Below are 42527 nucleotides of genomic sequence, written 5' to 3' on the forward strand. Positions count from 1 at the left end.
GCGGTGGCCTCGCGCGGCAGCGGCCTGCGGCCCGGCGGCGAAGCCGCCGAAGGCCAGGCCCGCCCCCCTGGCGGGCCGCGCCGGGGCCCGGAGGGCCAGGCGGCGCAGCTGCCCTCGGCCCCCCGGCCGGGGCCCCACCGCGCGAAGCGCGAAACAAAGGGCTCGTGGGGGCACCTCCCAGCGTTAGCTGGGGGAGGGTGGGGAAAACCCCGCGCGAAGCGCGGGGCACCCACCCACGCCCGGCGGCGAAGCCACCACAGCCCGCGCGAAGCACGCCGCACCCGCTCCGCCGGCCCGGCCCGCCAAGGCCCACCCCGCGCGAAGCGCGCGTAGGGGCGGGCGGGCGGGCGGGGAGGATCCCGCGCGGAGCGATGGGGCCCGGCCGTGGGGAGCGCGGCAGCGGAGCGAAAGGGTGGGTGGGTGGGAAAACCCCCGGCCCCAGCCCCGTCACGCGTCGCGCCCCCGCAGCGCCCCCACCCCCGCCCCCAGCGCCAGCACCGTGTAGCCGGTGACCAGCGTCAGCGACGGCCACGCCGGGAGCGAGCCGACCGCGTCCACGCTCGCGTCCGACGTCTGGATCAGTTTCTCCAGTGCCGCCGTCGGCGAGACGCCGGCGATCCAGCGTTCGGCGTCGCCGAAGAGCGGCCCGAGCAGGGACGGGAGCAGCAGCAGGGCGAGCACCGTCGCCACCGAGCCGGCCGCGTGGCGGATCAGCGTGCCGACGGCCAGGCCCAGCAGGCCGGCGACCGAGAAGGCCGCGGCGACGCCGAACAGGGCGGGCAGCGGGTCGCCCTGGGCGTAGCCGTCGTCGAGCAGCGCGTCCGCGGTCAGGTAGGCGGCCGTCGCGGCCGGCAGCGACAGCGCGTACAGCAGCGCCGCGACGAGGGTCGCCTTCGCGGCGAGCACGGTGCCGCGGCGCGGCACGGCGGTGAAGGTGGTGCGGATCGTGCCGCTGCCGTACTCGCCGCAGATCATCAGCGCGCCCACCACCGCGGCCAGCATCAGTGCGGGCACGGTGAAGGTGAGGCCGCCGCCGAGCACCGTGTCGTCCGGCTGGAGGCTGCCGGTGGCGGCCACGAACGCCGCGCCGGGCACCGGCAGTACGGCCGTCGCCGCCGTCGTCCACACCGTGGACCGCACGCTGCGGAACTTGATCCACTCGTGGGCCAGGGCCCGCCGGAACTCCACCAGGCCGCTCAACTCGCCACCTCCGCCCGGTACTCGCCGGACCCGGCCGCCATCGCCGTGTAGACGTCCTCCAACGAGGAGCGCCGCGGCGCCAGTTCGTGCAGGGTCAGGTCATGCGCGCGGGCCAGCGCGCCGATCGCCGGCGCGTCCAGGCCGTCGACCAGCCAGCCGCCGCGCGCGTCGAGGCGCACCGCGGCGCCGGCCGCGTCAAGCACCTCGCGCAGCCGTTCCGCCTCCGCCGCCCGGACCAGCGTCCGAGACCGGGAGTTGGACTCGATGAACTCCCGCATGCCGGTGTCGGCGAGCAGCCGCCCCCGCCCGATCACGATCAGGTGGTCGGCGGTGAGTTCCATCTCGCTCATCAGATGGCTGGAGAGCAGGACGGTGCGGCCGTCGGCGGCCAGCGAGCGCAGCAGCCCCCTGATCCACCTGATCCCCTCGGTGTCCAGGCCGTTGACCGGCTCGTCGAGCAGCAGCACCTCCGGGTCGCCGAGCAACGCGCAGGCGATGCCGAGGCGTTGGCCCATGCCGAGCGAGAAGCCCCGGGTGCGGCGGCGCGCCGTCGCCGGGTCGAGTCCGACGGTGGCCAGCACCTCGTCGACCCGGCGCCGCGGGATGCCGTTGCTGGCGGCCAGCCCGGCCAGGTGGGCGTGGGCGGAGCGGCCGCCGTGCACGCCCTTGGCGTCCAGCAGGGAGCCGACCACGCGCAGCGGCGCCGTCAGCTCCCGGTAGTGCCGGCCGCCGACCCGCACCGTGCCCGAAGTGGGCGCGTCGAGGCCGAGGATCAGCCGCATGGTGGTGGACTTGCCGGCGCCGTTCGGCCCGAGGAAGCCGGTGACGCGCCCGGGCCGCACGGTGAGAGAGAGCCCGTCGACGGCGGTGCGTTCGCCGTAGCGCTTGGTCAGTTCGATTGCCTCGATCATGCCGCCGACGCTAGGAGCCGGCGGGCGGGACGTCGTCCGCCGGCGGGAGTCGAGGAGTACCTCCGTGGGAGTAGCGGCTGCCGTCAGCCGCCAGCGCGGCGGTCGTCGGGGTTGTAGGGCGGCACGTAGCGCCCGGGGTCGACGCTCGCGGAGCGCCAGTCCTCGACGATGTCGAGCCGGTCGCCCAGGTCGTTGAGCCCCTGGTCGGTCACCGCGCCGGCCCGCTCGTAGACGGCCTCGTCGAAGTCGGGGAGCCGGTAGGTGGTGCCCGGCTCGGCGCCGGCGCCGTAACCCTGGGGCAGCGGGCCCTGGTTGGCGGCGTCGACGGCGGCCGCCGCGATCATCCGGGCGGTGGCCTGCTGGTTGAGGAAGCCCTCGTCGAGGTCGTAGTCGCCGTGCAGCGCCGGTGCCTGCGCCGAGTAGGTCGGCATCAGCGGCACGGCCGCCGAGTAGCCGGCGGCGATCAGGCCGAGCGGCAGCTGTTGCGGGCCGTGCGGCACGCTGACGGCCCACAGGACGCCGCCGATCGAGGTGTTGGTGAGGGTGGTGATCAGGTTCTGCCGCTGGTCGCCGCTGGCCTGCTCGATGGCGTCGTGCTCGCCCCAGTTGACGAGCTGGGTGAGCCGGCCGATGTTCTCGAAGGTGTTGGTCCTGCCCAACGAGCCCTCGGCGCCCGCGTAGTAGTCGTGGGCCATCTGGTACTGGAGGCTGTTCACGCCGGCCTTGAACGCCTCGTTGACGCTCTCGTCCGTCCGCGCCATCAGTGCGAAGACGCGGTAACGGTCCTCCTCGGCGAGGTAGTCGGCGGGGTTCCGGCCGAACCCGGCGACGTCGCCCATGGACATCAGCGCGGCGTCGGCGAGCGCGCCCTGGAGCATGGTGTGGTCGCTGAGGCCGAGGGCCGACATCCGCGAGGGGCCCTCGCCGAGCACCTCGTCCTGGTGCGCGCCGGCGAACCGCAACACCTCGCGCCCGGCCGTCAGATACGGTTCGGCGGCCGCGCTGTCCCGGTCGACGCCTGGCGGCACGGTGGTGCCGGCGCGTACCAGGTCGGCGGCGCCCGTGGAGTCCTCCCACTGCTGGAGCAGCAGCGCCTCGCGGAAGTCGGCGTCGGCGAGCAGTTCGGCGGCGACCCCGCTGTTGAGGGCGGCGGCCTGGAGCAGGCCGCCGCTGCCGGTGGCGGCCACGAAGTCGTCGGTGGCCATGCCGTACTGGAGCGAGGCGCGGCGCTGGACGTCGACGGCGGCGCGGGCCAGGTCCTCGCCGAACGCGTCGCCCGGCGCGACGGTGGCGTGCGACAGCAGGCCGCCGAACGCGTTGAACCGCGCCAACTCGTCCCGGAACAGGTCGGTTCCGAGGCCGCGGTCCGCGTACAGGTCGCCGTCGCGGTAGTCGTGGACGAACGACACGACGGCGTCCGGCAGCCGGTCGCGGTCGTCGTCCGGGTCGAGGCCGCCGAGCGCCGGATCGGTGAGCATGGTCAGGCCGTTGGCCAGGTCGACCTTGGACTGGTTCCAGCCGTCCAGGGCGCCGAGCCGCAGCAGCGCGTCGGTGCCCAGGGTGTCGTAGAAGGCGCTGAGGTAGGCGCGTTCGGCCTCGGTGAGCCGGCGGGACGGGGCGTCGGTCGGGTTGTTGCCGTCGCCGAAGAGCGCGCCCGCGATGCCGTCGACGCCCGAGGTGTAGACGGCGAGCAGCCGCTCGTCCGGGTCCTCCTCGGCCAGCTCCTCGGCGAGCCGCCCGGCGGCGTACTCGGCCATCCCGTCCGTGGTCCAGATGCCGAGCGGGCCGGCCAGGTCGTAACCCAGGGACTGGAGTTCGACGCCGAACTCGGTGAGCCGGCCGCGGTAGGCGCGGATCGCGTCCTCGATGTCGTCGTAGGCGGTGGTGGCGTCGTCGGCCGCCCGTCGCAGGTGCTTCTCCCTGATCTCGCCGGCGAGTTCGGCCGGCAGCGCGTACCGGCCGTCGGCCGCGGGACGGGCGGTGCGGGACTCACCGCCGTGGGCGACCGGCAGGGACGAGGGGGCGTCGCGGAGGCCGGCCACGGCCGAGCCGAGCGCCCGCGCCCAGCCGTTCCACTCGTCGACCGAGGCCCGGTTGTGCCGGTCGAGCGCGTCGTCGAGCCGGCCCTCGGCGTGGATCGCGTCGCCGACCTCGTTCGCCGTGTCGATCGCCTGGTTCATCGCCCTGACGAGGGTGCGGACGACGCCGTCGATGTCCTCGCCGTTGCCCTGGAGGCCCGCCGCGGTCTCGCGGATCCGCCCTTCGCCGTCGACCAGCGAGGCGCCGTCGAGGCCGCCCGACTCCTCGGCGGCGCGGCCGGCGGCCTCGGCCAGCTCACCCGCGTGGGACGCCTCGCCGGCCGCCCGCGCGTAAACGGCGGCGGTTTCCGCCATGTCGTCGGGATCTATCTCGTCCACGAATTCCGTTTGTCGCGTCCATGGCTTTTTCCCGGCCTCCTCTTCGACCTCTTCGCATGTGAATCCCAGATCGGGCATGACGGCTCCCTAAAGCTGTTCGACAGCCGATGGAGCCTACGCGTCGAGGGTGAAGACCCCGGGTATAGCGCGTTAACCCGGTATCAGTTCAGGTTAAGGTTGCGTCAGGTCAAGTGTGGTGTGCGGGCGCATGGTTGCCCCAGGTGGGCGGGGTCGCCACCGGGAATACTCGGCGTTTCGTACCGGGCGGACGGAGGGCGACATATGCGGTGGAAGACATATGGCGAGCGGCGGATCTACAGCAATCACTGGTTGAATGTCTGCCTCGTCGATGTCGAACTGCCGGACGGTCAGCGTTTCGAACACCATGTGGTCAGAATGCGGCATCTGGCCGTGGCCGTGGTGGTGAACTCACGCCGCGAGGTGCTGATGATGTGGCGGCACCGCTTCATCACCGACGCCTGGGCCTGGGAGCTGCCCATGGGCCTGGTGGAGGCCGACGAGTCGCCGGCCGAGACGGCGGCCCGCGAGGTCGAGGAGGAGACGGGCTGGCGCCCCGGCCCCATGAAGCCGCTGCTCTACGCCGAGCCGGCCAACGGGATCACCGACTCGCAGCACCACATCTTCCGCGCCGAGGGCGCCACCCACATCGGGCCGCCCACCGAGCTGAACGAGTCCGACCGGATCGAGTGGGTTCCGATCGACCGGCTCCGCGGCATGATCGACCGCGGCGAGGTGGTGAGCGGCGCCACGCTCAACGGGCTGCTCTACCTGCTGGTCGACGAGGCCGCCCACCGGGCCGGGTGACCACGCGGGTCACCGCAGTCCCGGCCGCACCAGGCCCGTCTCGTAGGCCAGCACCACGAGTTGGGCCCGGTCGCGCACGCCCAGCTTGGTCATGGCCCGGCTGACGTGCGTCTTGGCGGTCAGCGGCGACATCGAGAGCCGGCCGCCGATCTCGTCGTTGGAGAGGCCGCCGGCCACCAGCGCCACCACCTCACGCTCCCGCGCGGTCAACGGCGCGAGCCGCGCGGCCCCTTCGGCCAGCGGGGTGCGCAGCCTGGCGAACTCCTCGACCACGCCCCGGGTCACGGCCGGCGACAGGAGGCTCTGCCCCGCGGCCACCGTGCGGATCGCGGCGCGCAGCTCCGCCGGCTCGATGTCCTTGAGCACGAAGCCGGCCGCGCCGGCCCGCAGCGCCTCGAAGACGTACTCGTCGGCGCCGAACGTCGTCAGGATCAGCACCCGGACGTCCGGCAGCGCCGGATCGGCCGCGATCCGGCGGGTGGCGGCCAGGCCGTCGAGCCTGGGCATCCGGATGTCCATCAGCACCACGTCGGGCCTGGTGGTGCGCACCGCCTCCACCGCCAGCGCGCCGTCGGCGGCCTCGGCCACGACCACCAGGTCGTCGGTCAGGTCGAGCAGCGCCCGGAACCCGGCCCGCACCACCGCCTGGTCGTCGGCCAGCACCACCCGGATCATCCGGCCACCTCGCCGGAGCCGGAGAGGCCCGGCCGGCCTCGGCGGTGGGGAGCCGCGGCGTCGCCGGCCGTGGCGCTTCGCGCCAGGCCCGGCGTGGGCCGGCCCGGGTCGGGCCGCCCGCCCGAGGCCCCTGGTCCGTCCGACGACCGATCCCCGGCCGGCCGCGGTCCCGGGCTGGGGCCGGGGCTGGGGCCGGGGCCGCTGTCGGCCGTCGGCAGGGTGGCGAGCACCCGGAAGCCGCCGGCCGGCTGCGGCCCGTGGGTGAGCGTGCCGCCCACGGCGGCGGCGCGCTCCCGCATGCCGAGCAGGCCGAATCCCGGCCGCCCGGCGGCGCCCGGCGGGGCCGGGCGGCCCGGGCCCTCGTCCACGACCTCCACGGTCAGCCGGCCGTCCTCCCCGTCGACGACCGACACGGCCGCGTGCCTGGCCGCCGAGTGCTTCACCACATTGGTCAGCGCCTCCTGCACGATCCGGTACGCCGCCAGCTCCACCATCGGCGGCAGCGGCCCGCCCGCCCCCGCGCGGCGCAGCGTGACGCGCAGCGCGCCACCGGCCAACCGCTCGACCAGCTCCGGGAGTTGGTCGAGTCCGGGGGCAGGACCCACCGGCGCGCCCTGGCCGGCCTCGCGCAACACCGTGACCGTGGCGCGCAGTTCGGCCACCGCCTCCCGGCCCGACTCCCGCACCTGCCGCAGCGCCGTCCTGGCCACCTCGGGGCGCCGGTCGAGCGCTTCGAGCGCCACCCCGGCGTGCACCGTCATCGCGGAGACGGTGTGCGCCACGATGTCGTGCAGCTCGCGGGCGATCCGCATCCGCTCCTCCCGCACCCGGCGCTCCGCCTCCCGCTCCCGCTCGGCCAGCGCGGCCCGCACCAACTCGCGCCGGCCGCGCACCGCCTCGCCGAGCAGCAGCGGCACCAGCGGGACCACCGTCTCCAACACGGGCGACGGCACCGCGCTGCCCTCCTCCTGCCCGGCCGCCACCGCGGCGCCGCCGGCCAGCAGCGCCGCCAGCGCCCCCACCCACAGCGAGCGCCGCCGGTCGCCGGCCAGCGCCACGTGGTACAGCGCCACCATCGCCGGCAGGTTCAGCAGCTCACCGATGTGGCCGTGCAGCGTCCACACCACGCAACCGGCGCCGGCCACCGCCGCTGCGGCCATCGGCCGGGCGCGGTGCGCCAGCAGCCCGGCCATCGAGACCGCGTACACCAGCCAGCTGAACCAGTCGTCGTCCCGCGTTCCCGGCACGTTGGACGCCAGGTCGGCCGCGGTGAGGCAGCCGACCCCGAACGTCAGGGCGAGCGACAGCAGATGGGTCCGCACCCGGCCAACGGTAGGCGCGGCGCGGGGCCGGCGGGTACGACGGGGGGAGTAGTCCTACCGGCCCACCTCAGTCCACGACCTCCCCGATCGGCCGCTCTTCCCTGGCCCAGGCGGTGATCTCCCGCTCGGACTCCCGGAACAGCAGGTTGCTCACGCATTCGCCTGGCACGTCGTCGGAGAGCCGTACCGTCCACCCGGACAGGTCGTGCTCCGCCTGGAGTCGATCCGCCAGTGCGGGGAGTTCCGTCATCGGGGTGCACTGCCCGAGGCGGGTGGTCTCCTCGAGCGCGACCCGGAACTCGGCCAACTGCCGCTGCTCCTGGGTGACGCCGACGTAGAGCACCTCGTCGTTCTCGGCGCAGACACCCGTGCCGCCCGGGCGGACCACGATCTGGCCCTCGTCGTTCACACAGGCGGTGAGCTGGACGTCGACCAAGGCCGGCTCACCGCCGTCCTCCTCGTAGAGCCCGCTCGCGCAGATCAGGGAGTAGTCGTCGGTGACGGGGTTGAAGTCCGTGGTCGTGTAGTCGTACCTGCCGTAGGCGGGGTACGGGCTGTAGCTCAAACCCTCGGGCGCCATGCAGCGCACCAGGGTCGAGTCGACCACCGCGCCCTCGCCCGTCGCCAGCACCACGGCCGCCGTGGCCGCGCCCACGGTGACGGCGACGGCCGTCGGGATCACCAGCAGCCGCCGCAGCCGGCTCCGCCCGGCCCGGCGCCGCGCGCCGGTCAGGATGCGCAGCCCGTCAGGGCCCGCCGGGTCCGGCAGCGCCGCGTCCCGCGCCGGGTCGGAACCCCGCAACACCGCTTCCAGTTCCTCATCGCCGCGCATTCGAGAGCTCCCCTTCGTCGGTGTCGTGTGCCTGTTCCGAGCCGGTCAGGTGGGGGCGCAGCCGCTGCCGCGCCCGGTGCAGCCGGGTGGCGACGGCGCCGGTGCCGATGCCGAGGACGGCCGCGATGTCGGCGTGCGACAGGTCGTCCCAGTAGGCGAGCCGCAGCACCTCGCGGTCGGCGTCCGACAGTTCGGCGAGCGCCGCGTCGAGATCCGGCGTGCCGGTGTCGAAGACCGGCGCCACGGGCTCGGCCCGCTCACCGGCCCGGCGCAGCAGCCGGAACCAGCGCCGCCGCGAACGCGCCTGGTTCGCCAGCACCTTGCGGGCCACGCCCAGCAGCCACAGCAGCGCCTCGTGATCGTCGTCCGGCAGCCGCCCGCGCCGCCGCCAGGCGACCGCGTACACCTCGGACACCGCGTCGTGCGCCGTGCTCCGGTCGGTCCGGCGCAGGCAGTACGCCGTCACCCGGCGGAGCGTCGAACGGAAGAGCCGTTCGAACCGCTCACCGCGGTCGTCGCGGTCCTGTTCCTCTGAGTCCATGCCCGGCAATGTCCGGCACCCCCACCCCCCTTACACCCCCCACGACATCGGGCCGCCGGGATCACCCGACGGCCCGAAGGAGCGGCGTCGCTCACATGTTGATCATGTGTCCTGCCAGGCCGTGGACGGCCTCCTTGACGGCCTCGCCGAGCGTCGGGTGGGCGTGCACGTTGCGGGCCACCTCGTGCACGGTCAGGTCCCACTGCTGGGCCAGCGTCAGCTCGGGCAGCAGCTCGGTGACCTCGGGGCCGATCAGGTGGGCGCCGAGGAGTTCGCCGTGGGTGTCGTCGCTGACCAGCTTGACGAAGCCGGTCGGCTGGCCGAGGCCGTGGGCCTTGCCGTTGGCGGTGAACGGGAACTTGGCGACCTTGACGGCGTAGCCCAACTCCCGTGCCTGCGCCTCGGTGTAGCCGAAGCTGGCGACCTGCGGCTGGCAGTAGGTGGCGCGCGGGATCATCACGTAGTCGAGTTCCATCGTCTCGGCGTCCGCGATGGTCTCGGCCGCGATCACGCCCATCGCCTCGGCCGCGTGCGCCAGCATCAGCTTGGCGGTCACGTCGCCGATGGCGAAGATGTGCGGCACGTTGGTGCGGCAACGTCCGTCCACCGCGATGGCGTTGCGCTCGGTCAGCGCCACGCCGGTGTTCTCCAGGCCGTAGCCGGTGACCCGCGGCGCGAAGCCGATGGCCTGGAGCACCTTGTCGGCCTCCAGGACCCGCTGCTCGCCCTTGGTGTCGGTCACCGTGACCCGCACCGGTGCCGACGGGTTCGTGTCGTCGATGGCGTCGACCCGGGTGGAGGTCAGCACCTCGATGCCCAACTTGCGGTACTGGCGGGCCAGTTCCTTGGAGACGTCGGTGTCCTCCAGCGGCACCATCCGGTCCAGGAACTCGACGATGGTGACCTTGACGCCGTAGTTGTGCAGCACGTACGCGAACTCGACGCCGATCGCGCCCGCGCCCGCGATGATGATCGATCCCGGCAGCTCCTCGGTGAGGATCTGCTCCTCGTAGGTGACCACCCGGTCGCTGAGTTGGGTGCCGGGCAGCAGCCGGGTGGTGGCGCCGGCCGCGATGACGCAGTGGTCGAAGGTGACCGTCTCGGTGGCGCCGCCGGTGAGCGCGACCTGGAGCGTGTGGGGGTCGGTGAAGGTGCCGATGCCGTCGTACTCCGTGATGCCGTTCTTCTTCATCAGGTAGTGCACGCCGGCGACCCGGCCGTCGGCCACCTTGCGGCTGCGCCGGAACGCCTCGCCGTAGTCGAAGCTGACGGTGCCCTCGACCCGGATGCCGAAGGTGCTCGCCTCGTGGGTGAAGGTGTGGGCCAGCTCGGCGTTGCGGAGCAGAGCCTTGGACGGGATGCACCCGACGTTCAGGCACACCCCGCCCCAGTACTTCGCTTCGATGACCGCGGTCCGCAGCCCCAGCTGGCTGGCGCGGACCGCCGCGGTGTAGCCGCCGGGGCCGGCGCCCAGGACGACGACGTCGTAGTGCGTGCTCATGAAACCTTCACGCCCTCTTTCACGCTCTCAACGGTTCGGGTGGTCGGGATTGCGTTTCTGCCGCTCCCATGACACCACGCCGTCCGCCGGCTCCCCGCCCCGCCCGGCGTCGGACTCGGCGCGCGACCCGCCACGTCGGCCGACGCCGTGGCCGGCGCCCGGCCACCTGGCGACGATCCTGCTCCGCACCCAGGCCAGACCGAGGAAGAGCGGATAGACGACGGCCATCAACGACAGCGTGCCGGTCGTCGCGTCCTTCACGAACTCGAAGTTGTGCCGGGCCAGGCCGCCGAAGTACCCCACGGTCACCACCATCGTCAACAGCCAGCCGCCCACGAAGGTGCCGGCGAGCTGGCGGGCGAACTCGGGCCAGCCCCAGCGCTCCGGGTGACGGCGATGCGGGTGGCCGTCCGGGTCCTCGCGGTGAATCCGCACGCCCACCCGGAGGTAGATCATCACGAGGACGTAGATGACGCCGATGGAGATGAGTCCGAGCACGTGGTCCATGACGGACGGCGGTCACACGGGCCCGGGGCCGCGGAGCAGGAAGTGCCAGTTCTGCACGAAGGCGTGCCAACCGAACCAGATCCAGGCGGTGAACAGCAGCCAGCGTCCGAACTGGTGGCGCATCGCGGCCCCCATGGCCTGGCTCAGCGTGGGATAGGAGTCGGTGGGTTGCAGCATGCCGATGCCCTCCCACGTGAACATGGCGGCGAACAGGATGACCCACACGAGATACCCGAACTGCGCGTGATGTGGCATTTCTGACATAGGGGCATCGTCCTGCACGATCCCCGCCCCCGGTGGGATTTACGGTCGGCCTGTTCGGGGCCGGAACCGGGGCCGGAACCGGAACCGGAATCGGGCGCGGGGCCGGGGCCGGGGCGCGCGGCCTAGCGCCAGTCCTGCGTCGAACGGGTCGCCGGGCCGCGCGGCACGATGCCCTTGACCACCCGCAGGGAGGGCGAGATCTCCATCCGCTGCACGTCGGGAAGCGCCGCGATCCGGTTGGTCAGGTAGGAGTAGAGCGAGGCCGCGTCGGTGCAGGTGATCGACGCGAAGACGTTGCTGTCGCCGGTGATCGCGGTGCAGAACGCCACCTCGGGGTGGGCGGCGAGCGCCGCGCCCGTCGCGGCGAGGCGGGCCGGCGGCACGGTCAGCCACACGCACACCCTGGCCCCCAGGCCGAACAGCCGCCAGTCGGACTCCACGTCGAAGTAGAGCGTGCCGTTCGCCCGCAGCTCCGCGAGCCGCCGGCGCACGGTGGCCGGCGCCCACCCGGTGGCGGCGGCCAGCTCGGGCACCGGCGCCCGCCCGTCCTTCCGCAGCTCGGCAAGCAGCAGCCGGTCCTGGTCGGTCAGCCCGGCCACCGGCCCGGGCGGCGGCCCGGGCTCCTGCGTCGCCAGCCGCTCGATCTGCGCCGGGGTGAGCGTGCCGATCTTGTTGACCATGTTCTGCGGGCCGCCGAAGTAGGTGTGCAGGTGGCACTGCGCGCTCACCCGGGTGACCTGCCGGCTGTGCGGCAGCCGGTCGAGCAACGAGCCGCCCGAGCCGACCCTGACCGCCAGCACGATCTCCGTGCCGCCGGACACCAGCGCGACCCACATCGTGTCGTCGCGCCGGGCCAACGCCTCCGCCAGGTCGGCGGCGGCGCTCGGCGGGCAGCCGACCCGCACCGTCCAGAAGGTCGCGCCGACCGCCCGCGGCCACGTTATCCCGCACACCTGGAGCGCCCCGGCCGACCGCAGCTTCGCGTAGCGGCGGGCCACCGTCTGGTCGGAGACGCCCAGGGTCTCGGCGATCAGACTGAAGGACGCCCGACCGTTGAAGTGGAGCGCCTGGGTGATGTCGCGGTCCAGCGTGTCGAATTCCACCGTGCCGAGGCTAGCTGATGTCGGAAAGCGCTGTTCTGTTGCCGATAGCTAGGGAATCGGTGTCCGGCTCACCAGCCTGGTGCCGTGTCTTCTGAGAACAAGGGAAAGTGGTGGCCGCTGGTCGCGGTCTGCCTCGGAAACCTCATGCTGCTGATCGACGTCACCATCGTCGTCACGGCGCTGCCGCGGATGGCCGAGGACCTGGACGCCGGCCTCACCGACCTCCAGTGGGTCATGGACGCCTACGCGCTGGCGCTCGCCGCGCTGCTGATGGCGGCCGGCGCGGCCGGCGACATCCTCGGCCGCCGCCGGGTCTACCTGCTCGGCCTGGCCGGTTTCGCCGTCTCCTCGCTGGCCTGCGCGCTGGCGCCCGACGCCGGGACGCTGATCGCCGCGCGCGCCGTGCAGGGCATCGCGGCCGCGGCCATGTTCGCCACCAACGCACCGCTGCTGGCCGCCGCCTACCAGGGCCGGGACCGCGGCCTCGCCTTCGGCGTCTGGGGCGCGGTCAGCGGCGCCGCTTCGGCGCTCGGCGTGCTGCTCGGCGGGGTGCTGACCCAGTACCTCGAGTGGCCGGCGATCTTCCTGGTCAACCTGCCGGTCAGCGCGCTGACCATCGCCATCACCTGGCGGTGGATCGCCGAGTCGCGCGGCGACGGCGGCGCCCGCGTCGACTGGCCCGGCACGGCCGCGTTCACGCTGACCGCCGGCGCGCTGACGTACGGCCTCATCAGGGGCGGCGAGGAGAGCTGGACGGACGGCGTGACGCTGGCCGCCTTCACGGTCGCGGCGCTCGCCCTCGCGGCGTTCGTGACGGTCGAACGGCGCTCCGCGCGCCCGCTGCTCGACCTGCGGCTGATGCGGCAACCGTCGTTCGCCGCCCTGATGGTGGCGGGTATGGTGCTGACGGCGTCGGCCTTCGCGCACTACACGTTCACCATGCTGTGGCTCCAGGACGTGCAGCACCTCAGCCCGGTACGGGCCGGCCTCGCGGTGGTGCCGATGGCGGTCGCGGCGTTCGTGGTGGCGGGCGTCGGCGGCCGGCTGCTCCAACGGGTCCCGCCGTGGGCGGCGGTCAGCGGCGGCCTGCTGCTGGTCGGCGCCGGCGTGCTGGCGCAGACGGCGATCTCGGCCGGCTCGTCGTGGACGGTGCTGGTGCCTGGCCTGGTCCTCACCGGCGTGGGCGTCGGGATCGCCATCCCGGTGCTGGTCTCCGCGGCGCTGGCGGCGGCCCCGCCGGAGCGGGCCGGCATGGCGAGCGGCGCGGTCAACACGTTCCGCCAGCTCGGCTTCGCGCTGGGCGTCGCGGTCCTCGGCACGGTCTTCGCCGACCGCGTGGCCGCCGCCGGCGGCCCGCCGGCGGCGGCCTTCGCGGCCGGCCTCGACCGCGTCTACCTCGTCGCCCGCCTGGCGGCGGTCGGCGCGGCGCTGCTGGTGGCGGCCATCGCGTCGGCCTCACGCCCGGCGGGCCACCGGGCCGCCGCGACGGCGGGCGGCCGGCCGGCCCGGGTGACGGCCGGCTGAGACCGGGGGGATCTTCCCCACCAGGCGCTGCGCGCCGCTTGGCGGCGTGGCCGCCGGTCTCCGCCCGGGGCCGGCCGGCCCCGGCCTGGCGGCTGGGAGGTGCCCCCACAAGCCCCTTCTCGGCGCTTCGTGCCGTGGGGCTGTGATGCGGCCGCGGCTCCGTGGGGAGCGGGTTTCGCCCACCCACCCGCCCTTTCCCGCGCGCTGCTCGCCGGCGCGGAGCGCCGAGCCTTCCGGCGGGCCGCCGGCCCGTTCCCCGCGCGGAGCGCGAGAAGGGCGGGTGGGTGGGGAAGAAGCCCCCGGCACGGGGGCCCGCTCAGCCCCGCCGGCCAGGCCCCGGCAACGGAACCCGCGACCAGTCCATGTCCGACGCCAGGTAGAAGCTCGGATACGACGGCTGGTTGTACGTCGTCTGCTGCCGCGCCACCTCGACCCGGTACTGCGGGTCGTGCATCAGCGTGTACAGCTTGTGCTCCGTCACCTCCGTGCTCAGGTAGAAGCGGATCGCCGAGCTGTCCGTCGTCCGCACCATCAGCTCCTCCCGCCAGTCGCCGAAGACGTCGGCCACCAGCGACGGGTTGCCCTTGGTGTGGTTGTTGGTCAGCGTGCCCTCGGCGGTCAGCAGCGTGCCGCGGCGCCAGTCCGAGATGGTCGGCGTCACATCAAGCGCGCCGCCGACGATCGCCGTGCTGAGGTCGCCGGACCAGCGGATCGACATGTTGGTGCCGGGCGTCTGGGGCCCGAGGTACTCGCCGCGGGCGGTCCACAGCCCGGTCTCGGAGACCGACTGCGGCTGGGACGCCCAGGTCTCGATGCCCGGCTGGTCGGGGTCGACGTCGCCGATCATGCCGCGTCCGGTGTCGACGCCGGTGTAACCGCCGTACAGCACCTCGCCGTCGGCCGCGTCGCGCAGCGCGAAGCCGTAGGGCGCGTAGCGGCCGCCCTCGTGGACGGTGAAGATCTCCAACCCCGGCCGGTCCGGGTCGATGTCGGCGACGTGCATGGCGTCGCCGTGGCCGAGCCGGATGTTCTCGCCCGGCTGTGCCGCCTCCGGTGGTGCCTCGGCGAACGAGCTGTAGAGCAGGCTGCCGTCGTGGTCGATGGTGGCGGAGCCGTAGACGATCTCCTGCTTCCCGTCGCCGTCCACGTCGGCGGAGCTGAGCGAGTGGAAGCCCTGGGTGGTCAGGCTGCCGAACTCCGGGTCGGTGCCGTCGACTCCGTGTGGCGAGTCGTTGAACGGGTTGGACATCGGGGTCCAGCCGCTGTCCACGGTCCAGTCCTCGCGCAGCCGGTGGCCGTCCCAGCGGTAGGCCACCATCGTGGAGCGGGTGTAGTAGCCGCGGGCGAAGACGGCCGAGGGGCGGCGGCCGTCGAGGTAGGCGACGGTGGCGAGGAAGCGGTCCACGCGGTTGCCTGGTTCGATCCTGGCCATCGCGTAGTCGCCCCACATCAGCCCGTCGTCGTGCCGGCCCGGCGTGTAGCGGATGGTCTCCAACTCCCGCCCGGCGCCCGGGTCGAGGACCGTCAGGTACTCGGGCCCGTCGACGATGAAGCCCTCGAAGGCGCGCAGGTTGTTGCGGGTGCTGCGGCTCGGCGCGTAGACGTCGACGAAGTGGTCGGCCAGCGCCTCGGCGTCCTCGCGGGAGAGGGGGTAGGCGTAGCGCGGCTCGATGCCGAACGCCTCCTCCAGGGTGGCCGGCCAGTTCCCGGCGACCACCTCGGGGTGTTCGGTCCAGCCCTGGAACATCTCGACGAGGTGGTCGAAGTAGCCGTCGGCGCTGAGCCGGTAGTCGTCGCGGTGCGAGTAGCCGGCGCGGACGTCGGCGCGCGGCATGGTGACGTACTCGGTGCGGGCGACGCGTCCGTCGGGCCGGTAGCGGGTGATGGTGGTGCCGGGCGCGGTCTTGAGCATCATCTCGGCGCGGCCGTCGCCGTCGAAGTCGTAGACCAGGAACTGGGTGTAGTGCGCGCCGGCGCGGATGTTGACGCCGAGGTCGACGCGGCTGAGCAGGGTGCCGTCGAGTTCGTAGGTGTCGACGTAGACGTTGCCCGTGTAGCCGACCTGGGAGACGTCCTTGGCGTTGGACGGGTCCCACTTGACGACGTACTCGTACTGGCCGTCGCCGTCCACGTCGCCGACGCTCATGTCGTTGGCGGAGTAGGTGTACTGCTCGCCGGCCGGGGTGACGCCGCCGGCCGGCCTGCGCAGCGGCAGGTCGTAGTAGCCGTCGGCCCAGGGCGAGACGGCGTCGCTGCGGCGGCCCTCGCGGCCGCGGTCGATGGGCGCGACCCGGTACTCGGCGTCCGAGGCGGCGCCCTCGTCGAGGTAGTTGGTGGAGTCGGTGACGGTGGCGATGCGCCGGCCGTCCCGGTAGATGGCGAAGTCGGTGCCGGAGAGGCCGGTTTCGGTGTGTCCTGTGGCCTCGGTGCCGAGCAGTCGCCAGCTGAGGAAGACGCCCTCGTCGGTGGCGACGGCGACGAGACCGCGGTCCAGGTCCTCGAGTTGGACGGCGGCCGGCCGACCGCCCGTCGAGTGGTCGGGCGCCGCCTGGGCGACCGGGCCCGCGGTGAGCAGCAGCAGCCCGGCGAGCGGGATCGCCAGGGGGCCGAATGCCGGGCGGCGCCGGGTTCTTGGGCCGGCAGGTGGTCTCATCAGAGGTCGCCTTCCTCCGTCTGTCGGGGTGGTACCGGTCGATTGATTCGTTTCAATCGACGCGGCCGTGACAGTAGGGGGCGGTGGAACGTGGGTCAATAGTTCGCGCAGCAACCGCTTTCGGCCGTGCGGCCCTTCGGGTGGCCCTTCGTGCGGCCGTGTGGCCCTTCTGGCCGGCTCCGCCTCAGCCGCGGTCGAACGCGACCCAGGGGCTCACGGCGAGACGGCCCGTGGTGCCGAGGTCGATCCCGCCGTCCGGTGTGATCCGCTGCGTCTCCTCGCCCGGAGCCGGCACGACGTCGACGAACCGGGCGTCGAGCGACGAGCCGCCGATGTCCGCGGTGTTCCGCCAGGTGATCGCGGCCCAGGCCGACTCGCCAGGCTCCAACGTGACCGGTCGCGGCGGCTCGTCGAAGCCGTTGAGCGAGGCGGTGATGTCCGTGGTGTCGTGCTGGATCTCGATCGGCAGCGGCTCGACCCCGTCGTCGTCGACGAGGGTGAGCTCCGGGTAGCCCTCGACCGTGTAGGGCTCGGTGCCGCAGTTGTCCAGCACGATGGTGCCGGCCCGCAGGCCCATGGCGGCGTCGATCAGGCCGGGGGTGACCCGCGCCCCGGACTCGGGGCACTCGGTGGACGGCGGCGTGACGGTCGGCGCCGTCGGCGAGGGCGACACCACCGCGGGCGCCGCGCCGGCCCCGCCGGTGCCGTCGTCACGCGCCGCCGTCGCCGTGCCGCAGCCGGCGGTCAACGCCCCGACGGCGGCGAGTGCCAGGACCGGTCGTCTCGTCTTCGTCCACCTCATTCCGGGATCCTCGCACGCCTCCGGCGCCCGCCGTTCACGCGGTGGAAGGGAAAGGTGGTGCGAGCACCCCCGCGAGTGGCGTAGAGTTAAGCCTGTCGACGCGGGGTGGAGCAGCTCGGTAGCTCGCTGGGCTCATAACCCAGAGGTCGCAGGTTCAAATCCTGTCCCCGCTACGAGAAAGACGAGGGCCTGATCGCCGGTTACGGCGGTCAGGCCCTCGTCCTTTCTCCCACCCTGCTCAGCGTTCGCCGTCCGGCGTCCAGGCCGCGACCAGGTCGAGCAGGCCGGGGAGGCGGGCGTTCAGGTCCGCGACGCGCACGTGGCTGCGGCGTTCGAGCCCGTACTGGCGCTGGCGGATCACACCGGCCTCGCGCAGCGCCCTGAAGTGGTGGGTGAGGGACGACTTCGGCCGGTCGAGGTCGAACCAGCCGCACGGGTGGTCGAACCGCTCCGACTCCAGCAGGAGTTTGCGGACGATGCGGAGCCGCAGCGGATCGCTCAGCGCGGCCAGCACCGCCTCCAGGCGCAGCTCCTCCACCGCCGGCTCGGGCAGCGGCTCGGGCAGCCCGGCGGGCTCCGGCTCCACCGTGATCGTCGTCATGGGCGGCCTCCTCGCGGCTCCTCGCATCCGAATCTCTTGTACGAGTTCAATCGTACTGCATGCTATGTTCGAGAAAACTCGTACTAAGTCGGCCGGAGGGATCCGTCATGTCGGAGAGCGGTGTCGCACCTGGACAGCAGCCGTCGCCCGAGGCTGCCCCCGTGCCGGTCCTGTGGCTCTGGCTGGCCGCCTGGCCGGTGACCGCCGTCTTCGTCCTGTCCAACGCGGCCACCCCGCTCTACGTGCTGTGGCAGCGGGACATCGGGTTCTCCGGGGGCACCCTGACCGTGGTCTTCGCCTGCTACATCGTCGGCCTGCTCGGCTCCCTGCTGGTCTGCGGCGTGGTGTCCGACCGGCTGGGCCGCAAGCCCGTCCTGCTGCCCGCCCTCGGGCTCGCCCTGGTCGCCTGCGCCGTCTTCGCGACCGCCTCCACGGTGGTGGCGCTCGTCGTGGCCCGGCTGTTCACCGGCATCGCGGTGGGGGCCGTCGTCTCCGCCGGCATGGCCGCCGTGACGGACGTGGCCGGCCCGCACCGCAAGCGGCTCGCCGCCCTGCTCGCCTCCTGCGCCATGGTCTTCGGCGCCGGCCTCGGGCCGCTGCTGGCGGGCGTCCTGTCCGAGACGCTGCCCGCGCCCACCGTCACCGTCTTCCTCGTCGAGGCGGCGCTGCTCGCCACCGCGGTCCTCGTGGTGCTGCGCCTGCCGCTCACCAGGACGGCGGGGTCGGCGGGGCCGGCCGGCGGCGCCTGGCTCCGCGTGCCCGGGGTGCCGCGCGGCAGCCGGCCCCAACTCGTCCTCGGCGTCGCGGTGTTCGCGCCCGGCATCACGGCGACGTCCTTCGTGCTCTCGCTCGGGCCCTCGCTGCTCTCCGGGCTGCTCGGCACCACCAGCCGGATCGTCGCCGGGGCCATGGCGTTCGCGATGTTCCTGGCCGCCACCGGCGTGCAGTTCGCCGTCCGGCGGCTGCCCCGGCGCACGATCCTGACCGCCGGCGCGGTCAGCACCGCCCTCGGCATGGCCGCGCTCGTCGTCGCGGTGCGCGCCTCGGCCGTCCCGGTGCTCGTCGCCTCGGCCCTGTTGGCCGGCGCCGGCCAGGGGATGGGGCAGCTCGGCGGGCTCTCGCTGCTCAACTCCACCGTCCCGCCGCGGCGGCTGGCCGAGGCCAACGCGGCGCTCAACGTGGCCGGTTACCTCCCGGCCGGCCTGCTGCCGGTCTCGGCCGGCTACCTCGGCGACGCCGTCGGACTGACCGCAGGCGCCACGGTCTTCGGCGTCGCGCTGCTGGTTCTCGCGGTCGTCGGCGGCCTGGTGGTCGTCGCCGACGGCCGCCGGGCCGCCCCTCACGCGTCGAGTGCCGTGCCGTAGAGCCGGTCAACCCTGATCCGGATCACCACCCGCCGCTCGGCCACCAGCTCCCGCAGGAACCCTTCCTCGTCCGCGAAGCGCAGGTCCTCGGGGACCACGGTCAGCAGCTCGCGCCCCACCGCGTCGCCGGGCTCCGTGGTCGGCTCCGACACCTCGGCGGTGCCCTCGGCGACGGCGAACGACAGCTGGTCCGGTGTGCTCACGTGCAGCGCGGCGTGCGGATCGCGGCGGTACTGGCGGGGCTTGCCGCGGTCGGCGGTGCTGGAGACGCGCACCATGCGCTCCTTCTCGTCCCAGTGGTAGAGCACCGTGGTCAGGTGCGGGTGGCCGCTGGCTCGCACGCTCGCCAGCACGCCGAATCCGCGCTCGCCGAGCAGTTGGGACGCCTCGTCCTCGCTGAGGACTCGGGGTGCCGGCTTGTGCTCACTCATCTCGTCGCTTCCCTCGCTCGTGTTTCTCGTCGTTCACGCGTTCCCGACTGGTCAGAAGCCGGCCGGCGCCCGCTCGGCCAGGTCCCGTTCCCGCACCGGTGCCCGATCCGTCCGCGGCCGGCCGAGTGCCGTCAGCGCCAGTACGATCGCCGCCGCAAGCAGCGCCGCGCCGATCCCGAAGGACAGCCGGTAGCCGCCGGCCAGCGCCGCCGCCCGGCTCGCGCCCTCGCCGAGCAGCCCCTCGGTGCGGGTGGCGGCGGCCGTCGAGAGCACGGCGATGCCGAGCGCCATGCCGACCTGCTGGGTGGTGTTGAAGAGACCGGAGGCGAGCCCGGCGTCCGCCGGCCTGGCCGCCGACATCCCGAAGCTGGTCAACGCGGGCTGCGCCAGGCCGAATCCGGCGCCGAGCAGCAGCACGGGCAGCAGGTCGCTGACGTAGTCGGCGTCCTGCGGCAGCCGGGTCAGCAGCACCAGGAACGTCGCGAGCATCGCCAACCCGGCCACCAGCGTGGCGCGTTCGCCGAACCGCGCGTTGAGGCGCGCCGCGAACCCGAGGGAGACGACGCCGATGACGACGGCCACCGGCAGCATCGCCAGGCCGGTGTCCCCGGCGCCGTAGCCGAGCACGTTCTGCAGGTGGAGCGCGAACATCACCTGGAACGAGAACATCGCGCCGACCAGCAGCACCTGGATCAGGTTGGCCGCCCAGACCTGGCGCGGGCGCAGCACGCGCAGCGGCATCAGCGGCGTCCGCGCCGTCGCCTGCCGCAGCACGAACCCGGCGAGCAGCAGCAGGCCGACCAGCCCGGCGCCCAGCGTGTGCGGTGAAGTCCCGCCGTACCGCTCGACGTTGACCACCGCGTAGCTGCCGAGCAGCAGGCCGCCGGTGACCAGCGCGGCGCTCGGCACGTCGGCGTCCGCGGCGCGGCCGGCGCCGACGTCGTCCGGCAGGTAGCGGCGGGTCAGCACCAGCACGGTGAGGCCGATCGGCAGGTTGATGAAGAAGATCCAGTGCCAGCTCAGCGCGTCCGTGAGCACGCCGCCGAGCACCTGCCCGAGGGCGGCGCCGGTCGCGCCGGTGAAGCTGAACGCGGCGATGGCGCGGCCGCGTTCGCCGGGTTCGGTGAAGAGCGTGACCAGGATCCCGAGCGCGACGGCGGAGGCCATGGCGCTGCCGACGCCCTGGAGGAACCGCGCGGCGATCAGCCAGCCGGGCGAGGTCGCGACGCCGGCCAGCAGCGAGGACGCGGTGAACACCGCGGTGCCGGCGGCGAACATCCGCCGCCGTCCGACCAGGTCGCCGAGCCGGCCGGCGAGCAGCAGCAGCGCGCCGAAGGCGATCAGGTAGGCGTTGACGACCCAGCTCAGGCCGGTGGCCGAGAACCCGAGGTCGTCCTGGATGGCGGGCATGGCGACGGTCACGATGCTGCCGTCGAGGACGATCACCAACATGCTCGACGCGATCACCCCGAGCGCGACCCAGCGTGACCGCGTGGCGGGCGCGGCGGGCGTGGCGGGCGCGGTTGGGGGCGGAGGTGTGGATGCCATGAGACCTCTCCTGTCGTCGTTCAGGCAACAAGAGGGACCGTAGCAGATAGATTTGTTGCGGACTATCTCTGTCGGTCTTTTCCTGTGCGGGTCACCCTCGCTGTCGCGGGCGCCGCGCCGGCCTCGGGCTCTCGACCGGCTCCGCCAGTGCCCCGCCGACCAGCCGGTTCATCGCCGAGAGCAGCGCCGCGCGCTCCGCCTCGGGCAGCGCCCCCAGCGTCTCCCGGTGCACCCCGTCGACGATCTCCTGGCTCCGCCGCGCCACCCGCGCGCCCTCCTCCGTCACCGCGATCACCCGCGCCCGCCGATCCGCGCTCGACGCCCGCCGCTCCGCGAGCCCGGCCTGCTCCAGCGCGTCCACGGTGACCACCATCGTGGTCTTGTCCATGTCCCCGATCTCGGCCAACTGCGCCTGCGTGCGCTCCTCTTCGAGCGCGTGCGTCAGCACGCAGTGCATCCGCGCCGTCAGCCCCACCTCGGCCAGCGCGGCCGCCATCCGGGTGCGCAGCACATGGCTGGTGTGGTCGAGCAGGAACGACAGGTCGGGCTCGGTGCGGCTCTGCGGCGTCATGGCGGTCATGCCACCCAGCGTAACGCGACCGATCCGTGGCGGATCATCCGCAAACGATGCATACCGCTGGCCTCCGCCGAGCCCCCGGCCGCCGGCCGCCTGATCCGCCAGCCGCCTGGTCTGCCGCGCTCGGACGCGACTGGGGGCCACCGGCCCGGCACGTGTCCTGTTCGCGGATGGCGCTCCGTCCTATGATCGTCACTCCGCGTACGAGGGGGTTCATGGGGATGGCCGCGGGGGATTCGGCGTCACGCAGGGCACAGGAGGCGCGCCGTCAGGAGCGGCTGCTGCGCGAACAGTGGCAGGCGGCCCGTCGTCGGGCCGCGCGGTGGGAGGCGGCGAGCGAGGGGGAACGGCTGGTCGCCGCCCAGCTGTTGATGCTGGGTGGGCGAGGCTGGCGGCTGCTGATGGACCGCATGTGGCCCGGCACGCGCGCCGCCAACGTGGACATGCTGCTGATCGGTCCCGGCGGCGCCTACGTCATCGACGTCAAGAACTGGGCCCGGGCGCCCGAGGGCCCTGACGACCCCCGGCTGGCCCGCGAGACGGCCAAGCTGCTCGCGGTCACCAGGGCCACCGAGCAGGCGGTGACCGCGCTGGGGATGTCGCCGGTGGCCGTCCACCCCGTGATGGTCTTCGCCGGCCACCGGGTCACGGCCACGGCCGGGCGGGTGCGGCTGTTCGGGGAGTCCGAGGTCGGCCGGGCGCTCGCCGCCGAACGTCACCGGCTGTCCGCCGCCATGGTCCGCGCGGTCGCCGACCACCTGGCCGACGTCTTCCCCGAGTACGGACAACCCGCCACCGAGCCCGCTCGCGCCGACCGCCCCAGCGCGTCCTCATCCCCGGCCGCGGTGGCCGATGGGATGTTCGAGCCGGAGACCCTGCACGAGGCCACGCTGGAAGCCGCGCGGCAGGGGCCGATCGAGCAGTGGATGACCTTCCTCCACCCGGAGCAGGTCGCCCTCGTCCGCCGTGACTGGGCGGGCCCCGCCCGGATCAGCGGGCCAGCCGGCACCGGCAAGACCGTCGTCGGCCTGCACCGCGTGGCGCATCTCGCGCGCCGCGTGCCGGGGCGGATCCTGTACGTCACCTTCGCCAACAACCTGCCCCGGGTGCAGGCCACCTTCCTGCGGACCATGTCCCCGGCCATCGCGGACCGGGTCGACTTCCACAGCCTGCACGGCTGGGCCCAGACCTACCTCCGCGACCGCGGCGTCACCACCCGGCTGTCCCGCGAGAAGGCGGAGACCGCCTTCAGCCTCGCCTGGACCAGGACCGGCCGCCCCGGCCCGCTCGGCGACCTGGGGCCCGGCTCCCACTACTGGCGCGAGGAGATCGACTGCGTCATCAAGGGCCGTGGCATCACCACCCTCGCCCAGTACCTCGCGGTCGCCCGCCGTGGCCGCGCCCGGCTCGCCCGCGCCCAGCGCGAGGCCGTCTGGGAGCTCTTCCAGGAGTACGAGCGGCTGCGCGCCGAGCGCGGCGTCCACGACTTCAACGACATCCTCAGCATCGCCCTCCACCAGGCCACCACGAGCCGGGACCCGTCGCCCTACGACGCGGTGATCGCCGACGAGGTGCAGGACCTGACGCTCGTCGGCGTGCGGCTCCTGCACGCCCTGGTGGGCGACCGACGCAACGGGCTGCTGCTCGTCGGGGACGGCCAACAGGCCGTCTATCCCGGCGGGTTCCGCCTCTCGGACGCCGGCATCGACATCCGAGGCGACCGTGGGCAGGTGCTGCGCACCAACTACCGCAACACCCGCGAGATCATCGAGGCCGGACTGGCACTCGTCGCCGACCACCCCTTCGACGACATCGACGGCGTCCCCTCCTCCGGGCGCCGCGACATCGAACTCGTTCACCACGGCGGCGAGGTCGTCCGCGTCGCCCACCCCACCCGTGAGGAACACGACCGCGCGCTGATCGACGCCCTGACCGCCCGCGCCGCCGCGGCCGGCTGGGGCGACACGGCCGTGCTCTGCCCCTTCCGCCGGGCCATCGGCCACTACCAGCGGCTGCTCACTCGGCAGGGCATTCCGGTCTGCCCACTCGACCAGTACGACGGCAACCCGGTGAACGCCGTCAAGCTGGGCAGCTACCGCAAGGCCAAGGGGCTGGAGTTCAAGCACGTCTTCCTGCCGGAGCACGACGCCACCCTCGACCCGCCCGATGCCACCGAGGAACTCGCCAGAGAACGAGGCGAGTTGGCGCTGCGACAGCTGTACGTCGCGATCACCCGCGCCCGCGACACGCTGTGGCTCGGCCGCGTCGCGCCCGCCGCCGAAGACCACGCATAGACCCCGACCCTGCCCGCCGTCGGCCGGCGGTGAACCGCCGGGCAGGAACGCGGTGACCCGAGATGTCGTGGGGAGGGACCCCGCAGCGCGAAGTCGCGCGGCGGGGCCCGCCCTTCCCCCCAGCGAACCGCCCTGAACGTCCCCCGTGAATCCAGGGCGGTGTCCCCTGACACGCTTTCCCCAACAAGTCCGGGAAACCAGGGCGTCTGGTCGTTGGACATGTGCGACGCTACTCACTGAGTCACCGAACGGCTACCCGCTGAGCGCGGTGCTCGGCCGGAAAACGCGGACATGTGGGGAGACATCGCCGATGGCACAGCTCAGCACCGGTCTCGGTGATCTGAGCAGGCTGCGGACCCTCGTGGACAGCAGCGATCTCGAGGAGATCCGGCACATCATCAGCCACGCGTACAGCCCCTACCACCTCGACTGCCTCGGCGACCCACGGGAGTTCGCCGCCTGGTACGCCGAGGACGGCTTCCCCGGGATCACCATCTCCGGCCTGCGCTACGGATCGGCACATCTCGACGCGGAGACCCTGATCAAGCCGCAGGCGCTCGAGACCTACCTGCTGGTCTGTCAGGTCACCCACGGCCGGGTCAGGGTGAGCCGCCCAGGGCGGGAGGAGTACGTCGTCGGGCCCGGCCAGACCTATGTGCTCGACCCCTACCGGCCGTTCCAGGTGCACTGGTCGCCCGGCGCCCAGATGACGACCCTCAGGCTCGACCGCGATGTCGTGGAGCGGGCCGCCGCCGACGCGCTCGGCGTCGACGTGGCCGTGCGCGCCAAGTTCGCGCTCGGCAGTGCCATCTCGCCCGACGCCGCCCGCACCTGGGCCGGCATCTCGGGCGCCGTGCACCGCGAGGTGCTCGGCGAGGGCATCGCCCGCACCAACCCGCTCGTCGCGACGCATCTCACGCAGACCTCCGCCGCGTTGCTCGTCCAGACGCAGCGGCTGATCACCCCTGGCATGGACCCCCGCCGCACCGGCATCGTCGCCCACAGCGCGGTGCGTCGCGCGATGGCCCTGGTGGAGGAGCGGCCCGACGAGCCGCACACCCTCGCCGACCTGGCGTCGGCGGCCCGCGTCAGCCCCCGCGCCCTCCAGGAGGCGTTCCGCCAGCACCTGGACACCACCCCGCTCGGCTACCTCCGCGAGGTCCGCCTCCGCCGCGCCCACCAGGACCTGCTGTCGGCCGGCGAGGACGGCTCGGCCACCGTCACCGACGTCGCCTACCGCTGGGGCTTCTCCAACCTGGGCAGGTTCGCCGCCTACTACCGCGACCGCTACGGCCACCCACCCTCGAAGACCCTCAGCGGCTGAGCCCGCCTCCGCCACCCGACCGCGACCTTCACGGTGTCATCACGTTCGACCGAACGGTGCCGAAGTGGCTGGCGCGTCACTACAGTTCTCCGTGTGCGGCACGTCACAGTGTGTCGCTCATCGAGAGCTGGGCGGGGATCCGTGGGTGCCCGGTGTGAAATTCTGTGGGGGCTTTGTGCGCGACATGGTCAAGGGTTCGAACGTGACTCTGGCAGCCGAGAGCGAGAACGTCGGCTCGGTGATCGTCAGTCTCGGCTGGGTGAGCCCCGCGGGCGACGGCGACGCGGACGTCTCCGTCCTCTTACTCGACGCGAACGGCAAGGTGCGCGGCGACGCCGACTTCTACTTCTACAACAACCCGATGGCGGCGGACGGCAGCGTGCAACTGCTGGGCAAGACCCCGACCGCGGCGGGGAACGAGGACCGGATCGGCTTCGACCTGACCGCCGTCCCGGCCGATGTCCAGCGCGTCGTCGTGGCCGCGAGCCGTTACCACGGCGCCCGCTTCGGTGAACTGGAGGACCTACGGCTGTCGTTGGCCGACGCCACCGGCGAGACTCTTCTCCGCTTCGCCATCGACGATGTCGACTCGGTGAGCGCGGTCATCTTCGGCGAGCTGTACCGGCGCGGCGAGGAGTGGAAGTTCCGCGCCGTCGGGCAGGGCTACGACACCGGCCTCGCGGGGCTCGCCTCGGACTTCGGCGTGGACATCGAGGACGACGCCGACGCCGACGCCGACACCGACGCCGACACCGACACCGACGCCGACGTCGTCGGCGACGCGGAAGTCGTCGTCGAGCCGGTGGCGACCCAGGACGCCGCTGCCCCGGCACCGCCGACCGCCGCCGCGGCGGTCGAGCCGTCCTCGCGCCAGGCACCGGCCGCCGTCCCCGCGTCCGGCTCGGCCGACGACGAGTCCGAGCCGAAGCGGCCGGCGCCCCGGCCCCGCACCGCGCGGAAGAAGGTCACGCTGCCCCGGCAGACCAGGAAGTCACTCGCGGAGAACGAGTCCTGGCGGGAGGCGAGGCTGTTCCCGGTCTCGGCGCTCAGGAGCGACCGGGACCGGGAGACGCGCGCCACGTCCGTACTGCTTTCGGCGATGGCGCAGGTTCCCGAGTTCGGCCGACGACTCACCGCCGCCTTCGGCGCGCCGGCCGGTCGGATGGCGGCGTTTACCGAGGTCACGCTGCCCCACGGCGACTCGCCGCGCCGCCCGGACGGCGTGATCCGCGTCGAGCGGGCCGGCAAGCTCTGGACGGCGCTGGTGGAGACGAAGACCAACGGCAACCCCCTCCGGGCCGACCAGGTGCAGGCGTACGTCGACATCGCCGCGCGGCGCGGCTACGAGGCCGTGATCACCCTCTCGAACGACGTCGCGCTGGAGGGCAGCCCACTCGTCGACGTCAGGATCGACGGGCGCCGGAAGCACAAGGTGGCGCTCCGGCACCTCTCGTGGGCGGAAGTCGCCCACCAGGCACAGATGTTGATCCGTCACGAGGGCCTCGGCAACCCGGCCCACGCCTGGCTGTTGTCGGAGCTGCTGCACTACCTGCGGCATGAGAACTCCGGCTGTCACGGCTTCCAGAACATGGGGCCCGCCTGGGTGCCCGTCCGCAACGGGATCGACGACGAGACCCTCTGCCAGGGGGATTCGCGTGCGCTCGAGGTGGTGGAGAGCTGGGAGCGGCTCATCCGCCAGGTCTGCCTCAGCCTCGGCGGTGAACTCGGCCGCAAGGTGCTGCCGGTGCAGCGCGCGAAGCGGGGAAGCGACCCGGAGGCGCGCCGCGATCGACTCGCCGACCAACTCTGCCTCGACGGGCGGCTCCAGGCCGAACTGCGCATCGAGGGCACGCCCGGTGTCCTCGCGATCAGCGCGGATCTGCGCACCGGCAGGCTCCGCACGTCGATCGAGATCCCGGCGCAGGAGCAGGGCTACCCGCTCTCGGGGGTGAAGCGGCTCGTCAGGCGCCTGGCCGAGGCGCCGGCCGACCTCCACATCGAAACTCTCGTCGAGGGCGAGGTGGGAGGCCCCAGGGGCACCCTCGAACGGCTCCGCCCGGAGCCGGCCGACCTGCTGCCGAAGAACAACGGCAGCCCGATCGTCGGCTTCCGCCTCTCCCTTTTCAAGGGCATGGGAAGTGGCCGTGGCAACGCCGAGACCGGCTTCATCCGTAGTGTGGACGACGCCGTGCACCGCTTCCACGACACCGTGGTCGTCCACCTCGACGGGCCGAACCCCCGCCGCGTGGCGGCCAAGGCCGGCTGAGCCACGAGCCCTTACCCGAGCCCTTACCCGAGGGCTGCCCCGGGCGCGCGGGTTCTCTACGCCTGGGATGCGTTCCGCTCGGGTCCGCGTCCCGGTCGCCGCGCGGGTTCGCGGTCCTCGCGCGCCGGTGGCCTCGCGCCACGGGCGACTCCGCACGCGAACCATGCTCACGGCCGCGGCCGGCCCCGTCACCGGCTGGTCGACAGCCGGTTGGCCATGGTGTGTTCGAGGAGGGTGACGAGGGCGAGCTTGCTGGACTCGCGGGAGCGGGCGTCGCACATCACCACCGGCACCCGCGGGTCGAGGTCGAGCGCGTGCCGTACCTCGTCGGCGTCGTAGTCGCACGTGCCGTGGAAGCGGTTGACGGCGACGACGAACGACGTGCCCCGGTGCTCGAAGTAGTCGACGGCCGGGAAGCAGTCCTCGAGCCGCCGGGTGTCGGCCAGCACGATGGCGCCGAGCGCGCCGAGCGCCAACTCGTCCCACATGAACCAGAAGCGGTCCTGCCCAGGCGTGCCGAAGAGGTAGAGCACCAGGTCCCCGCTGATCGTGATCCGGCCGAAGTCCATGGCCACGGTCGTCGTGGTCTTGCCCTCCACGCCGCTGAGGTCGTCCACGCCCTCGCTCGTCCGCGTGATCACCTCCTCGGTGCGCAGCGGGGAGATCTCGCTGACGGAACCGACCATGGTGGTCTTCCCGGCGCCGAAGCCGCCAGCGATCAGGATCTTGACCGCCGTCGGGAGGCCGCCGGAGGCGGGATGCCGCTCAAAGCCTGCGAATGCCATCGAGTACCGCCTGAAGGAGCTGGATGTCCGGGGCCTCCGCCAGCGCGATCGGCGCGCGGGTCTGGATGGCCCCCGTGTCGAGTAGGTCGCCGAGCAGGACCTTGGTCACTGTCACGGTCATGTCCAGCCGAGCGGAGATCTCGGCGACGGAGAGCGGGTTGTTCGCGCACATGCGCAGGATCACGATGTGCTCCGGCTCGAGACCGGGGCGTGCCGTGTCGGGATCCGGGGCGACGATCAGGGTGATGAGGTTGAACTCGTCCCGGCTCGGCCGGGTCCGGCCGCCGGTTCTGGCGAACGAGCGCACGATGGGGCCCGCCTCCACGTCCCACCATGACTCATCGGGTCCGGACATGGCGCCGGACCTCAGGAGAACGGCGGCGAGACCGCTGCCGCGTGCCGTGGCGCCGCGGCGAGGTAGTCACCGACCCGCTTGACGATCAGGTTCATCTCGTAGGCGACGAGGCCGACGTCGATGTCCGCCTCGCCCAGGATCGCGAGGCAGGCGCCCTGGCCCGCGCCCGTCACGAAGAGGAAGAGGCTCTCCAGCTCGACGATCGTCTGCCGTACGGGACCGCCGCCGAAGCGCAGCCCGAAGCCCTTGGCCAGGCTCTGGAAGCCGGAGGCGACGGCCGAGATGTGCTCGGCCTCCTCCCGGCCGAGTGCCTGCGAGTGGGCGATCACCAGTCCGTCGGCCGAGAGGACGAGGGCGTGTCTCGTCCTGGGCACCCGCCGCACGAGGTCGTCGAGCATCCAGTTGAGGTCGGTGACCTGTTTCGGCATCTGCGTCATCGCGGGTCCCACTGCCCTTCTGGGGCCGGCACGTGCCCGGCCACGTCGTCTTGTCCGCCGAGTTGCCGGCCGTGCTGTTCGCCGAACTGTTCCCGATCCGCCTCCGCACGCCCGCGGTACGACTGGCGCTGGTAGCGCGACATCAGGCGGCGTGCCTCCTCGGCCGACCGTTCCTCGGGCGCCGCCTCGGGCGCCGGGGTCGAGGTGGTGAGCAGCTGCGGCTGCATGCTCGCCTGGCGGACCCGGCGCGGCAGCTGCTTCGGTGCGCGCCGTGGCCGCTCCGCTCGCGCCGTCTCCTGGGGATCGGCGCGGATCGGTTCCACGTTGTCCGGCATCCGCGGCTCCTCCCAGCGGGACGGCGTCTCCGCCGGCCACGCCGTTCCGGCCATCCCCGCCGCCGTTCCGGCGGCCCCCATCGTTCCGGCGGCCCCCGTCGTCCCCGCCATTCCCGCCGTCTGCACTGCCGGTACCGGCTGAACCGGCTGAACCGTCTGCGCCTGGCCCGTCGGCCACCCAGGACCCGCGGGCTCGACCGCACGCACCGGCTCCGCCATCTCCGGACGCGGCGGCGTCGAACCCTGTCCGATCAGCTCCGTCGGGGCCAGCACGACGGCCGAGGTCCCGCCGTAGGGCGAGGGGCGGAGGGTGATCATGATGCGGTGGCGGGCCGCCAGCCGCGCGACCACGAACAGGCCGAGGCGGGTGTCCTCCGTGAAGCCCATGACGTTGAACTCGGGCGCCGCCGCCAGCAGTCGGTTGGCCTGGTCCCGCGCCTCGTCGGTCATGCCGATGCCGCGGTCCTCGATCTCGATGCCGAGCCCCTTCGGCACCACCTCGGCCCGGATCTGCACGCTGGTGTGCGGCGGGGCGAACGTCGTCGCGTTCTCCACCAGTTCGGACAGCAGGTGCATCATGTCGCCGGCCACCGGGCCGGCGAGCGTGACGTCGGGGATCCCGGCCAGCTTGACGCGGGAGTAGTCCTCGGTCTGCGAGGCCGCCGCCCGCAGGATCTCCGTCAGCGGCACCGGCTGACGCCAGCGGCGGGCGGGCATCGCGCCGCCGAGGATGGACAGGTTCTCGGAGTTGCGCCGCATCCGGGTGGCGAGGTGGTCGACCCGGAACAGCTCGGCGAGCAGATCGGGGTCCTCCTCGCTGTCGCGTTCCAGCGTGTCGAGCATCGCGAGCTGCCGGTGCACCAACCCCTGGCTGCGCTGCGCCAGGTTGAGGAACACCCGGCTGATCCCCTCGCGCGTCTCGGCCTGCTCGATCGCCGCGCGGACGGCGATGCGCTGCGCCGTGGCGAACGCGCCGGCGACCTGCCCGATCTCGTCCGATCCCTGCTCGATCTGCGGGACGGCCTCGGCGAGTTCCACCTTGTCGCCGCGCTGCAACCGGCCCATCAGCTCGGGCAGTTGCTCCTCGGCCAGCCGCAGCGTCGCGCCGCGCAGGTCGCGCAGCCGGCGGATCAGCGCCCGGGAGACCAGCACGGAGATCAGCACCGCCAGCGCGATGGCCAGCAGGGCGCCCACGCTGGTGAGGATCACCGAGGTCATCAGCTCGTCGACCCGGTCGTTGGCGAAGCCGACCGCGAAGTCCACCTGGTCCAGGGTGAGTTCCTGAAGGCTCGTCGCCACCCCGAGCATCGAGGTCTGCCAGCTCGCGAAGCCGGTCGGGATCCGGCCGGTCTCCATGGCCGACTGCTCGGCGGCGACCAACGCCGACCAGTCCTGCCCCGCGGTGACCTCCTGGTAGTGGTCCGCCTGCGTCCCCCGTAGCGCAGGCGACACCACCGCCCACTGTTCCTGCTGCGCGCCGACGAGCCTGGCGAACTGCCGCTGCTCGTCGGCGGACATGCCGGCGGGCGACGACAGCCCGGCGGACAGCACCGCGTTCTGCCGGGCGAGGCTCTCGAGCGCGCGGAACAGGGCCGCGGCGGTCGTCCCCTCGTTGAGCGCCTCGGAGTCGTTGGTCAGGCGGGCCTCGGCCTCGAAGTACGTCATGCCGACGCTCAGCGCGCCGGTGTAGAACTCGTACGCGGCGCCGTGGTCGATCTGACGCGCGTCGACCTGCTGCCGGAACTCGGGCAGCATCGCCAGGCCCTCGCCGATCTGCCCGAAGATCCGCTGGAGGTCGGGCGGGTTGTTCTCCACCACCGGCGCCGCGGCCTCGTTCATCGCGGCCAACTTCTGGTCGGTGTCGGCGCGTTGCGCCTCGAGGTCCTCCCGATCGGCGCCCGGCTCGGCCAGGTAGCCCATCGAAAGACGGCGTTCCTCCTGCAGCGCGACCATCGCGGTCACGCCGTTGACCCCCACGGCCTCCACGTCCCGCACGGTCTGTCGCAGGGCGAGCGCCTCGTTGAACCCGGCGATCGTGTAGGTGCCCCACAGCGCGGTGAGGGCCAGGCTCGGGATGAGCACCAGGACGAGGACGCGGGCCCGGATCGACCAGGGGCCCCGACGGCCACGGGGCGGCATCGTGTACGACATCGACGCCCAGGGTGGTGGACCCCGGGACGTCGATGTCGACGATTCGCGAACACGAAATCGTCAATTCCCGCACGGAGGTTTTCCGTCCGCGTGCCCGACGACGCCGGCAGCTCGTCACATGCGCCGTTCACCGATCTGGGACCGCCGGTATTCGCTGGGCGTGACATCGTAGAAATGGCGGAACATACGGGTGAATACGGTCGGATTCTCGATTCCGACGGATCGGGCGATCGCGGCGATGGGACGCTGTCGCCGTTGCGGGCTCGCCAGGTTGCGGCGCGCCTCCGCCATCCGGGTCTCGCGAATGTATCTGGCCGGTGACGTGCCGCTTTCCCGAAAGACGAGTTCGACATAGCGCACGGAAACCCCGAACGCCGCCGCCATCGCCTTCGCGGACAGATCGGGCTCGGCGAGATTGCGCCGTACGAAGTCCCGCATGCGGAGGAGTTGGGCGCGGTGCCCGAGGAGCCCGTTGACCGCCGTCCGGTCGCCGAACTCGTCGGACCGCAGCACGGAGAAGATCAACTCACGCAGGACGTAACCCAGTTCGGGCAGCAGGTCGGGATCGAACCGCTCACCGCCGGCCTGGATCTCCGTGATCGTGGCCCACAGCACGCGCAGCACCGGGTTCTCGGCGGTGATGCGGCGCCCGACGCGCTCCCGTTCGACCGGCATGACCCGTGCCACGTCCGCCCTGGGCAGCGTCAGCACGAGGTGGTGGGCGAACCCGTCGGCCCTGAGCTGGAAGGGGACGGTGCTGTCCAGCAGCACCGCGTCGCCGGACCGCAGCTGCGACCCGGTATTTCCGCTGAACGACGAACTGGCCTCCTTGGCGATGGAGAGCAGATAGAAGTCGTCCTGGTTTCCGAGCAGCATCCTGGGCGCGCGCACCACTCGCACCGGGTCGGAACCGACGTCGGTCAGGGTGAGACATTTCAGGTCGATCTGGCGGAGCCAGCCCGTGTAGTCGGCCTTGCGTCCGGTTCCGCCGACGGGGATCGCGTCGAGTTCGATCAGGGAGTCGTGCAGCATTCCTCGCCAGGCGTCGACGTCGGGTGACGGGCCGCCGACCAGATGGGGATGCGAGTTCATCGCACGGTCCTTCCTTCGTATGGGCAGGACGAGCCAGAAATGTATAGACCGAGTGCGCGGATGGTCGGTTCGGGGCGGGAGAGAAAGCTCACCATGTTCTCCGCCGTACTCCGACGCGGCGACCAGGAGGTAGCACATGCGCAGGGCCGCCGTACTCGGAGGCAGCATCGCCGGGCTGTTGGCCGCCCGAGTGCTCAGTGACCACGCCGACGAGGTGGTGGTGCTCGAACGGGACGACGTCGCCCTCTCCGGCGACCCGGCGGCGGAGCGGGAGCCACGGCCCGGCGTCCCGCAGGGCAGCCAGATGCACGCGCTGCTCGACGCGGGCCGCCGCCGGATGGACGACTGGTTCCCCGGCTTCTCCGCCGAACTCGTCGCCGACGGCGCCGCGCACGCCAACAGCGGCTCGGACGTGCACTGTTACCTCGACGGCAACCTCAAGGTGCTGGTCGAAGGCGTGGAGATGGTCAGCGCCACGCGGCCCTTCCTTGAGGCCCACCTCCGCCGCAGGGTGCTGGCGCTCGGCAACCTGCGGCCGGTCAACGGCCGGGTGCTCGGGCTGGCGTTCACCGGCGACCGGGTGACCGGCGTGCGGTACTCGGGCCAGGCCGGCGACGAGCTCCTCACCGCCGACCTGGTCGTCGACGCCACCGGTCGCGCCAGCCGCGTCGGAACCTGGCTGCGCGAGGAGGGCTGGCCGGAGCCGGCGATGCGGCGCATGCACGTCGACCTCGGCTACGCCACCGCGCTGTTCCGCCGCTCCGGCGGGCCGCACGACGCGACGGTGGCACAGTCCCTGTGGAAGCTGCCGGACGGCCGACTCCGGCTCGGCACCCTCGGCCGGGTCGAGGGCGACCGCTGGATCGCGCTGGTGGCCGGGTACGCGGACGACCGACCGGGGCGGGGCACGGCCGAGTTCCTGCGCCGCTGCGCTGACGACCCGGCGGCGCCGTTCCGCCAACTCGCCCAGGACGGCGAGCCGATCGGCGAACCGGTGACCTACCGGCACCCGGACAACCGGCGCCGCGACTTCCACCTGCTCGACCGCCTCCCCGCCGGACTCGCCGCGGTCGGCGACACGTTGGCCTCGTTCAACCCCATCTACGGCCAGGGCATGTCCTCGGCCACGATGCACGCCGCGTGCCTCGCGACCTACCTCGAATCCGGTCCGTCCCCGCGGGATCCCGCCTGGTCGTACTTCCGAGACACCGCCGCCGTCGTCGACGACGCGTGGCAGACGTCCGCCCTCAACGACCTGCGCCTCCCACACGTCACAGGACCCCGCCCCCGCGGCTTCCGGGTCGCCACCCGACTCAGCGATCTCATCGTCCAGGCGTCGGTCACCGACCCGGTGATACACCGGCGCTTCCTGGAGGTGATGCACATGCTGTCCCCGGCGAAGACCCTGATGCGCCCCGGAACCCTGCTGCGGGCGGCATGGGCGGCCCGCCGACCCGCGGGCTCGGCCTGACGCTCCATCAGTTACCTGTCCGCGACTCCAGGTCGAGACGGGTGTCGTCGCCGTAGACCCCCGTCTCGTCGCCCCGGATGCCGTACCAGAGTTGGAAGCGGGCGACCGCCTCGGTGAGCGTCGCGTCATACTCGCCGCCAACCGAGCCGTTCTCGTACACGTTCGGGATGTCGCGCAGCCGCCGCTGGAGTTCGACCACCTCGGGCCCGGCGTCGCCCTCCCGGAGGGTCCCAGGGCCATCGGGATCGACCGCCCGCTCGGTCGGCACCTCGGCGCTCGGGGGCGCCTCGTCCTTCGTCTCGCCCGTCTCGCCTCCGGAGACGAGCAGCGCACCGCCGAAGCCGACGAGAGCCGCGGCGACCACGGCGACGGCAACGGCCGCCCGCCCGGTGCGACGCCCCCGGTCCGCTCCCGGAAGCTTCGGCAACTCCTCGGTCGCGGGCTCCGGCGCCGGCGGGACGGGCACGGTCTCGTAGTCCTCGTCGGCGTCGCGGTCCGAGTCCATCTCCCGCAACAACTCCGCCAGCCTCTCGGAGCGGCGGCGCATCATGACATGAGTCGGCTCGATCGCGGGCCGCTCCGCCCCCCGCTCCCCCTCGGGCGGCACCGACACACCCACACCCGTCTCCTTCCGCGCACGCTGACACCCGCACTGCTCGAGGAGACACACGGAACGGCCGGCGCCGAAGTTCAACGGATCGCCGTCGGGCGGCTTGTCACGTGCCCGCCGGGGGGCACGGGTGCTCGCGGCCACGGAGCGACGCCACAAGACGAAGGCCCCGGCCGTGGATGGCGGCTGGGGCCTTCGTTCAGCCCGGTGAGAGCTGGCGGAGGATACGAGATGCGAACTCGTGGAGGTGTGAACCCAACACGCTTTCCAACTGTGGTGGTGAGCTCCGGGACCACGGGCAGGGGCGTTCACTTGGGCTCACGGGCGACCAGTTGTGGGCGTGCCCTCCGGTCCCGGCCCGTCTGGACGGCCGTAGTGTGCCCTCAGCCTCAGGGCCTGAGCCGGTTCTGCTGAGGGTCAAAGCAGACCAGACCCATCGAGTCTGCGAGGGTCGCCGCGTAGGCAGAAGCTTCCTCAGCCATGCGCCAGCGCATCGGGAAGTAAATGAGCGGGCCACATGCCTCTCGGATCAGCGGACTCGTCGACCAAGGGGAGGTGTCCTCCTCATCGTCGGTCAGGTCATACCACCGTTCCAGGAGGGCGGCGACGTAAACCGCTACGCGCTCGGTCGGCGGATGCTCCACATCCGAATCGACGTAGCGCTCATACAGGTCCGTGAGCGCTCGCGCGGCCGCCTTATCGTCCGCAGGACGTTCGCCATCCCATACGGCCAAGTCGTAACTCATGCCCGGATGATCTCACTCTGCACTGACGGGTCCTCTTGGGCGCCGAACGGCCTCTTGACTGAGAGAGGTCATCAGCTTGGGAAGCTCGGGTTTCTCGGCGTCGGCTGCTGTGCTGGACTGCAGCGGAGTGCTGCTGGGGTCTTGGAGGCATCCAGTGCCAGTTCCCGCGGTTTCCCGGAGAATCTGGCACGCCGATGGCATGGCCCCTTCGCCTCGAATGTCCCTTGACGGAGTTGGGCTCAGGAGTGTCTGAGCCTCGGCCGACGACAGTCAGCCCCGCTGGCGATGGTGTTGACCGATCAGGTGCGGGTGTGTCTCGACGTCCCTCACCGGCCTCAATCATGCTGCCATGCGGTCGACCAGCGCGAGCCGCGCCGGCGGAGACATGCCGGTGAGTCCCTGAGCGATGACCTCTTCGTCCCGAAGCAACTCAGGCGGCCGCTCGGTTCTGGGCTGGTGTGCCTATCACCTGCTCTGATGGTCCGCGGACGTCCGCGCTCGTCTGCCGCTGTACGTCGGCGTTGTCGCACAGTTGGACACTCACCTGTGCCGTGAGGGCACCTCCATGGAGCGGAGCGAGACAAGTCTTGTTTGCCAGGTTTCCTGAGCCTCTCCTCCAAGCGATCGAGCGGCTTGCAGGGCGAGCTCGGCAACCTTGACGCGAGCATCCGGCACATACTGCACCAACCACTGACCTTCCACATCGGTCCAGATCAGAGCGGGTACGGCTTGCTCAGTCAGAGAGGAACACCAAGTGGCTTCAGCTATGTAAAGAGCATCCTTTTGTGCATCAATAAGTAGATTGCAAACCATTCTATTGTGAGCGTTAATGAATGGCTGATCATAGCCCATCCTGGCGGCTGCAGTTAGATGACGCAATGCTTTTCTTGGCTCATCCGGGATCAGCGCGAATCCCAAGTCGTTGCGCGCGTTCGGATTTTCGGGAATTATTCTTGTTATTAGGCTAAAAGTAGATGCTGCCGCGTTCCGGTTCCCCGACTTGACCAGTTCAGCCCCTTGGAAAGTGAGCTGTGCAACGGTCTCTCGCTGGGACTCGTCCCCTTGATTCATGACGGCCCGTTCGGCGATCTCAGCGTTCAGAGCTGCGGACGAAATGGGCCGCAGATCCATGATCGCATCAGGGAACGGTATTGGTGCAGCCGCCCTGAGCCAGCGGTACTCGTGATGGAGGGATGATTCTTCCCAGTCGCTCAAGTAAGTCTCTGTCAGGCGATCGACTACCCACGCATACTGACTCTCGAGGTCGGCGTCTGGGGTGCCGTAATCAACCAGAGTGTTAAATTCATCGTCGGTTGGGCACTTCCAGTCGATCAGGTTATTGATGTCTGCCTGCTGAGTCCACGATTGCACTCTTGAGTGCCAGTCGTGAGTAAGCTCTGTAATCGTCAGGAGTAGAACTTCAGGGTTGGATTCCTCGCCCCCGTTGATAGGCCTGGCTGTTGTGTCTGCTCTACATAGCTGCGCCCATGGGGTGACCTCGTGTGGCATGTTATGGAGAATTTCATCGATTTCACCGCTTCGCCTGCTAGGTGTTACGAGGTTGAGGAGTTGAGGCAGTGATGCGAGGCCAGCAATCCGCTCCGCGATCTTGGGGCCGAGCCCGTAGCGAGCAAACGCGTAGCCGTCCAGGCCTCCGCCAGCGAGCGCCTTCAGGGCATCGACGATCTTCTCTCTGGATTGCAGGGGGTGCTCGCGCTCCGAGGGTGGAGCTAGCAGGGCATCACGTAGCAGCTTGGCAAGGCTGATGGCGCTCCATGTGCTGAGCTCAGAGGCTGGCTCCTCGGCCATCAGGCTGACCGCTGCATCGAACGGCCTAGCAGTAGGTTCGTCCATCGTGCGCCTCGCGGTGATCAGTACTGTCACACAACTGTTCACAGCATCATGCATTGGATCCATAGAGCTTGACAACCAGGATCCTGGGCAGGATCCTGGTATCTGGAGAGAGGAGGCGGCGTGAGCAGCGGTGATGTGATCTTCCAGTCAACTGACCTTGCTACCCAACGTCGCACAGAGTTCTTGGACGCGGCCCGCAGCGGCTTGGCCCGGCTGCGCGACAAGAACGGCACTAGTTTGGTGATGCTTCCCGAGCGACACTTGCATCTCCTGGAGGAGCTACGGAAGTGGTCTTCCGTGCACCTTCGCTTGGAGAGCCTGCTTGCTCGACCAGACTTCAGGCCCACTGTGCAAGAGCTGGGGGATCTGGCCTGGTTGCGTGTGTTCGACTGCGATGACCTGAAGGAGTTCGTAGCCGAACTGGGTGAAGCTATCGTCGCGGCAGATAGTGACAATGACACGGCTGTCCTGCGTGAATGCCTCGATGCCTGGAAAGTCACGGCTCGCCAGCTTGAGGATCCAATGCGGAGGAGTGTCCTGCTAAAGAAGGGCCTTGTTCCGGATCTCGTCGAGGCTGAGCGCCCTGAGGGAGAATTGGAGTAACTTCCAGTGACTCCAGGGGGGAGCGCTTACAAGCCCTACGAGCCCGCTAGAAGGCCGGGTGGGCGACCGGCTGATGCACCCAGCTACCGGGTTCTCGTCCATCGCCAGTTCAGGCAGCATTATGCCGACTTGGTAGAGCGTGTCGGCCTTCAGCAGGCCCAGCAGTTCTGGGATCACATCTCCCAGAATCCGGGGAAGCCGTGCCCTGTAGCGAGCATCACGATCCTTCGGGGTAAAGCAGGGCGCCCGATGACGGATGGTTGGTCCCGAACTCACCACTTTGAGATAACAGGTGCAGCGCGGGCTGACTATCAGTACCACAACAGCTACACCACCAGTGCAGATGGCGATCCACATCCCGTGGTAGCTATTCTGACTTTAAACTATTCGAGTCACTAATCTGCGAGGTTGGGGGATAAATGAAGCCTCGTTGATCAGGTCTGTCACTTAGTAGGAGATTCGAGAATATCGCGTGCGGCTCAGTCGGGCGAAACCTGCTGGGCCGCTGCTGTTTTTGGCTTTCCTGTACTTACTGAAGTTTTCTCAATGGAGATTATTTCCAGTGTTTGTTGAGGACGAGGGCGGCGCGGGCTATGTCGCCGATTCGGCTTGGGCTGAGGCTGACATGCCGCAGGGTGCGCCAGCGTTGTTTGAGTTCGGCGGCGGCGCGTTCGCCCAGTGCGCGGAGGTGTCTGATCAGGGCGTTCGTCATGCGGGTGTCGGCGTGTAGGGCTTGCTCGGACTGTCCTTGGGGGCGGCGGAGGGGGACTCGGATGCCTATGCCGGCGCCGATGTATCCCTTGTCCGCCAGGGTTGGTAGGCCGTCGGCCGCGGCCTTGTACAGCGCGGGCAGCACGTGGGTGCGGGCGGCGGTGATATCGGGGGTGGAACCGGGCTCGACATCGGAGACCCACAACGGGCCGCCGTCGGGGGCGGACAGAAACTGCACATTGCCGCCGAACGCCTTGTGCTTCTTGCTGAACCACAGGTCGTTGCCGCTCTCGCGGACGCCGGCGAGGCGGTCCGACTCGATGAGTGTGCCGTCGAGGATCACGTGCGTCATCCCCTCCCGCCGGCAGCGATCCAGTACCTCATGCAGGTCAGGTGCCTGTTGAGCGAGGACGTTGATGCCCTCGTGGAGGTAGCGGTAGCCGGTGGCCAGGGAGACGCCCGCGTCGCGGGCCAGACAGTGCACACAGCTGGCCTCGCGGAACCAGCGCAGCACCAGCACCGCTTGACGGAACGGCCCCAGCACCCGCGAGCCCCGAGGCGTCCGGAGGTGTCGGCGGTGTGCGGCGAGCAGATGAGCGAGGTACTCCACCACGTGGCGGGGCACGTCGAGCGTGGCAACATAGGTAACCAACGTGAAGCCTCTGGTTGTTGCGGACATGATCTTGTGGTGAGACCTGTCCTACCAGGGGCTTCACGTCTGTCCGCAGCCGGGTCCCGTGCGTCCGACCTGCTCATACACGGACGGTTCACGCCACTTCGCGTAGATCATTTCGCTGAGAAAACCTCACTGGGTGGTCGCGGGCCGGTACCAGGACGGCATCGACGATGAGCACGGTGTCCATGCAGAACCGCTGACGCAACCTGTTCGCGTCGTATCGCGGCCACCAACTTGCCGAAGCAGCGCGGGCTCAGCCCGGTGAAGGCCCTGTCCAGGACGGCACCGACGTCTCTTGGTCCGACGCTGGTCCAGAATGCCGCCATGGCCGACGAGGAGCACCACGAGGCAGCAGCACGCTCATTTCTGTCATGCGCGGCCGAGGTGGCTCGGCTGCTCGACCTGGGGAACTCGGCCGACCTGCGGGAAGACCGACGTGCGCGGCACCTGGCTCACACGGTACGCAGGCCACTACTCGAACGCGCCAGCCTGCCCGAGGAGTTCTTCGCCCCACTGATGGCCGCGGCTGTCTACGACCCGGACCCCAGCTTCTGCCGCTGGTTCGTCGAGCCGGCGCTCTACGCATTCGGGCGCCGCCGAGTCATGGCGGCACTCCTCGACTATCTGCGAACGGGCACGGAGGCAGAGCGAGCCGGAGCCAAACGCGCCTGGTACTGCGCACACCTGCCGCTGCGTGCGAACCGTTCCCCCGCCTACGCACCCGGTGGCAGCCGTGACCCCGCCCTGGACGAGTCCCGCGACGTGGTGGACGAGTGGCTGAAGGAATGCAGCGAACAACTGCGTCGTCCCGCTGCCTCACCGGACCGCAACGAAGCCTGAGCCCCCTTGCTGTCGCTGGCCCCCGGAAGTAACGGGACAACCCTTGGTGGGTGTGACCTCATCGGCCTTGACCAACTGCGCGATCATTGGGGCGCGGTTCCCCCGGCGGACGCCGGTAGCGTCATCGCCCGTCGGCCCGGCGAAGCGATGCGGTCACAGCACTAGCGAAGCGGTACACCCGCGACTGGGGTCCTACTCGGGAAGGCGCGGACCTGGCGGCCGGCTATCTGCGGACCAGAAAGCACCGCTTGCGGCCCGAGGTACGCGCACGGTTGCGGCGACACCTGCGGGCGGAAGCCGGGCTACCGCCCGCAGCGCGAGCAGCTGCGGCGGGAGTTCAAGTCGACGAAGTCCCGTGCGGGTCGTCGGACGATCGGGTTGCCCGAGCCGGTGGTCGGGTTGCTGTGGGCACCGGGAGGAACAGGAGGCCGAGCGGCTGGCGGCGGGGGCGGCCTGGCAGGGGACGGGCTTCGTCTTCGCCTCGCCGACTGGCGGGTCGCTGAGTCCGAATACGGGCCACCATGTGTGGAAGCGGCTGCTGCGGGATGCCGGGGTGCGGGACGGTCGGCTGCATGACGCGCGCCACACCGCCGCGACGGTGCTGCTGATCCTCGGCGTTCCGGATGTCGTCGGGGACGCGCTCTGGGGGGACACCCGAGGCGAAACGAGACGGAAAACGAGACGGAAAGTGAGACGGACAAGACGAAGGCCCCGGCCGTGGATGGCGGCTGGGGCCTTCGTTCAGCCCGGTGAGAGCTGGCGGAGGATACGAGATTCGAACTCGTGAGGGGGTGAACCCAACACGCTTTCCAAGCGTGCGCCCTAGGCCACTAGGCGAATCCTCCGTGGGGAACGATACAAGACGTTGGGCGGTGGTCGCGAACCGGTTGGGGGCGTGGGTGGGGGTGGGGATCGGGTAGGGTTGGCGGCAGCCCCTCACGCGGCGCTATCTCGCTGAACTCCCCCAGGGCCGGAAGGCAGCAAGGGTAGGTGAGCTCTGGTGGGTGCGTGGGGGGCCCTGTGCTGTGGGCGCGAGTGTCAGTGGTGCCCGATATCGTCGGTGTCGTGTCCTCGCTCGCGCTGTATCGCCGCTACCGACCCGAGACCTTCGCGGAGGTCATCGGGCAGGAGCACGTGACCGTCCCGTTGCAGCAGGCCCTGCGGAACAACAGGGTCAATCACGCGTATCTGTTCAGCGGGCCGCGCGGCTGCGGCAAGACGACCAGTGCGCGCATCCTCGCCCGGTGTCTCAACTGCGAGCGCGGGCCGACGCCCACGCCGTGTGGGGAGTGCCAGTCGTGCGTGGATCTCGCGCGGAACGGGCCGGGGTCGATCGACGTGATCGAGATCGACGCCGCCTCGCACGGTGGCGTGGACGACGCCCGTGAGCTGCGCGAGAAGGCGTTCTTCGGGCCCGCCGTCAGTCGGTTCAAGATCTACATCATCGACGAGGCGCACATGGTCACCCCGGCGGGGTTCAACGCCCTGCTGAAGGTGGTCGAGGAGCCGCCCGAGCATCTGAAGTTCATCTTCGCGACCACCGAGCCGGAGAAGGTCATCGGCACGATCAGGTCGCGCACCCACCACTATCCGTTCCGGCTGGTGCCGCCCGGCACGCTGCGTGAGTATCTGGGTGAGGTCTGTCAGCGCGAGGAGATCCCGGTGGATCCCACGGTGCTGCCGCTGGTGGTGCGCGCCGGCGCCGGGTCCGTGCGGGACTCGATGTCGGTGATGGACCAGCTGCTCGCGGGCGCGGCGGACGACGGCGTCACCTACGAGATGGCCACCTCGCTGCTCGGCTACACGGACGGGGCGCTGCTCGACGACGTGGTGGACGCGTTCAAGGCGGGCGACGGGTCGACCGCGTTCGGGGTGGTGGACCGGGTCATCGAGGGCGGTCACGATCCGCGGCGGTTCGTCACGGATCTGCTGGAGCGGCTGCGCGACCTGCTGATCCTCGCCGCCGTGCCGGACGCGGCGGACAAGGGGCTGATCGACGTCCCGGCGGACGTGCTGGAGCGGATGCGGGCGCAGGCGACGGCGTTCGGCCCCGCGGAGCTGAGCCGCGCGGCCGATCTGGTCAACACCGGTCTTACGGAGATGCGGGGGGCCACCTCGCCCCGGTTGCAGCTGGAGCTGATCTGCGCCCGGGTGCTGCTGCCCGCGGCGTACGGGGACGAGCGGGCGCTGCAGAGCCGTCTTGATCGGTTGGAACGGGGGGGCGGGCCCGCGGCCGCGGCCGGGGCCGTGTTCCCGCCGGGGCCGGCTCGGCCGGGCCGGGGCACGGGCCCGGCGGTGCCGCAGGAGGCCGCGCAGGCGCAGCGGCCCCCTGCGCCGCCACCACCGGCGCCGGAACCACCGGCGCACGTGGCGCCAAGT

Annotated in this window: 36 protein-coding genes, 2 tRNA genes, 1 other RNA gene and 1 pseudogene; 12 read left to right on the forward strand and 28 right to left on the reverse strand. The window is 71.4% G+C overall.

Annotated features, from left to right (window positions below; genetic code table 11):
- Nucleotides 1-447: 447 nt before the first annotated feature.
- From ACYVPE_RS26075 to ACYVPE_RS26085, 3 genes are all read right to left on the reverse strand, one after another.
- Nucleotides 448-1200 (reverse strand): ABC transporter permease subunit, encoded by a 753-nt coding sequence (locus ACYVPE_RS26075; RefSeq protein ID WP_461036152.1) that lies wholly within the window; start codon nucleotides 1198-1200, stop codon nucleotides 448-450.
- Nucleotides 1197-2111, reverse strand: a complete 915-nt coding sequence (locus tag ACYVPE_RS26080) for an ATP-binding cassette domain-containing protein (RefSeq protein ID WP_461036153.1) — start codon at nucleotides 2109-2111, stop codon at nucleotides 1197-1199. The genes ACYVPE_RS26075 and ACYVPE_RS26080 overlap by 4 nt, the downstream gene beginning before the upstream one ends.
- A gap of 83 nt (nucleotides 2112-2194) precedes the next feature.
- Entirely contained in the window at nucleotides 2195-4528 is a 2334-nt protein-coding gene (locus ACYVPE_RS26085; protein ID WP_461036154.1) for a hypothetical protein, read from the reverse strand.
- Nucleotides 4529-4810: 282 nt separating this feature from the next.
- Between ACYVPE_RS26085 and ACYVPE_RS26090 the strand changes: the two genes are divergently transcribed.
- Complete coding sequence (locus tag ACYVPE_RS26090) at nucleotides 4811-5353, forward strand: NUDIX hydrolase (RefSeq protein WP_461036155.1); 543 nt, start codon at nucleotides 4811-4813, stop codon at nucleotides 5351-5353.
- A gap of 9 nt (nucleotides 5354-5362) precedes the next feature.
- On the opposite strand, the gene ACYVPE_RS26095 is transcribed toward ACYVPE_RS26090, so the two are convergent.
- The 8 genes from ACYVPE_RS26095 to ACYVPE_RS26130 form a co-directional block, all read right to left on the reverse strand.
- Nucleotides 5363-6028 (reverse strand): response regulator transcription factor, encoded by a 666-nt coding sequence (locus tag ACYVPE_RS26095; RefSeq protein WP_461036156.1) that lies wholly within the window; start codon nucleotides 6026-6028, stop codon nucleotides 5363-5365.
- Entirely contained in the window at nucleotides 6025-7350 is a 1326-nt protein-coding gene (locus tag ACYVPE_RS26100; RefSeq protein WP_461036157.1) for a sensor histidine kinase, read from the reverse strand. The genes ACYVPE_RS26095 and ACYVPE_RS26100 overlap by 4 nt, the downstream gene beginning before the upstream one ends.
- Nucleotides 7351-7417: 67 nt before the next feature.
- Entirely contained in the window at nucleotides 7418-8182 is a 765-nt protein-coding gene (locus ACYVPE_RS26105; RefSeq protein ID WP_461036158.1) for a hypothetical protein, read from the reverse strand.
- Nucleotides 8169-8723 carry an RNA polymerase sigma factor gene (locus ACYVPE_RS26110; RefSeq protein ID WP_461036159.1) on the reverse strand — a complete coding sequence of 185 codons (555 nt, stop codon included), beginning with the start codon at nucleotides 8721-8723 and terminating at the stop codon, nucleotides 8169-8171. Before ACYVPE_RS26110 ends, ACYVPE_RS26105 begins: the two co-directional genes overlap by 14 nt.
- 91 nt (nucleotides 8724-8814) lie before the next feature.
- A complete protein-coding gene (lpdA, locus tag ACYVPE_RS26115) occupies nucleotides 8815-10224 on the reverse strand; it encodes a dihydrolipoyl dehydrogenase (protein WP_461036160.1) in 1410 nt (469 codons plus the stop codon).
- A 27-nt stretch (nucleotides 10225-10251) separates the two neighbouring features.
- Complete coding sequence (locus ACYVPE_RS26120; protein WP_461036161.1) at nucleotides 10252-10731, reverse strand: DUF6256 family protein; 480 nt, start codon at nucleotides 10729-10731, stop codon at nucleotides 10252-10254.
- 12 nt (nucleotides 10732-10743) lie between these two features.
- The gene (locus ACYVPE_RS26125) at nucleotides 10744-10995 is read right to left on the reverse strand and encodes a DUF6186 family protein (protein ID WP_461036162.1); all 252 of its coding nucleotides are present in this window, start codon (nucleotides 10993-10995) and stop codon (nucleotides 10744-10746) included.
- A gap of 122 nt (nucleotides 10996-11117) precedes the next feature.
- On the reverse strand, nucleotides 11118-12098 hold the full coding sequence (locus tag ACYVPE_RS26130) for an Lrp/AsnC family transcriptional regulator (protein ID WP_461036163.1): 981 nt from the start codon (nucleotides 12096-12098) through the stop codon (nucleotides 11118-11120).
- 84 nt (nucleotides 12099-12182) lie between these two features.
- On the opposite strand from ACYVPE_RS26130, the gene ACYVPE_RS26135 reads away from it, so the two are divergent.
- Nucleotides 12183-13622, forward strand: coding sequence for an MFS transporter (locus tag ACYVPE_RS26135; RefSeq protein WP_461036164.1), 1440 nt, complete (start codon nucleotides 12183-12185; stop codon nucleotides 13620-13622).
- Between the two features lie 316 nt (nucleotides 13623-13938).
- Here the strand turns inward: ACYVPE_RS26135 and ACYVPE_RS26140 are convergent, their stop codons facing one another.
- Both ACYVPE_RS26140 and ACYVPE_RS26145 read right to left on the reverse strand, forming a co-directional pair.
- A complete protein-coding gene (locus tag ACYVPE_RS26140; RefSeq protein ID WP_461036165.1) occupies nucleotides 13939-16275 on the reverse strand; it encodes a rhamnogalacturonan lyase in 2337 nt (778 codons plus the stop codon).
- Between the two features lie 184 nt (nucleotides 16276-16459).
- Nucleotides 16460-17077, reverse strand: coding sequence for a DUF4232 domain-containing protein (locus tag ACYVPE_RS26145; protein WP_461036166.1), 618 nt, complete (start codon nucleotides 17075-17077; stop codon nucleotides 16460-16462).
- Nucleotides 17078-17176: 99 nt separating this feature from the next.
- Here ACYVPE_RS26145 and ACYVPE_RS26150 point away from each other — a divergent pair.
- Nucleotides 17177-17250, forward strand: a tRNA-Met gene (locus ACYVPE_RS26150).
- A 65-nt stretch (nucleotides 17251-17315) separates the two neighbouring features.
- Here ACYVPE_RS26150 and ACYVPE_RS26155 read toward each other — a convergent pair.
- Nucleotides 17316-17678, reverse strand: coding sequence for an ArsR/SmtB family transcription factor (locus tag ACYVPE_RS26155; protein ID WP_461036167.1), 363 nt, complete (start codon nucleotides 17676-17678; stop codon nucleotides 17316-17318).
- A 107-nt stretch (nucleotides 17679-17785) separates the two neighbouring features.
- Here ACYVPE_RS26155 and ACYVPE_RS26160 point away from each other — a divergent pair, with 107 nt between their 5' ends.
- The gene (locus ACYVPE_RS26160) at nucleotides 17786-19042 is read left to right on the forward strand and encodes an MFS transporter (protein WP_461036168.1); all 1257 of its coding nucleotides are present in this window, start codon (nucleotides 17786-17788) and stop codon (nucleotides 19040-19042) included.
- Here ACYVPE_RS26160 and ACYVPE_RS26165 read toward each other — a convergent pair.
- The 3 genes from ACYVPE_RS26165 to ACYVPE_RS26175 form a co-directional block, all read right to left on the reverse strand.
- Nucleotides 19018-19473: a TIGR03618 family F420-dependent PPOX class oxidoreductase gene (locus ACYVPE_RS26165; RefSeq protein ID WP_461036169.1), complete on the reverse strand. Its 456-nt coding sequence runs from the start codon at nucleotides 19471-19473 to the stop codon at nucleotides 19018-19020. The genes ACYVPE_RS26160 and ACYVPE_RS26165 overlap by 25 nt on opposite strands.
- A gap of 51 nt (nucleotides 19474-19524) precedes the next feature.
- On the reverse strand, nucleotides 19525-21021 hold the full coding sequence (locus ACYVPE_RS26170; protein WP_461036170.1) for an MFS transporter: 1497 nt from the start codon (nucleotides 21019-21021) through the stop codon (nucleotides 19525-19527).
- 91 nt (nucleotides 21022-21112) lie between these two features.
- On the reverse strand, nucleotides 21113-21601 hold the full coding sequence (locus tag ACYVPE_RS26175) for a MarR family winged helix-turn-helix transcriptional regulator (protein ID WP_461036171.1): 489 nt from the start codon (nucleotides 21599-21601) through the stop codon (nucleotides 21113-21115).
- Between the two features lie 212 nt (nucleotides 21602-21813).
- On the opposite strand from ACYVPE_RS26175, the gene ACYVPE_RS26180 reads away from it, so the two are divergent.
- From ACYVPE_RS26180 to ACYVPE_RS26190, 3 genes are all read left to right on the forward strand, one after another.
- Nucleotides 21814-23892, forward strand: coding sequence for a nuclease-related domain-containing DEAD/DEAH box helicase (locus tag ACYVPE_RS26180; RefSeq protein ID WP_461036172.1), 2079 nt, complete (start codon nucleotides 21814-21816; stop codon nucleotides 23890-23892).
- Nucleotides 23893-24202: 310 nt separating this feature from the next.
- Entirely contained in the window at nucleotides 24203-25216 is a 1014-nt protein-coding gene (locus ACYVPE_RS26185; RefSeq protein WP_461036173.1) for an AraC family transcriptional regulator, read from the forward strand.
- Between the two features lie 184 nt (nucleotides 25217-25400).
- On the forward strand, nucleotides 25401-27482 hold the full coding sequence (locus ACYVPE_RS26190; RefSeq protein WP_461036174.1) for a TerD family protein: 2082 nt from the start codon (nucleotides 25401-25403) through the stop codon (nucleotides 27480-27482).
- A gap of 188 nt (nucleotides 27483-27670) precedes the next feature.
- Here ACYVPE_RS26190 and ACYVPE_RS26195 read toward each other — a convergent pair whose 3' ends face one another.
- The 5 genes from ACYVPE_RS26195 to ACYVPE_RS26215 all read right to left on the reverse strand — a co-directional run bounded on the left by ACYVPE_RS26195 (nucleotide 27671) and on the right by ACYVPE_RS26215 (nucleotide 32637).
- Complete coding sequence (locus ACYVPE_RS26195) at nucleotides 27671-28267, reverse strand: GTP-binding protein (protein WP_461036175.1); 597 nt, start codon at nucleotides 28265-28267, stop codon at nucleotides 27671-27673.
- The gene (locus ACYVPE_RS26200) at nucleotides 28248-28574 is read right to left on the reverse strand and encodes a DUF742 domain-containing protein (RefSeq protein ID WP_461036176.1); all 327 of its coding nucleotides are present in this window, start codon (nucleotides 28572-28574) and stop codon (nucleotides 28248-28250) included. The genes ACYVPE_RS26195 and ACYVPE_RS26200 overlap by 20 nt, the downstream gene beginning before the upstream one ends.
- A 59-nt stretch (nucleotides 28575-28633) precedes the next feature.
- Nucleotides 28634-29059 (reverse strand): roadblock/LC7 domain-containing protein, encoded by a 426-nt coding sequence (locus ACYVPE_RS26205; RefSeq protein WP_461036177.1) that lies wholly within the window; start codon nucleotides 29057-29059, stop codon nucleotides 28634-28636.
- Nucleotides 29056-31545, reverse strand: coding sequence for a sensor histidine kinase (locus ACYVPE_RS26210; protein ID WP_461036178.1), 2490 nt, complete (start codon nucleotides 31543-31545; stop codon nucleotides 29056-29058). Before ACYVPE_RS26210 ends, ACYVPE_RS26205 begins: the two co-directional genes overlap by 4 nt.
- Nucleotides 31546-31659: 114 nt before the next feature.
- The gene (locus tag ACYVPE_RS26215) at nucleotides 31660-32637 is read right to left on the reverse strand and encodes a helix-turn-helix domain-containing protein (protein WP_461036179.1); all 978 of its coding nucleotides are present in this window, start codon (nucleotides 32635-32637) and stop codon (nucleotides 31660-31662) included.
- Between the two features lie 136 nt (nucleotides 32638-32773).
- On the opposite strand from ACYVPE_RS26215, the gene ACYVPE_RS26220 reads away from it, so the two are divergent.
- Nucleotides 32774-34108: an FAD-dependent oxidoreductase gene (locus tag ACYVPE_RS26220; RefSeq protein ID WP_461036180.1), complete on the forward strand. Its 1335-nt coding sequence runs from the start codon at nucleotides 32774-32776 to the stop codon at nucleotides 34106-34108.
- A gap of 7 nt (nucleotides 34109-34115) precedes the next feature.
- Here the strand turns inward: ACYVPE_RS26220 and ACYVPE_RS26225 are convergent, their stop codons facing one another.
- The 3 genes from ACYVPE_RS26225 to ACYVPE_RS26235 form a co-directional block, all read right to left on the reverse strand.
- Nucleotides 34116-34721, reverse strand: coding sequence for a peptidoglycan-binding domain-containing protein (locus ACYVPE_RS26225; RefSeq protein ID WP_461036186.1), 606 nt, complete (start codon nucleotides 34719-34721; stop codon nucleotides 34116-34118).
- 386 nt (nucleotides 34722-35107) lie between these two features.
- Nucleotides 35108-35464, reverse strand: a complete 357-nt coding sequence (locus tag ACYVPE_RS26230) for a hypothetical protein (RefSeq protein WP_461036181.1) — start codon at nucleotides 35462-35464, stop codon at nucleotides 35108-35110.
- Between the two features lie 540 nt (nucleotides 35465-36004).
- Complete coding sequence (locus ACYVPE_RS26235; protein WP_461036182.1) at nucleotides 36005-37372, reverse strand: hypothetical protein; 1368 nt, start codon at nucleotides 37370-37372, stop codon at nucleotides 36005-36007.
- 66 nt (nucleotides 37373-37438) lie between these two features.
- Between ACYVPE_RS26235 and ACYVPE_RS26240 the strand changes: the two genes are divergently transcribed.
- On the forward strand, nucleotides 37439-37921 hold the full coding sequence (locus ACYVPE_RS26240) for a hypothetical protein (RefSeq protein WP_461036183.1): 483 nt from the start codon (nucleotides 37439-37441) through the stop codon (nucleotides 37919-37921).
- Between the two features lie 553 nt (nucleotides 37922-38474).
- On the opposite strand, the gene ACYVPE_RS26245 is transcribed toward ACYVPE_RS26240, so the two are convergent.
- The gene (locus ACYVPE_RS26245; protein WP_461036187.1) at nucleotides 38475-39284 is read right to left on the reverse strand and encodes a transposase family protein; all 810 of its coding nucleotides are present in this window, start codon (nucleotides 39282-39284) and stop codon (nucleotides 38475-38477) included.
- Nucleotides 39285-39490: 206 nt separating this feature from the next.
- A pseudogene (locus ACYVPE_RS26250) lies at nucleotides 39491-39594 on the reverse strand (IS5/IS1182 family transposase); the annotation flags it as partial.
- A gap of 38 nt (nucleotides 39595-39632) precedes the next feature.
- Here ACYVPE_RS26250 and ACYVPE_RS26255 point away from each other — a divergent pair.
- Complete coding sequence (locus ACYVPE_RS26255) at nucleotides 39633-40148, forward strand: hypothetical protein (protein WP_461036184.1); 516 nt, start codon at nucleotides 39633-39635, stop codon at nucleotides 40146-40148.
- Between the two features lie 757 nt (nucleotides 40149-40905).
- Here ACYVPE_RS26255 and ACYVPE_RS26260 read toward each other — a convergent pair.
- Nucleotides 40906-40993, reverse strand: a tRNA-Ser gene (locus ACYVPE_RS26260).
- Nucleotides 40994-41075: 82 nt separating this feature from the next.
- On the opposite strand from ACYVPE_RS26260, the gene ffs reads away from it, so the two are divergent.
- Nucleotides 41076-41172: signal recognition particle sRNA small type (gene ffs / locus ACYVPE_RS26265), an RNA gene on the forward strand.
- Between the two features lie 41 nt (nucleotides 41173-41213).
- On the forward strand, nucleotides 41214-42527 hold a 1314-nt coding region (locus ACYVPE_RS26270), incomplete at its 3' end, for a DNA polymerase III subunit gamma and tau (protein WP_461036185.1).

It is taken from the genome of Streptomyces mayteni, assembly GCF_054783955.1.

Coding starts and splice junctions, on each gene's coding strand:
- ACYVPE_RS26120 (WP_461036161.1), bottom strand. CDS start 10,731: ATGGACCACGTGCTCGGACTCATCTCCATCGGCGTCATCTACGTCCTC.
- ACYVPE_RS26145 (WP_461036166.1), bottom strand. CDS start 17,077: ATGAGGTGGACGAAGACGAGACGACCGGTCCTGGCACTCGCCGCCGTC.
- ACYVPE_RS26210 (WP_461036178.1), bottom strand. CDS start 31,545: ATGTCGTACACGATGCCGCCCCGTGGCCGTCGGGGCCCCTGGTCGATC.
- ACYVPE_RS26180 (WP_461036172.1), top strand. CDS start 21,814: ATGGGGATGGCCGCGGGGGATTCGGCGTCACGCAGGGCACAGGAGGCG.
- ACYVPE_RS26165 (WP_461036169.1), bottom strand. CDS start 19,473: ATGAGTGAGCACAAGCCGGCACCCCGAGTCCTCAGCGAGGACGAGGCG.
- ACYVPE_RS26175 (WP_461036171.1), bottom strand. CDS start 21,601: ATGACCGCCATGACGCCGCAGAGCCGCACCGAGCCCGACCTGTCGTTC.
- ACYVPE_RS26190 (WP_461036174.1), top strand. CDS start 25,401: ATGGTCAAGGGTTCGAACGTGACTCTGGCAGCCGAGAGCGAGAACGTC.
- ACYVPE_RS26105 (WP_461036158.1), bottom strand. CDS start 8,182: ATGCGCGGCGATGAGGAACTGGAAGCGGTGTTGCGGGGTTCCGACCCG.
- ACYVPE_RS26230 (WP_461036181.1), bottom strand. CDS start 35,464: ATGAGTTACGACTTGGCCGTATGGGATGGCGAACGTCCTGCGGACGAT.
- ACYVPE_RS26155 (WP_461036167.1), bottom strand. CDS start 17,678: ATGACGACGATCACGGTGGAGCCGGAGCCCGCCGGGCTGCCCGAGCCG.
- ACYVPE_RS26170 (WP_461036170.1), bottom strand. CDS start 21,021: ATGGCATCCACACCTCCGCCCCCAACCGCGCCCGCCACGCCCGCCGCG.
- ACYVPE_RS26255 (WP_461036184.1), top strand. CDS start 39,633: ATGGCCGACGAGGAGCACCACGAGGCAGCAGCACGCTCATTTCTGTCA.
- ACYVPE_RS26090 (WP_461036155.1), top strand. CDS start 4,811: ATGCGGTGGAAGACATATGGCGAGCGGCGGATCTACAGCAATCACTGG.
- ACYVPE_RS26195 (WP_461036175.1), bottom strand. CDS start 28,267: ATGGCATTCGCAGGCTTTGAGCGGCATCCCGCCTCCGGCGGCCTCCCG.
- ACYVPE_RS26185 (WP_461036173.1), top strand. CDS start 24,203: ATGGCACAGCTCAGCACCGGTCTCGGTGATCTGAGCAGGCTGCGGACC.
- ACYVPE_RS26110 (WP_461036159.1), bottom strand. CDS start 8,723: ATGGACTCAGAGGAACAGGACCGCGACGACCGCGGTGAGCGGTTCGAA.
- ACYVPE_RS26125 (WP_461036162.1), bottom strand. CDS start 10,995: ATGTCAGAAATGCCACATCACGCGCAGTTCGGGTATCTCGTGTGGGTC.
- ACYVPE_RS26215 (WP_461036179.1), bottom strand. CDS start 32,637: ATGAACTCGCATCCCCATCTGGTCGGCGGCCCGTCACCCGACGTCGAC.
- ACYVPE_RS26205 (WP_461036177.1), bottom strand. CDS start 29,059: ATGACGCAGATGCCGAAACAGGTCACCGACCTCAACTGGATGCTCGAC.
- ACYVPE_RS26140 (WP_461036165.1), bottom strand. CDS start 16,275: ATGAGACCACCTGCCGGCCCAAGAACCCGGCGCCGCCCGGCATTCGGC.
- ACYVPE_RS26220 (WP_461036180.1), top strand. CDS start 32,774: ATGCGCAGGGCCGCCGTACTCGGAGGCAGCATCGCCGGGCTGTTGGCC.
- lpdA (WP_461036160.1), bottom strand. CDS start 10,224: ATGAGCACGCACTACGACGTCGTCGTCCTGGGCGCCGGCCCCGGCGGC.
- ACYVPE_RS26160 (WP_461036168.1), top strand. CDS start 17,786: ATGTCGGAGAGCGGTGTCGCACCTGGACAGCAGCCGTCGCCCGAGGCT.
- ACYVPE_RS26095 (WP_461036156.1), bottom strand. CDS start 6,028: ATGATCCGGGTGGTGCTGGCCGACGACCAGGCGGTGGTGCGGGCCGGG.
- ACYVPE_RS26080 (WP_461036153.1), bottom strand. CDS start 2,111: ATGATCGAGGCAATCGAACTGACCAAGCGCTACGGCGAACGCACCGCC.
- ACYVPE_RS26235 (WP_461036182.1), bottom strand. CDS start 37,372: ATGCATGATGCTGTGAACAGTTGTGTGACAGTACTGATCACCGCGAGG.